At 70.3% G+C, this 56057-nt stretch carries 54 protein-coding genes, 2 tRNA genes and 2 pseudogenes (2 of these 58 running past the window's edge); 33 read left to right on the forward strand and 25 right to left on the reverse strand.

Annotation, left to right across the window (positions count from 1 at the left end; all coding sequences use genetic code 11):
• Positions 1–74, reverse strand: the 5' end (the start) of a protein-coding gene (locus DIZ27_RS28315; RefSeq protein ID WP_109381285.1) for a VCBS repeat-containing protein. It extends 2014 nt beyond the left edge of the window; 74 of the gene's 2088 nt are visible here — the first part of the coding sequence; the start codon lies at positions 72–74; its stop codon lies off the left edge, out of view.
• A gap of 320 nt (positions 75–394) precedes the next feature.
• On the opposite strand from DIZ27_RS28315, the pseudogene DIZ27_RS28320 reads away from it, so the two are divergent.
• The 8 genes and pseudogenes from DIZ27_RS28320 to DIZ27_RS45240 form a co-directional block, all read left to right on the forward strand.
• A pseudogene (locus DIZ27_RS28320) lies at positions 395–625 on the forward strand (IS630 family transposase); the annotation flags it as partial.
• Positions 626–952: 327 nt separating this feature from the next.
• Complete coding sequence (locus DIZ27_RS28325) at positions 953–1186, forward strand: hypothetical protein (protein WP_109381286.1); 234 nt, start codon at positions 953–955, stop codon at positions 1184–1186.
• A 100-nt stretch (positions 1187–1286) separates the two neighbouring features.
• Positions 1287–1362 (forward strand) — tRNA-OTHER (locus tag DIZ27_RS45935).
• 359 nt (positions 1363–1721) lie between these two features.
• Positions 1722–3041, forward strand: a complete 1320-nt coding sequence (locus DIZ27_RS28330; protein WP_181383724.1) for a hypothetical protein — start codon at positions 1722–1724, stop codon at positions 3039–3041.
• A gap of 176 nt (positions 3042–3217) precedes the next feature.
• The gene (locus DIZ27_RS28335; RefSeq protein WP_109381288.1) at positions 3218–3832 is read left to right on the forward strand and encodes a DUF1326 domain-containing protein; all 615 of its coding nucleotides are present in this window, start codon (positions 3218–3220) and stop codon (positions 3830–3832) included.
• The gene (locus DIZ27_RS28340; RefSeq protein ID WP_109381337.1) at positions 3829–4587 is read left to right on the forward strand and encodes a DUF2182 domain-containing protein; all 759 of its coding nucleotides are present in this window, start codon (positions 3829–3831) and stop codon (positions 4585–4587) included. The genes DIZ27_RS28335 and DIZ27_RS28340 overlap by 4 nt, the downstream gene beginning before the upstream one ends.
• A 207-nt stretch (positions 4588–4794) precedes the next feature.
• A tRNA-OTHER gene (locus tag DIZ27_RS45940) sits at positions 4795–4869 on the forward strand.
• Between the two features lie 1267 nt (positions 4870–6136).
• Positions 6137–6586 (forward strand): hypothetical protein, encoded by a 450-nt coding sequence (locus DIZ27_RS45240; RefSeq protein WP_146229004.1) that lies wholly within the window; start codon positions 6137–6139, stop codon positions 6584–6586.
• A 119-nt stretch (positions 6587–6705) separates the two neighbouring features.
• On the opposite strand, the pseudogene DIZ27_RS48830 reads toward DIZ27_RS45240, so the two are convergent.
• From DIZ27_RS48830 to DIZ27_RS28355, 3 genes and pseudogenes are all read right to left on the reverse strand, one after another.
• Positions 6706–6837 (reverse strand): annotated as a pseudogene (locus tag DIZ27_RS48830) (IS701 family transposase); the annotation flags it as partial.
• Between the two features lie 321 nt (positions 6838–7158).
• Positions 7159–7764 (reverse strand): bifunctional 2-polyprenyl-6-hydroxyphenol methylase/3-demethylubiquinol 3-O-methyltransferase UbiG, encoded by a 606-nt coding sequence (locus DIZ27_RS28350; protein ID WP_109381290.1) that lies wholly within the window; start codon positions 7762–7764, stop codon positions 7159–7161.
• Positions 7765–7870: 106 nt separating this feature from the next.
• Entirely contained in the window at positions 7871–9388 is a 1518-nt protein-coding gene (locus DIZ27_RS28355; protein WP_258308574.1) for a DUF4153 domain-containing protein, read from the reverse strand.
• 395 nt (positions 9389–9783) lie between these two features.
• Here DIZ27_RS28355 and DIZ27_RS48500 point away from each other — a divergent pair, with 395 nt between their 5' ends.
• On the forward strand, positions 9784–10116 hold the full coding sequence (locus DIZ27_RS48500; protein WP_309074913.1) for a methyltransferase domain-containing protein: 333 nt from the start codon (positions 9784–9786) through the stop codon (positions 10114–10116).
• 476 nt (positions 10117–10592) lie between these two features.
• On the opposite strand, the gene DIZ27_RS48835 is transcribed toward DIZ27_RS48500, so the two are convergent.
• Together DIZ27_RS48835 and DIZ27_RS28370 are read right to left on the reverse strand one after the other, a co-directional pair.
• Positions 10593–10667, reverse strand: coding sequence for a 50S ribosomal protein bL37 (locus DIZ27_RS48835; RefSeq protein ID WP_109381338.1), 75 nt, complete (start codon positions 10665–10667; stop codon positions 10593–10595).
• Positions 10668–10805: 138 nt separating this feature from the next.
• On the reverse strand, positions 10806–11363 hold the full coding sequence (locus DIZ27_RS28370) for a hypothetical protein (protein ID WP_109381292.1): 558 nt from the start codon (positions 11361–11363) through the stop codon (positions 10806–10808).
• 457 nt (positions 11364–11820) lie between these two features.
• Between DIZ27_RS28370 and trkA the strand changes: the two genes are divergently transcribed.
• The 3 genes from trkA (at position 11821) to DIZ27_RS47475 (ending at position 14674) form a co-directional block, all read left to right on the forward strand.
• Positions 11821–13134 carry a Trk system potassium transporter TrkA gene (trkA, locus tag DIZ27_RS28375; RefSeq protein WP_109381339.1) on the forward strand — a complete coding sequence of 438 codons (1314 nt, stop codon included), beginning with the start codon at positions 11821–11823 and terminating at the stop codon, positions 13132–13134.
• A 62-nt stretch (positions 13135–13196) separates the two neighbouring features.
• On the forward strand, positions 13197–14051 hold the full coding sequence (locus tag DIZ27_RS47470) for a potassium transporter TrkG (RefSeq protein WP_258308575.1): 855 nt from the start codon (positions 13197–13199) through the stop codon (positions 14049–14051).
• Positions 14048–14674: a potassium transporter TrkG gene (locus tag DIZ27_RS47475; RefSeq protein WP_258308576.1), complete on the forward strand. Its 627-nt coding sequence runs from the start codon at positions 14048–14050 to the stop codon at positions 14672–14674. Before DIZ27_RS47470 ends, DIZ27_RS47475 begins: the two co-directional genes overlap by 4 nt.
• 66 nt (positions 14675–14740) lie before the next feature.
• Here DIZ27_RS47475 and DIZ27_RS28385 read toward each other — a convergent pair whose 3' ends face one another.
• The 3 genes from DIZ27_RS28385 to DIZ27_RS28395 all read right to left on the reverse strand — a co-directional run bounded on the left by DIZ27_RS28385 (position 14741) and on the right by DIZ27_RS28395 (position 16232).
• Positions 14741–14905 (reverse strand): hypothetical protein, encoded by a 165-nt coding sequence (locus tag DIZ27_RS28385; protein ID WP_258308577.1) that lies wholly within the window; start codon positions 14903–14905, stop codon positions 14741–14743.
• A gap of 372 nt (positions 14906–15277) precedes the next feature.
• Complete coding sequence (locus tag DIZ27_RS28390) at positions 15278–15490, reverse strand: DUF4287 domain-containing protein (protein ID WP_109381293.1); 213 nt, start codon at positions 15488–15490, stop codon at positions 15278–15280.
• Between the two features lie 73 nt (positions 15491–15563).
• Positions 15564–16232, reverse strand: coding sequence for a DUF998 domain-containing protein (locus DIZ27_RS28395; RefSeq protein ID WP_109381294.1), 669 nt, complete (start codon positions 16230–16232; stop codon positions 15564–15566).
• A gap of 487 nt (positions 16233–16719) precedes the next feature.
• Here DIZ27_RS28395 and DIZ27_RS28400 point away from each other — a divergent pair, with 487 nt between their 5' ends.
• Positions 16720–17340 carry a DUF2975 domain-containing protein gene (locus DIZ27_RS28400; RefSeq protein ID WP_109381295.1) on the forward strand — a complete coding sequence of 207 codons (621 nt, stop codon included), beginning with the start codon at positions 16720–16722 and terminating at the stop codon, positions 17338–17340.
• Positions 17340–17564, forward strand: a complete 225-nt coding sequence (locus DIZ27_RS28405; RefSeq protein WP_109381296.1) for a helix-turn-helix transcriptional regulator — start codon at positions 17340–17342, stop codon at positions 17562–17564. The genes DIZ27_RS28400 and DIZ27_RS28405 overlap by 1 nt, the downstream gene beginning before the upstream one ends.
• A gap of 128 nt (positions 17565–17692) precedes the next feature.
• Here DIZ27_RS28405 and DIZ27_RS28410 read toward each other — a convergent pair whose 3' ends face one another.
• Together DIZ27_RS28410 and DIZ27_RS28415 are read right to left on the reverse strand one after the other, a co-directional pair.
• Positions 17693–18574, reverse strand: a complete 882-nt coding sequence (locus DIZ27_RS28410) for an SDR family oxidoreductase (protein WP_109381340.1) — start codon at positions 18572–18574, stop codon at positions 17693–17695.
• Between the two features lie 233 nt (positions 18575–18807).
• Positions 18808–19644 (reverse strand): MBL fold metallo-hydrolase, encoded by an 837-nt coding sequence (locus tag DIZ27_RS28415; RefSeq protein ID WP_109381297.1) that lies wholly within the window; start codon positions 19642–19644, stop codon positions 18808–18810.
• Positions 19645–19881: 237 nt separating this feature from the next.
• On the opposite strand from DIZ27_RS28415, the gene DIZ27_RS28420 reads away from it, so the two are divergent.
• From DIZ27_RS28420 to DIZ27_RS28445, 6 genes are all read left to right on the forward strand, one after another.
• Positions 19882–21510, forward strand: a complete 1629-nt coding sequence (locus tag DIZ27_RS28420; RefSeq protein WP_109381341.1) for an MFS transporter — start codon at positions 19882–19884, stop codon at positions 21508–21510.
• A 29-nt stretch (positions 21511–21539) separates the two neighbouring features.
• The gene (locus DIZ27_RS28425) at positions 21540–22079 is read left to right on the forward strand and encodes a hypothetical protein (RefSeq protein WP_109381298.1); all 540 of its coding nucleotides are present in this window, start codon (positions 21540–21542) and stop codon (positions 22077–22079) included.
• A 232-nt stretch (positions 22080–22311) separates the two neighbouring features.
• Positions 22312–22971, forward strand: a complete 660-nt coding sequence (locus DIZ27_RS28430) for an HdeD family acid-resistance protein (RefSeq protein WP_109381299.1) — start codon at positions 22312–22314, stop codon at positions 22969–22971.
• Positions 22972–22998: 27 nt separating this feature from the next.
• Positions 22999–24336, forward strand: coding sequence for a hypothetical protein (locus tag DIZ27_RS28435; protein WP_109381300.1), 1338 nt, complete (start codon positions 22999–23001; stop codon positions 24334–24336).
• A gap of 144 nt (positions 24337–24480) precedes the next feature.
• Entirely contained in the window at positions 24481–24945 is a 465-nt protein-coding gene (locus DIZ27_RS28440; RefSeq protein ID WP_109381301.1) for an SHOCT domain-containing protein, read from the forward strand.
• Between the two features lie 151 nt (positions 24946–25096).
• Positions 25097–26494: a diacylglycerol kinase family protein gene (locus DIZ27_RS28445; protein WP_109381342.1), complete on the forward strand. Its 1398-nt coding sequence runs from the start codon at positions 25097–25099 to the stop codon at positions 26492–26494.
• 133 nt (positions 26495–26627) lie between these two features.
• Here the strand turns inward: DIZ27_RS28445 and DIZ27_RS28450 are convergent, their stop codons facing one another.
• The 3 genes from DIZ27_RS28450 to DIZ27_RS28460 form a co-directional block, all read right to left on the reverse strand.
• Complete coding sequence (locus tag DIZ27_RS28450) at positions 26628–28088, reverse strand: amino acid permease (protein ID WP_109381302.1); 1461 nt, start codon at positions 28086–28088, stop codon at positions 26628–26630.
• A 411-nt stretch (positions 28089–28499) separates the two neighbouring features.
• Complete coding sequence (locus DIZ27_RS28455) at positions 28500–30077, reverse strand: helix-turn-helix domain-containing protein (protein ID WP_181383725.1); 1578 nt, start codon at positions 30075–30077, stop codon at positions 28500–28502.
• A gap of 349 nt (positions 30078–30426) precedes the next feature.
• Positions 30427–30843 carry a CBS domain-containing protein gene (locus DIZ27_RS28460; RefSeq protein WP_109381304.1) on the reverse strand — a complete coding sequence of 139 codons (417 nt, stop codon included), beginning with the start codon at positions 30841–30843 and terminating at the stop codon, positions 30427–30429.
• Positions 30844–31236: 393 nt separating this feature from the next.
• Here DIZ27_RS28460 and DIZ27_RS28465 point away from each other — a divergent pair, with 393 nt between their 5' ends.
• On the forward strand, positions 31237–31569 hold the full coding sequence (locus tag DIZ27_RS28465) for a WhiB family transcriptional regulator (RefSeq protein WP_109381305.1): 333 nt from the start codon (positions 31237–31239) through the stop codon (positions 31567–31569).
• Positions 31570–32084: 515 nt separating this feature from the next.
• Here DIZ27_RS28465 and DIZ27_RS28470 read toward each other — a convergent pair.
• Positions 32085–32423 (reverse strand): MerR family transcriptional regulator, encoded by a 339-nt coding sequence (locus DIZ27_RS28470; RefSeq protein ID WP_109381306.1) that lies wholly within the window; start codon positions 32421–32423, stop codon positions 32085–32087.
• Positions 32424–33092: 669 nt separating this feature from the next.
• Here DIZ27_RS28470 and DIZ27_RS28475 point away from each other — a divergent pair.
• Positions 33093–33806, forward strand: a complete 714-nt coding sequence (locus tag DIZ27_RS28475) for a hypothetical protein (RefSeq protein ID WP_146229005.1) — start codon at positions 33093–33095, stop codon at positions 33804–33806.
• Between the two features lie 94 nt (positions 33807–33900).
• On the opposite strand, the gene DIZ27_RS28480 is transcribed toward DIZ27_RS28475, so the two are convergent.
• Positions 33901–34575 carry a TetR/AcrR family transcriptional regulator gene (locus tag DIZ27_RS28480; protein WP_109381308.1) on the reverse strand — a complete coding sequence of 225 codons (675 nt, stop codon included), beginning with the start codon at positions 34573–34575 and terminating at the stop codon, positions 33901–33903.
• 175 nt (positions 34576–34750) lie between these two features.
• Positions 34751–36112, reverse strand: a complete 1362-nt coding sequence (locus tag DIZ27_RS28485; RefSeq protein ID WP_258308579.1) for an MFS transporter — start codon at positions 36110–36112, stop codon at positions 34751–34753.
• A gap of 336 nt (positions 36113–36448) precedes the next feature.
• Here DIZ27_RS28485 and DIZ27_RS28490 point away from each other — a divergent pair, with 336 nt between their 5' ends.
• Both DIZ27_RS28490 and DIZ27_RS28495 read left to right on the forward strand, forming a co-directional pair.
• Complete coding sequence (locus tag DIZ27_RS28490) at positions 36449–38560, forward strand: restriction endonuclease (RefSeq protein ID WP_181383726.1); 2112 nt, start codon at positions 36449–36451, stop codon at positions 38558–38560.
• Between the two features lie 64 nt (positions 38561–38624).
• Positions 38625–39089, forward strand: a complete 465-nt coding sequence (locus DIZ27_RS28495; RefSeq protein ID WP_109381343.1) for a hypothetical protein — start codon at positions 38625–38627, stop codon at positions 39087–39089.
• A 79-nt stretch (positions 39090–39168) separates the two neighbouring features.
• Here DIZ27_RS28495 and DIZ27_RS28500 read toward each other — a convergent pair whose 3' ends face one another.
• Positions 39169–39786 (reverse strand): LysE family translocator, encoded by a 618-nt coding sequence (locus tag DIZ27_RS28500; protein ID WP_109381311.1) that lies wholly within the window; start codon positions 39784–39786, stop codon positions 39169–39171.
• Positions 39787–39897: 111 nt separating this feature from the next.
• On the opposite strand from DIZ27_RS28500, the gene DIZ27_RS28505 reads away from it, so the two are divergent.
• The gene (locus DIZ27_RS28505) at positions 39898–40350 is read left to right on the forward strand and encodes an Lrp/AsnC family transcriptional regulator (RefSeq protein ID WP_109381312.1); all 453 of its coding nucleotides are present in this window, start codon (positions 39898–39900) and stop codon (positions 40348–40350) included.
• Positions 40351–40489: 139 nt separating this feature from the next.
• Here the strand turns inward: DIZ27_RS28505 and DIZ27_RS28510 are convergent, their stop codons facing one another.
• Complete coding sequence (locus DIZ27_RS28510; protein WP_109381313.1) at positions 40490–41269, reverse strand: hypothetical protein; 780 nt, start codon at positions 41267–41269, stop codon at positions 40490–40492.
• A gap of 161 nt (positions 41270–41430) precedes the next feature.
• Here DIZ27_RS28510 and DIZ27_RS28515 point away from each other — a divergent pair, with 161 nt between their 5' ends.
• Positions 41431–41934 (forward strand): GNAT family N-acetyltransferase, encoded by a 504-nt coding sequence (locus tag DIZ27_RS28515; protein WP_109381314.1) that lies wholly within the window; start codon positions 41431–41433, stop codon positions 41932–41934.
• Between the two features lie 155 nt (positions 41935–42089).
• Here DIZ27_RS28515 and DIZ27_RS28520 read toward each other — a convergent pair whose 3' ends face one another.
• Positions 42090–42503: an ATP-binding protein gene (locus DIZ27_RS28520; protein WP_109381315.1), complete on the reverse strand. Its 414-nt coding sequence runs from the start codon at positions 42501–42503 to the stop codon at positions 42090–42092.
• A 232-nt stretch (positions 42504–42735) separates the two neighbouring features.
• Here DIZ27_RS28520 and DIZ27_RS28525 point away from each other — a divergent pair, with 232 nt between their 5' ends.
• The 3 genes from DIZ27_RS28525 (at position 42736) to DIZ27_RS28535 (ending at position 44770) form a co-directional block, all read left to right on the forward strand.
• On the forward strand, positions 42736–43587 hold the full coding sequence (locus tag DIZ27_RS28525; protein WP_109381316.1) for a DUF5753 domain-containing protein: 852 nt from the start codon (positions 42736–42738) through the stop codon (positions 43585–43587).
• Between the two features lie 8 nt (positions 43588–43595).
• Positions 43596–43805: a DUF397 domain-containing protein gene (locus DIZ27_RS28530; RefSeq protein ID WP_109381317.1), complete on the forward strand. Its 210-nt coding sequence runs from the start codon at positions 43596–43598 to the stop codon at positions 43803–43805.
• Between the two features lie 137 nt (positions 43806–43942).
• A complete protein-coding gene (locus tag DIZ27_RS28535; RefSeq protein WP_109381318.1) occupies positions 43943–44770 on the forward strand; it encodes an SAM-dependent methyltransferase in 828 nt (275 codons plus the stop codon).
• A gap of 82 nt (positions 44771–44852) precedes the next feature.
• On the opposite strand, the gene DIZ27_RS28540 is transcribed toward DIZ27_RS28535, so the two are convergent.
• The gene (locus DIZ27_RS28540) at positions 44853–46097 is read right to left on the reverse strand and encodes an MFS transporter (RefSeq protein ID WP_109381319.1); all 1245 of its coding nucleotides are present in this window, start codon (positions 46095–46097) and stop codon (positions 44853–44855) included.
• A gap of 87 nt (positions 46098–46184) precedes the next feature.
• Between DIZ27_RS28540 and DIZ27_RS28545 the strand changes: the two genes are divergently transcribed.
• Both DIZ27_RS28545 and DIZ27_RS28550 read left to right on the forward strand, forming a co-directional pair.
• On the forward strand, positions 46185–47174 hold the full coding sequence (locus tag DIZ27_RS28545) for a helix-turn-helix transcriptional regulator (protein WP_109381320.1): 990 nt from the start codon (positions 46185–46187) through the stop codon (positions 47172–47174).
• Between the two features lie 9 nt (positions 47175–47183).
• Complete coding sequence (locus tag DIZ27_RS28550) at positions 47184–47693, forward strand: glutathione peroxidase (protein ID WP_109381321.1); 510 nt, start codon at positions 47184–47186, stop codon at positions 47691–47693.
• 241 nt (positions 47694–47934) lie between these two features.
• On the opposite strand, the gene DIZ27_RS28555 is transcribed toward DIZ27_RS28550, so the two are convergent.
• The 3 genes from DIZ27_RS28555 to DIZ27_RS28565 form a co-directional block, all read right to left on the reverse strand.
• On the reverse strand, positions 47935–48126 hold the full coding sequence (locus tag DIZ27_RS28555; RefSeq protein WP_109381322.1) for a DUF397 domain-containing protein: 192 nt from the start codon (positions 48124–48126) through the stop codon (positions 47935–47937).
• Between the two features lie 225 nt (positions 48127–48351).
• A complete protein-coding gene (locus DIZ27_RS28560) occupies positions 48352–49209 on the reverse strand; it encodes a helix-turn-helix transcriptional regulator (RefSeq protein ID WP_109381323.1) in 858 nt (285 codons plus the stop codon).
• A gap of 338 nt (positions 49210–49547) precedes the next feature.
• A complete protein-coding gene (locus tag DIZ27_RS28565) occupies positions 49548–50306 on the reverse strand; it encodes a GPP34 family phosphoprotein (RefSeq protein WP_109381324.1) in 759 nt (252 codons plus the stop codon).
• Positions 50307–50553: 247 nt separating this feature from the next.
• Here DIZ27_RS28565 and DIZ27_RS28570 point away from each other — a divergent pair, with 247 nt between their 5' ends.
• Both DIZ27_RS28570 and DIZ27_RS28575 read left to right on the forward strand, forming a co-directional pair.
• On the forward strand, positions 50554–53178 hold the full coding sequence (locus tag DIZ27_RS28570) for a D-alanyl-D-alanine carboxypeptidase (RefSeq protein ID WP_109381325.1): 2625 nt from the start codon (positions 50554–50556) through the stop codon (positions 53176–53178).
• Positions 53179–53367: 189 nt separating this feature from the next.
• Entirely contained in the window at positions 53368–55317 is a 1950-nt protein-coding gene (locus DIZ27_RS28575; protein WP_109381326.1) for a hypothetical protein, read from the forward strand.
• A gap of 107 nt (positions 55318–55424) precedes the next feature.
• Here the strand turns inward: DIZ27_RS28575 and DIZ27_RS28580 are convergent, their stop codons facing one another.
• Positions 55425–56057, reverse strand: partial view of a response regulator gene (locus tag DIZ27_RS28580; RefSeq protein ID WP_109381327.1) — the 3' portion only. The gene runs 42 nt beyond the window's last position; only the last 633 of its 675 coding nucleotides appear in the window; the start codon falls outside the window, past its right edge — the gene reads right to left on this strand; it ends in the stop codon at positions 55425–55427.

The raw sequence follows: 56057 nt of genomic DNA on the forward strand, positions 1-56057 counted from the left end.
GTGGCGGTGGTCTGGGCGGCGGCCGGAGCCACGGCGGCCAGGGCGAGGACGGGAGTGAGCGCGATGCCGAGCACCGCACGGAACTGTGAAGTGATGGAATGCCCCCCCGGGCACAGGGCGTATCCGGTGGCACGGATTCGCCGAACTGTTCGAACAATTTAGGCGCAGGGTATATCAGCCAAGATTCGGCTCGCGTGGAGGGTTCTCCTTCCCCTGCTCAGAGGAGTCCGGCCGGCTCGTCCAGCGCGCGCGGCCCCTGAAGGGCAGCCGCGGTCGTTGCGGTTGCCGTACCTCTCTGCTCTGTTGAGCCGCCCGGTAGGCGGTCGCGAGGTGGTAAGCAAACGTGCGCACCGGATCTCCGCACACCGGTGACCGGGGCATTCCACCGGTTCCCCATCCGCCGGAGCGGGCGCTGGTGTTCTGCGTGGACGAGAAGAGCCAGATCCAGGCGCTGGACCGCTCCCAGCCGGTGCTGCCGACGATGCCCGGGGTCCCGCAGCGCCTCACCCACGACTCCGTGCGGGCGGGCACCACCACGCTGTTCGCCGCCTTGGAGGTGGCCACCGGCAAGGTGGTCGGCTCCCTGCACCGCCGGCACCGGGCCATCGATACGTTGCGGAGTCTCCTCACACAGGATGATGACGCACTTCTCATGTACGACTACGACTTGGTCAGCGATCCACAGACGGTTGCCGTCGTCAGAGCTCAGCAGCGCGCAGCGGGACAGCGCCACCGTAGGCTGCGGTGACTCGCGGCGCGCCGGCGCTCTGCGAAGTGACATCACGAGAAACTGTCCTGCTGTACAGCAGGGAAGTACAGCAAGTACCGCGACCGGAGCCAGTCATCACCGACCGCAGGTACCCGGACGGCCAGCCCGACAGACCTCAACGACCGCCCCGCCCGTAGTTCGCATCGAGGGCGTCAGGCTGAGTCCTCGCCTATTGTTCCGCGCATGGTGACTGCGATCGTGCGTGAATGGCATGACGAGGAGGGACGGGGCGTGCTCGACTGCCCCGAGACACCGGGCGGTTGCTGGGGCTGGTACGCGGCAATCGAGATGGAAGGGTTCCGCAGCCTGGAGGCCGGCCAGCAAGTCACTCTTGAGTGGAAAGTGCCGGGGTTCAAGCAGGACGGGTACGACTACCGCGCGGTGCGCATCGTTCCCCGGACAGGTCACAAAGGTTGAGCAAGCTTGCGCCGCCTGACATCCATGGCTGACGTCAACGGCGGTGGACAGCAGCGGAAACGGGCGGACCCAGACGGCAACTCCCCCACCGGCCGGAGCCGCCCCGCCACGCCGGGCGCGGCGCCCGGATCGAACTCCTCAAGCGGGTGTCGCAGGTTCGAATCCTGCCGGGGGCACGGATGGGAGGCCCCTCGGGGGGATCCCGAGGGGCCTCTGACATCGGTGGGTGACATCGGCGTCCGTGCCTGGCGGGCACGGGCTGCGGCGTCCGCCCAGGCATCGTGGGTGTCGATCCTCACCGTGATCGTGCTGTTCCCGGACGTCTCCATGATCATGGGAGCGTCTGCGCCCGGGGTCGACAGCAGCGAGGTGCACATGTGTCGAGGATCGTGCACGTGGACCGACCGGCCCCCATGGCGAAAACTCACGAGCCCGATGTCACAGCCGTGCGATAGAAAAGCCGTTCAGCCGCGGCATCCACGACAGACATGTGGAGGGGTCCCGGCGCGGTTTTCGACACGCTCCTGGGGGGTCGATGTTCAGAAGACGGGCGGTTCTGGCCGCCATCGGCACCGTTGCACTCCTCTTGGCCGGCACCCCGGCAGCGAACGCCGTGGAAGGACAGGCTCCTGACGTCCGATGGGCGCACAGCGTCTCGGACGACCTCGGCACCCTGGCCGTCAGTATCAGCTCCGACAGCGCCATCACGGAGATCAGGGCCCATATCGTCTCCGATACCACAGACCAGGAGGTCGCCGTCGTAGAGAACGACGCGTTCGCCCTCGTCTCCGGCACTCCCGACGACGGCGTGTGGCACACGAAACAGCCTCTGGACCTTGCCGACCTGGGCAGCTACACCGTCCGCGTCGAGGCCACGGACAGTGACGGCGACCGCACCACCGACAACTCCGCGGGCCGTCTCGTCTACTACGTCACGCCGGTGTTCGAGGACGTGCGCACCGACCGCACGGAGGTCGACATCGAGCACCGCCAGGTGCGTGTCGACGGCATCCTGAAGGGACGCTGGCCGGCGACCCGCGAGCTGAAGCCCCTGGCGGACCACCGCGTGGACCTCGATGTGGACTACTGGACGGAGAACACCGTCCGCACCGACGCGGAAGGACGCTTCTCCGGCACGGTCACCGTGAACGACGCGGTGCCCGTCCAGGCCATCTACCGGCACGACAAACCCCACGTCCTGTACGGCGAGTCCCCGTCGATACAGATCGGCGTCCGGCAGGTAGCCACGCGCTGGACCGTTCATGCCCCGGCAAAGGCCCAGACGGTCGACCTCGGGCAACAGGTCACCTTCACGGCGACGTTGGAGCGCGAGACCCCGCAGGGCTGGGCGCCCTTCGAGGGCCAGAGCGGTGGAGTGCTCTTCGAGCCCTCCACCGTCGGCAGTCAGTTCGAGACCGTCGGCTACTTCACGACGGGCGAGGACGGCAAGGTCACCTTCGCCCACGCCCCGTGGCAAACCGGCAGCTTCCACGTGGCGTCGCACAGTGACGACCCGTTCATCGCCTCCGCCTCCGCGAACAGTGCCCAGATCACCGTTCTGCGTGCCTCGGTCTTCACCTCGTTCTCGGCCACCCGTACGCAGGACCGCGGCGTGCACGTCGAGGGTGCGATGGACTTCCCCGACGGCTGGACGCCCGGCACCATCCCCGTGCACATCCAGTACTCGCGCAACGGCAAACAGTGGACGGACCTGCTCACGACGGAAGCCATCGGTAGCGGCCACGTCTTCTCGGCCGACATCCCCGATGCGAAGAACGGTTACTTCCGCGCGCACTTCGAGGCGACCGAGTCGTTCCGTGCAGCGACGTCGGAGACCGTGAAGGCGAGCCACTGACATCCACCACCAGGACGCGGGCCTGGACACGGACGCTGGAGGCGGGACCACCGGGTCGAGCAGATCTGCGCGACGGGGGTCGTCGGGAATAGCCTGAAGGAGAGCGGCACCGGGAGGGGCGGACCCTCCCGGTGTGTTCCCTTCGCCGGGGGGACGCGAAACAGGGAGGAAGAGTCATGCCCTGGAACCTGAACGGCACGTACCTGGAGAGCTGCAACTGCGACGTGGTGTGTCCCTGCACCACCTCGGGTTTCGCCGCACCGGCCGACCACGAGCGTTGCCAGGTGACCTTCGCGTTCCACGTGGACAGCGGGAACGTGGACGGCGTGGACGTCTCCGACCGCAGCGTCGCCGTCTTCATCGACGGGCCCCGGGTGATGGCCGAGGGCGGCTGGCAGGTGGCGTTGTACGTCGACGCCTCGGCCGACGACGGTCAGGCGGAGGCGCTGGTGAAGGTCTTCTCCGGCCGGGCGGGCGGGCCGATGGCGGCGCTCACTCCGCTCATCGGCGAGGTCCTCGGCGTGGAGCGCGTCCCCATCGACTACCACGACGACGGCCGCCGCCACGCCGCACGGGTGGGCGACGCCATCGACATCGAGATCGAGGACCAGGTCGCCCCGCAGTTCGGCGAGGACGGTCCGGTGATGGGCCTGACCGGCATCTTCCACCCGGCGAACAGCACGCTGACGATCGCCCGGTCCACCCGGGCGACGGGCGACGGCGTGTACGGCCGGTCCTGGGACTTCACCGGCGGCAACGGACACTCGGCGCCCTTCACGTGGTCCGCGTGACCGGTGGGCCGGTCACCGGCCGCCGCAGGGCGGGCCCCGCCGGGCTGCTGCTGGTCGCGGCGGCCGCCGCCTGGGTCTGGGTGGCGACGCGCTGGGGCGGCATGCAGGCGATGCCCGGCACCATGGGCCTGGGCCTGTCCGCTTTCCTGGCCGTGTGGACGCTGATGATGGCCGCGATGATGCTACCCGCCACGGCACCCGTCGCCGCTCTGTACGCACGCACCATGACCGTGCATCGGGCGCCGCGCATGGTCGTTTTCACGGTCGCCTACTTGCTCGTCTGGGCCGCGGCCGGGCTGCCGGCGTACGCGCTGGCCGTCGGCCTGGGCCGGGCGGCGAGTCTCCCCGCCGCCACGGGGACCGCGGTGGCCGCGACCGTGTTCGCGGTCAGCGGCGTCTACCAGCTCACGCCCCTCAAGGACCGCTGCCTGGCGAGATGCCGCTCACCGATCGGGCTGATGCTGCGCTACGCCTCGTACCCGGGGCTCTCGCGCGATCTGCGTGCCGGAGCCCATCACGGGGCCTTCTGTCTGGGCTGCTGCTGGTCGCTCATGGTGCTGCTGGCGGCGTTCGGTCTGATGAACCTGTGGGCCATGGTGGTCCTGGCCGCCGTGATCACCGCCGAGAAGCTCGCTCCGGCCGGCCGCCTGGTGGCCCGTACCGTGGGTATCGCCTCGATCGCCCTGGCCGTCGCCGTCTTCTGGGTCCCGACGCTGGCTCCGGGCCTCACCGGTGGCGGTATGGCCGGGATGTGAGGACGGGCCCCGTCCCTCGGCTCCTTCCCGCAGCAGATGTGGTGGTCCTGCTGTGCAGGTGGAGGCGGACCACCACGTCACACGTCGCCGTCCCGTCAGTCGGACACGTACGCAGAACGGATTCGGCACCCGTGCGGCCGGGAAGCCGCGCGAACACGTGAGAACCATGGAGGGTTGATTTCCCGGGCCAGACGCCGTGCTGCCAACGTCTCCGCAGGTCACAGCACCGCTCCGGGAAAACTCCTCAAGCGGGTGTCGCAGGTTCGAATCCTGCCGGGGGCACAGAGAGACCCCTGGTCAGGGTCCCCCGTCCGGCGGACGGGGGACCCTGCGCTTGGAGCACGTCATCCAGCCGCTTCGTCGACCCGTGAGTCATGGTGATCCGTTCAAGGGCTGGCGGAACCCCGAAGCTGCCGAAGACAGAAGAGAGTTCGCGCCAACCCCGGGGGCGACGATGGTCAGGTGGGCAGCTGCTTTCGATTCGCCGATCGGCGTGGTGCGGTGCGGTCGCGGTGTTCGTGCCGTACCGCTGCGAGAGTTCAGGCGTATCGCGCCTGGCGTACGGGATCCGGGGCGGCGGCCACGCCGGCCTCGATCTCGGCCACAGCGATCACCCTCGGAAAGCGGTTGTCATGAGGCAGTCGCACTCGTCCTGCACGAGATCGGGGACACCGATCGGATCCCGGTCGCTGAGCAGATGACGAAGGTTGTCTTGCACATCCACTGGCCGCGTGCCCGCATCGTGGCGCCTTCGGTCCCACCGGTCGCGCCGGCTTCGGACTTGACCTCGGTCATTGCTATTTCACCGACCGGGCAGGTATGCCACGGCCAATCAGGTGGCGAGGCGTCAGGATTCGACATCCCGGGCCTCAGCGCCGTGTGACCCGTCTCGGTGAAGGTAGGGCAAGGCAGCACTTTGACCTGGGATGCCTCAGGTTGAGCGAGACGCCGGATGCCTGCCTCGCTCAATCCGAGGTTTCCGTCACGATCCCCTGGGCCTGTGGGCCAGGAAGCGGTGCAGCTCAGGAGCGACCTCACGCGATCGACGTCGATGCAGCACCGACCGATGCCTGAGCGGCCGTCATCATCCGTCTGTGGGCCGCCCTTCGACAGCCCACAGACGGCCCGGGACCCCTTGGCCCGAAGCAGCTCGGGTGAGCCTTCAACCTTGGGCCGGCACGCCTCTTACCTGCTGCGAAGGCTGTTGATGAGCCAAGACTGGAAGTCCGTTCGGACCAGTAGGCCATAAGTGGACATACCGCCCACTGCTCGATACGGTCGAACTTACAGACGCCATAACTGCAGCAGTGCCAGCGAGCAGAGAAAATGGCGTCGCGCCAAAGGGCAAATTCATCGACCCGAATGGCGCCCAGCGCAAGGTTTAGATTCCAGTTCCCCGGTCCAGCGGAGTCAGTGACGCTCCCGACCGAAGGCCGGGCACTGTCGGCGCTCACCAGTCGCGAAAGGGAAGATAGCTATGCGCGCAAAGCGAACCATCGCACTACTGGCATGCCCCCTGCTCGGAGCCGCCGCCCTTACGCTCCCATCCGTGGCCGTGTCACATGCCTCGGACACCTCGGTGACGTCCGCTTCCACAGGAGGCAAGCTCCAACCTCCTCCCACCCCGCAGCAGGGCACGCAAGACGGACGGGCGGACGGGGAAGCGGACGGCGCAAACTGCAAGTTCAAGGGGAAGAATTACCAGCTGCACAAATCCCCGAACGGGAACTCGCAGTACAAGGGGAACTATGAGTTCACCTACCAGTCGAGCTACAACGCCACCTGCGAAGAGGCCCCGGGGTCGATGACTCCAAATGGGCCCACCCCGCAGCAGGGCACGCAAGACGGACGGACGGACGGGGAAGCGGACGGCGCAAACTGCAAGTTCAAGGGGAAGAATTACCAGCTGCACAAATCCCCGAACGGGAACTCGCAGTACAAGGGGAACTATGAGTTCACCTACCAGTCGAGCTACAACGCCACCTGCGAAGAGGCGTAGGCGACATCGCCTCGCGTCGGACAGGCCGGGGTCTGCGAAGGGAGGCCCCGGCCCTCGACTGCACTGCGCGTCAGGCGGCCGTCACCGTGTCCGCCAACAACGCCAACAGCGCCGACCGTGAGCCGACGGACGGTCAACACCCTTCCCCGGCAGGTGGCGTAGGCGAGGAACACACCGGCCTGGCTGTTCTCGATGCGTCCGGCGGTGCCGGTGTACTGCCGTTGCACGCCCGCCGAGGCGGACTCCTTCTTTCGGCCCGGCCCGGGCCGGGCGTGGTCGGCTTGTCCGGCCAGTACCAGTCGTCGGTCGTGCCCGGATCCGTGACCACGGCACGGCATCCCGCGGACAGCCGCCGGATCGCCTCCGCCGCCGGGACCGCCCCAGCCCGAACCGTGCCGCTCCTCGCTCAGGCGCACCCGCTCCGGCACCGGAACATCACCGTCCGGGCACCCGACGGCCGACGTGAGCCACCGGACCCATCACCTGAGTGAACAAGGGAACCGCTCGCGGACCACTCGGAGAAGCCGCCGGCCGCTTGGTGGGCGCGGGTGCTCAAGAGGTCCCGCACATCCTCACCGGCGGTGGACGCTGACGGCATAGCCGCCGCCGTCGTAAGGGGCGGCGTCCCAGGTGGCGAAGCGGTCGACGAGGGTGAGGCCGGCCGCGGCGCAGCAGTCGTCGTACTCCGGCAGCGTGATGCCGGGCGGCACGGGCAGGTGGGCCTCGTCCAGGCCGAAGCCGGCGACCAGCAGGCCGCCCGGACGCAGGGCCGCGGCCAGGCGCTCGACCACCGCGGCCTCGGTGCCGGGGGCGAGGAACGGGAAGACGTTGCCTGCGGCGACCACGAGGTCGAAGTCCGCCGCGATGCCGAGCAGGTCCGGCTCGAACCCGGCCAGATCGGCCTGGAACCAGGGCAGTCCCGGCGCCTGCTTCCGCGCCACCGCCAGCATCGACGCGTCGACGTCCACCCCGACACAGTCGTACCCGAGCTCCGCAAGCCGGATCATGACCCGTCCGGTACCGCACCCGGCGTCCAGCACCCGCGCTCCGGCGGGCACGAGAGCCGCGCAGAACCGCGCCTCACCGTGCACGTCCTTCCCGCTACGGGCCAGGGCCGCGAACCGTGCGGCGTAGTCCTCGCCGGACGTCTCCCCGGTCAATTCCCTCCAACGGCTCATGCGGCCAACTATAGGTCGGCCGTGTGCCGCTCGAAGGGCCCCGAAGAACCCGGACACCGGGGCCGGCCCGGCTGACTGCCCGGACCGGCGGAACGGGGTGTCCCGGTCAGCGGTGATACTCGGAGTTCTCCCCGTTCTCCCCGCTGCCGACGCAGGTTCCCGGGCCGGTCGTCACCGGCGGCCGTTCCTCGAGGATCCGCCGGGCGCGCACCTCTCCCCAGCTGATCTCGTACCAGGACGCCGTCGCCGGACCGAGCTCCTCCGCCAGGGGGCCGAGGACACAGGACCGCATGGGCTCCTCCAGTCTGTCCAGAGCCGGGACCGCGTCCGCCGAAAGGCCACGCGCGTAGTCCAGGTCGAACTTGTGGGTCTTCTCGTACCGCCGCACGTTGTTCTCGGCGATCAGCCCGTCGGGAGAGGCCAGGCCGAAGGCGAGGGCCCCGACAGCGGCCGACGCGGCGACGGCGCGGGGCAGCCGACGTGCGCCCCGGATTCCGGCGACCATGATCAGCAGGATGACCAGGCCGAGCCACAGCTCCACGGTCACGACGGAGATCCGCAGCCGCGTCAGCCCGTACGCCTCGACGTACATGTCCATGCGCCGTACCGCCGAAGCGACCACGATCAGGGTGAGTGCGCAGAGGGTGCCGAGGACTCCCCGCACCAGGTTCCGGTCACCGGGCCCGCCGCGTGGTGCCCAGCGCAGTGCGAGGACGATGACCAGGAGGGTGAGGAGCGTGGCGATGAGGAGTTGCCAGAAGCCCTGCCGCGCGTACTCGGAGTAGGTCTGGCCGGTCTTGTCCAGGACGGCCTCGTACCCGCCGAAGAGGACGGTGAGCTGGATGACGTTGAAGACGGCGAACAGCACGCACAGCAGGAGCAGGGGAAGCGCCCATTCGCCCCGGCCGCGGGCGCTGCCCGGGCTGGGCTTGTACCTGTCCCACTGCAGAGGGGCGGCGGCGGTGTGTGCCGCCGCGAGGGCACCGAGGAGTCCGAGGGCGAACAGCAGCAGGTGCCAGGGGCCGTCGCCGACGGACGTGTCCGGGACCAGCCTGCTCAGCAGATCGGCGAAGGCCGCGTCGGCCCCGGCGAACAGTGCGCCGAAGACGAGGAGGAGCACGGCCGTCACGGCAAGGGCGCGCAGTACGGAGCCCACGTTGTCGGAGGCCTTGCCGGCGCGGGCGCGCACTCCTCGCCATCCCCACGCGGCACCCTTGAACAACGAGTCGACCAGTCCGAAGGGGCTGAGCACGACGCCGGCCCAGGACCGCGAGTCGTGGAGGGCGAGCGATGCGAGACCGATGGCGGTGGCCACGGCGAGGAAAGAAGGCCACTGAGCGGCGCGGAGCACCGGAACCAACAGGAGGGCGAGTCCTCCGATGCCCCAGGCGAGCGTCCAGGGACGGGCCTGTACCCGGCCTGCCCGGCGCGCGGCGAAGTACGCGGTGAGCGTGGCCGGCAGGGCGACGAGGAACAGATTGACGCCCACACCCTCGTCGAGGAGCACCGTGCTGAGCACGCCGGTGGCGAGCGCCGCCCAGAGGACGGCGGTGCCCACGGTGGAGGGCGGTTCGCGGCGCAGGTCGGTTAACCAGAGATCGTGGGCGTAAGCGCCCGCGCCCACGGGTCCGGGGGCTTCGCCGGACCGCGTGTCCGTCGTCGCGCGCGACCTGCCTCCCGGTGGTGTTCCCACCCGCTGTGCTCCCGCCGTGTCGGCGGTCTCTCCCCCAGGTGTTCCAGGTGTTCCAGGTATTCGCCCCGACGGCCGGGACCGCTCGTACGGTTCGTCGGGCACAGGTGGTTTCTCTGTCACGGGACCCCCTCCCAACCGGCCCCCGAACACATGTACTCGGGTACATCGAGCGGGTACCGGTGTCGCTTGCGAAGCCGACCGCCATGATCGGCAGGGCGGCGTGCCCGCAAGAGTAGCGGGACCGACGGGGACGTCCGCGCTCGCGCAGCCCCCGAAGGCACGGCGTATCCGGTGGCCCGCCGTTCACCTTCGGGGCCGGCGAGCCGATGGCCGCCGTCGCCCGCGGCCGGTGGCCCGAGGCGGACTTCCGGATCGCGGGGGCGTACGGCTTGCCGCGGCCGGACGCCTCGGTGGACGGCTACCGCGCCGACAAAGTGTTCCACGAACTGGCCGAGCCAGGGCGGGCGTTGACAGAGGCCCGCAGGGTTCTCGCGCCCGGAGGGCGGATCGTCCTGGTCGGCCGGGACTGGGACACCATCGTCATCGACTCCGACGATCCGGCCCTCACCCGCACCGTCGTGCACGCCCGCGCAGACCTGATCGCCGTCCCGCCCGCCGGTACCGCCCCCTTCTCCTGGACGCCGGCTTCGACCACGTGACGGTCGAGGTGCACACCGGAGTGTTCACCGGACCGGAGATGTCGCCCTCGCTCACCGGACCGGCCGAAGGAGCCCGCTTCGCCGGCGCCATCACACGCGAGCAGGCGGACAGCGGGATCGCTGAGCAGCGGGCACGGGCCGAGGCCGACCGGCTCTTCCTGGCGCTGCCGATGTTCACGGCCGCGGCGACCACAGCACGGTGGACGAGGCACATCAGAGCCCCCATCAGACCCGGAGCGGTTCACCCCCGACCAAGGGCGCACGTCGGTCGCTCGTACGCCAGGTGCCGTCCCAGGGCGGGGGCGTCGCCCGTGGAGTCGCGGCCGGTCTGCGGGCCCGCAGGTTTCTCAGCATGATCGTGACTCGCACGACCTGCTGGAACGTCGACCCCGCGCGGGCCTCCGGAGACGCGTGCGCAGACCGGTCCTGCCGGGGCGCTTCCAGCGTGGTCGCCCTCGGCGGCGCGCTCGGTCGGCTCAGGCGTTGGGACGCTTGCCGTGGTTGGCCTTCTTCTTCTTGCGACCGCGTCGTTTATTGGCTCGCTTGGCCATGGCGCACATCTCCCTGATCGGGACTCTTCCTGCCTCCGCCAGTCTAGGTTCGGCCCTGCGGGTCCGCACCAGTGGTGAGGCGGCCCTTACGGGATGGGGCACACCCCGCGCGGTAACGCGCGCCACCCGCAATGCCGTTCACTCGCCGTCGGCGGCGGGCTCGGCCTCCTCCCGTTCGTCGTCCGGTCCCCGGGCCCGCACCCGCTGGACGTGCTCCAGGGACTCGCGCAGTTCGGTGAGCCAGTCGTCGGTGTGCCGCTGGACCAGGCGCACGCACCAGGCCAGCGCCTCGCTGCGGCTGCGGGCCACCCCGCCGGCGATCAGCGTGTCGAGGACCAGGCGCTCCGGCTGGCGCAGCCGGGTCATGACGGGCGCGGCGACATGGGTGAACAGGGCGCGCCGCCCGGCGCACTCCACCCCCCAGGAGACCTTCCGGCCGAAGCGGTGCTCCGCGTCCCGGGCGATGGCGATCCGGGCGTCCCGGGTGCGTTCCCGGAACTCCTGGATCCGGCCCTCGACGGCCGCGTCCCGCTCGGCCGGAGAGGCGTCCTCGACCGGCCGGGGCCCGGGAATGCGCCCGATCACCGTGATCTCCTCGCGGTCCACCGTGACCTCGGCCAGTTCCTCGAAGAGGTCGTCGGGGAGCCGGCCGGTGAACCAGCCCCGCAGTTGCTCTCGCTGTTGTTCTGTAATCATGTAATGACGATTACTCGGCATCTTCATGAACACAAGGGATGGCGGAACGGTCCGCCGACAGCGGAATCTGAATGCTTCAGGCCCATTACCGACCTTGAAGGCGTGATGTCGTCAGAGAGCTCGCGCCGATCCCGGAGGCGACGCCGCCAGGGTCGCCCGTGCCCCGCAGTACCGCCTGCAGCTTCTCCTCCCACGGATTGACCACCAGGGCCCCGGTTCGGGCCAGGTGTTCGATGGTGCGGGTGGCGACCGTCCACCCGTTGGCCGGGGCGGTGGGTCGATGCCGGTGCCTGTGGCCTTGAGCGTCTTGTGGAGGGTCAGGGCGGCCCGCAGGCCGCTGTGCCCGCACTGCGGTCGGCAGGGGTGGCGGGCGCGGTCCGGTGTGCTCGCGGTCGGCCTCGAGGGACTCGTCACCGGCGTCGCGGCGGCCGGTGTCCGTACGTGCCACGATGCTGGCATGCAGGTCATCGTGGTGGGTGCGGGGCAGGTCGGTCACACCGTGGTGAAGTCGCTCGCCGAGACGCACGAGTGCACGGTGATCGACATCGACGAGGCGCGCCTGGAGGCCGTGTCACACGCCTACGACGTGCGGATCACGCGCGGCAGCGGCACCTGGCGCGAGACGCTCCTCGAAGCCGGTGTGGCCGATGCCGAGCTCGTCCTGGCATGCACGTCGCGGGACGAGGTCAACCTGGTGACCGCGATGCTCGCCCGCCGGCTGTCGTCGGCGCGGACGGTCGTGCGGGCCACCGGGATGGACTACCTGGAAGCCTGGCGTGCGGGTGATCTCGACGTGGACCTCCTCGTCTCGACGGCGTTCGAGACCGCGAGCGCCGTCGCGCGCGTCCTTCACGTGCCGGGTGCACGGCATGTGGACTTCTTCGCCGGCGGCGAGGTGGTCGTGCTCGGCGTCGATATCCGCGAGGCGAGGCCGCCGCGGTTCGCCGGCCGTCCCCTGCGTGATGCGGGCCTGCCCGCGGCGTCGCGGGTGGTCGCCGTCGTGCGCGACGGGAACTGGATCAGACCGACCGCGCACGAGGTGGTGCGGCCTGGCGACTGGGTGATCGTGATGGCGTCGCTCGCGGCGGCGCGCGCGTGGAGCCGGCTGGTCACCGGGGCCGATCCCGTCGATGACGTCGCGCTCTTCGGCGCCGGGCGCATGGGGACGGCCATTGCCCGGGTACTGCTCGACAAGGGGATCTCCGTGCGGCTGATCGAACCGGATGCGGCACGAGCGCGCGCGGCCGCGGCCGCACTCGACCGGGCACGGGTGTTCCACGCGACGGGCCTCGACCCGGCGTTCCTGCGCCGTGAGCGCGTCGGTGCGGCGGGAGCGGCGGTGTTCGCCAGCGGCGACGACTCGCGCAACCTGTACGCGGCGGTGCTCGCAAAGGTCCACGGGGTCGAACTCACACTGACGGTCCTCGAGGACCCCGCCGCCGCCGAGGTCTTCGAAGCCGCCGGAGCCGACGTGACGATCGATCCGGGTGACGAAACCGCTGAGAAGATGGCCCGCTTCACGTTCGACGAGCGCACCCACCAGATGGCGATGCTGGGGGACGACCGCTTCGAGGTGCTCGACATCACCGTCCGGCCCGACAGCCGGTTCGCGCACGGTCCGGTCGACGCGCTTCCCGAAGCCGGTGTGGGCGCGATCGTTCGCGACGGCACCGTCTTCTTCCCCGGCGGTGAGGACGAACTGCGGCCCGGGGACCGCGTCATCGTCCTCACCGAGCCCGACCGCGTCCCCACGATCGAGCACGACCTGTGACACCGTCACGCTCGTCGCCGCGTCCTCGACGATGGCGCCCGCGCAGACGGTTCGGCGTCGACGTGCGGACCGCGCTGGGTGTCGTCGGCGCTCTGCTCGCGTGGTTCGCGGTCGCGTTCGTCGCGCCGGCGGTCGTCGCGCTTGCAGTCGGCGAGCCCCCCTGGCCCTTCCTCGTCACCGGACTCGCCGTGGCCGTGACGGGCCTGGCGCTCAAGCGTCTGACGGGCGAGCGGCCCCCGCTGGACATCCGCGAGGGATTCCTCGTCGTCGTCGTCTGGCTGCTTGTCCCCGCGTTCGGCGCGCTGCCCTTCGTGCTCGGCCACGTTCCGCAGCTCGATCACCCGGTCGATGCCTACTTCGAGGCGATGTCGGGATTCACCGCCACCGGCGCGACTGTCCTGACCGACGTGAACGCACTCGGACTCGACATGCTGTTCTGGCGCCAGCTCACCCACTGGCTGGGCGGTCTGGGCATCATCGTGCTCGCGCTCGCGGTGCTGCCGCGTCTGCGTATCGGCGGACGCGAACTCCTGCGCTCCGAGCTGCCGGGGCCGGTCGAGGTGGAGTCGCTCGGCGCGACCGTTCGCGAGGCCGCCCGACAGCTCTGGAAGGTCTACCTCGCGGTGACGGTGATCGGCGTCCTGGTCCTGGCCTGCCTGGGCTGGGCCGGGCTGGACCCGCGGATGGGTCTCTTCAACGCGTTCTCCTACGCGACGTCCGCCGTGTCCCTCGGCGGGTTCGCCCCGGAGGCCGACTCGGCTCAGGGCCTCGCGCCGGTGACGCAGTGGGTGCTGTGCGGGCTGATGGTGGTGGCCGGGGTGAACCTGCTGCGGTTGTACCGCCTCGCCGCACTGCGCCGGATCCGGACCGTGTCCCGTGACGAGGAGCTCGCCTGTATCTCGCCCTGCTGGCGGTGAGCACGTCCGTCCTGAGTGTCGAGCTGTTCGCCGACGGCACGGTGGACGGGCTCGGCGGCGTCCGGCACGCGGCTTTCCAGACGGTCTCGGTGATGACCACCACCGGTTTCGCGACCCTGGACTGGGCGAGTTGGGGAACACTCGCGGCGCTCACCTTGCTGGCGCTGATGTTCGTCGGGGCCTGCGCCGGGTCGGCGAGTGGCTCGATCAAGGTCGTCCGCCATCTCATCCTCTTCCGCTTCGCCCGCCACGAGCTGGAACAAGCCGTTCACCCCCACGCTGTTCTCCCTGTGCGGGTGAGCGGCCGCGTGGTCGACGACCCCACGCTCCGCTCGGCGCTCGTGTTCGCTCTCCTCTACGTGCTCGCCCTCGCGCTCGGGACGCTCGGCCTCGCCCTCGACGCCGAAGGGAGCACGACCGGAACCGGTGCGTTCACCGCACTCGGCGCCGCCGCGGCCTGCCTCGGCAACGTCGGCCCGGCGTTCGGCGAGGTCGGCCCGTTCGGTTCCTACGCGCCGCTCGGGCACCTGTCGAAGGCGATCCTCACCGCTCTCATGCTCCTCGGCCGTATCGAGATCGTTCCCCTGGCGGTACTGCTCCGCCGCAGCTACTGGCGCGCGTAGGCGACCGGGCGGCTCGCCCCACTGCGCCCATGAGCGACTCGTCGGACCGGGCCGCCTCCTCGGAGGTCAGCCGGCGGTCAGCCGCGCGGCGCGCTCGACCACCGCCCGACGCCGTGCTTCGACGGTCCCGCGCCCCTCGTCCGCCGGGGAGGGGACGTACTGACGCCGGTTGTCGCGGTTGCGGGTGCGCCGCACCTCGCCGCGGGCCTCCAGCCGGTCGATGACCGACACCGGACGGTGCGGTTGATGCCCAGCCGCTCGGCCGGGTAGAGCACCGTGTCGACCTGATCACCGGTCAGTGCGGTCACGGAACGGCCCCCTGCGGAACGTCGTGCGGCGACGTCCGGCAGCGCGTCACCCGTGCCGGAGTCCACGTGCTCCCCGGCCAGGGGCACATGGCCCACATCCGGGCGCCGGCAGAACTCGGCCACCTGCTCAACGGCCTCGCCACCGTCCGATGAGCAGCCATGCCGACGTCGTGGCCTTGTACAACCGGGTTCTGTCTCTCCGGTCACGAGCGGAGAGACAGAACCCCGGGGCCGGTTCAAGGAGCTTGATCTCCGGAACCGGTTGAAGTCATCGGGGTTGGTGGCGAAGGTTCGGTCACTTGCCGGCGTCCTCGGCGAGGGTGTGGGCGACGAGGGCGTTGGCGTGGCCGTGACCGAGGCCGTGTTCCGCCTTGAGCCAGTTGACGATCTCCATGTGCTTGGTGAGCGGGGAGGTGCGGATGAGGTCCTTCCACTCGGCGATCGGACGGCCGTACTTCTTCTCGATGGAGGGGAAGTAGCCGGCGGGACCCTTCACTGCGCTGGTCATGGGATGCCCCGTCTCCTTTCTGATCTGAATTGCTCTTGGTGGTGACGATGCTGTCCGCCGGAGCGGCGGGCAGCTAGCGGTTTGCCGGGGCGACGGCCAGGCGGGCCATCACCGCGGCCAGCCACAACAGGCCGAGGCCCGCGCCCGCGGTGAAGGCCGGCACGAAGGCGGCGGAGGCCATGAAGCCGGCGAGGACGGCCACGGGCACGAGGCGCGAGGCGACAGCCCAACCACGGTGGCCTCCGGCAGCGAGCGGGCGGGCCAGAACGGCGAACGCCGCGCACAGGGCGAGGTAGCCGATCGTCCCGGCCACCATGTGCACAGCGCCATGCCCGCTCAGCGTGGTCGCATCGGGCGCACCGGCGGGGAAACCGGCCCCCGCGTCGGCCGGGAAGATCGCGGCGGCCCAGAACGAGGCACCGAACACCCCGACCAGGGCCGGCCCCCAGGTGCCGCCCGTAGCACCACGCAGCGCCCGGCGCAGACCGGCCGCCCCCACGATCAGCAGCGCTCCGGTGAGCAGGAAGTTCACCGTCTGGATCCAGCCCGCCTCACCGAGGGCGAGCTGGCTGATGGCGTTGCGGGTGAAGTCGAAGCCGTCCCGTGCGAGGCCCTGGGCGACGCCGAGCGCGAGGAACAGTGGGCCCGCCACCGCGCCGCCGGCCAGAGCCTGCCGTGTCACCGGTCGTGCCGCGGACGCAACGGAGGCGGTGTGCCGGGTCGTGCTGAGCGTGTGAGTCATGGCCGGGCCTTCCTCGTGCCTGTGTGGTCGTTGTCGCTCGTATGACCGACGGCACGAGGAGAAGTCATCGCTTCACACGGTGTGCATTGGATCGCAGGCCCTCGGTTCCAGCACTTCCCACCGCTCAGCGCTGTCCCGCCTCGTCCGGGACCCGACCGGGAGGCGCTCTGTTCGGCCTCGGGCTCCTCGTCCGGGGCCGCCTGCCTGAACGGCGCGTGAGCGGACGGGGGGCGATCTCTCGGATCTCACCCGACGGATCGGTGTCAGGCGGCACGGGCTCCGGGTCGGACCTCTCCGCGCCGTCGGGCTCCGGCTCCGCTTCGGGGCGGTGTTCCCGGAGATGTGCGGGCGCGCGGGACGAGCCGGGCTGCGGTCTCGGCGATCGCCGACTCCGCCGAGGAAGCAGACTCGCGAGCTTGACAACGCGCATATCGACTATCGATAGTATCGACAATCGATATTCGCGTTGCGGGCGGCAAGGGGAACCATGCGTACGAAGTCCTGGTGGAGCCGAGCCGACGATCGGCTGCTGGGGGCAGTTCTGGGGCTGGCCGTTTTGCTGGTCGGCGTCTTCGGGGTGCTGGCCCCGGCCCTCGGAGTGGTCGGCCTCGTCGACCCGGTGGACACCCGCGAGGTCGAGACCGGGACCACGGCCCCGGTGTCAGGCACCGTGACCGACGCGGCGGCGGGCCACGGCATGACGCTCACCGGTACTCACCAGGCCGACCTCGCCTTCACCGACCCCGACCTGGGCCAGCGCCTGTTGCTCGCCCTGCCCGAGTTCGTCGGCAGCCTGCTCCTGCTCCTCATCCTGGCCCTCCTCCTCCAGGTGGCCAGGACCCTGCACGGCGGCGACGTCTTCGTACCGCAGAACGCCCGACGCCTGAGCGTCATAGGGCTCACGGTGCTGGTGCAGGGCGTCTTCTCCCCGGCCCTGCTGGCGCTCACCACGCAGGCGCTGGTGAGCGGCACCCCCCTGGCCGACCGGATCCCCTTCTCGGCCACCTTCTCCGGCGAGTACGTCCTGCTCGCCTTCCTCATCCTGGCCCTGGGTGAGGTCTTCCGCCGCGGTACGAAGCTACGGGCCGACACCGAGGGGCTGGTCTGATGCCGCCGGAGGAGGAACACCGGGTTCAAGTCCACCTGGACCGGCTGCTGGCCGACCGCGGCATGACCCTGTCCGAACTGGCGGCCAGGGTCGGGGTGACGGTGGTCAACCTCTCCGTCCTGAAGAACGACCGGGCGAAGGCGATCCGCTTCTCCACCCTCACCGCGATCTGCCGCGAACTGGACTGCCAGCCCGGCGACCTGCTCAGCGTCCGCGAGGACTGAACCCGGCGTTCGGCCTTGCCGCTCTTTCAGGCGGGCCTGTTCGGTGCGGGGTGCGACTCGCTTCACGGTCTTCCCGGGCCCGTGGCGTGAGCTGATCCCGGTTGCACAGGACCTGTGGTCCGAGGGCCTCAACGGGTGTCGGTCAGTCCACCGGTGACGGCTATCACCTCGCCGACCGTGAAGCTGGAGTCGGCGTCGGAGGCCAGGTGGACGTAGGCGGGAGCCACTTCCTCCGGCTGGGCCACCCGCCCCATGGGGGCCGAACTTCCCAGATTCGTCAGGTAGTCGTCGGGGAAGCGCTGGCCCGCCAGATTGAGCACGGTCCACGTGGGGCCGGGCGAGACGACGTTGGCCCGGATGCCGCGCTGGGCCAGGTGAGAGGCGATGGACTTGGTGAAGACGACCACAGCGGCCTTCGAGGCCGCGTAGTCCATCATCATCTCGCTGCCCTTGAGCGCTTCCTCGGAGGCTGTGGCGATCACGGCGTCTCCATGGGAGAGATGCGGCAGGGCCGCCATCACCAGATGGAAATAGGCATAGGTGTTCGTCTTGAAGACCCGGTCGAAGTCCTCGGCGGTCAGCTCCGACAGGTCGTTCTGACTGTTGAGGTATGCGGCGTTGCTCACCAGGATGTTGAGACCGCCCAGTTCCGCCACCGTCCGCTCGACGACGTCGGTGCAGAAGGACGGATCGCACAGATCGCCCGGCAGCAGCAGGCACGTGCGCCCCTCCTTCTCCACCGCTTCTTGCGTCTCGACGGCGTCACGCTCTTCCTCCGGCAGGTAGACGACGGCCACGTCGGCTCCCTCCCGGGCGTAGAGGACGGCCACCGAGCGGCCGATCCCCGAGTCGCCTCCCGTGATCAGCGCGACCTTGCCGTCGAGCTTCCCCGATCCGCGGTAGTTCGGCGCCAGGTACCTCGGACGCACCTCCATATCGGCCTCCAGCCCCGGACGTTGCTGGCGCTGGAAGCGATAGGGCGGAGAGATCTCCGCCTCCTCCTGCGGCATCGCCGGGCGCTCGTGCGGCGTGCGGTCCATGGCTTCCCCCTCCGGCATGGCTGCTCCCTTCGCTTTCGGACTTCCGGACCAGAACAGTCGACGCCGCCGGACCGGCAGCGACTCACCTCGCGTGTCCGCATCGGGCGAGGTGAAACCGTCCGCTGGTCATGGAGCCTTCGGTGACCGGGGGCCGGAGTGACCGGGGCGACCGGGACCCTCGGCACGGCGCGTGAGCGTGCCGGTCAGGCCGTGGCTTCGGCGCCGACCCTCACACGCTCGCCCGGGGCGCACCGCACCAGGCGCGCGTCGTGCCCTCGACGTCCGGCTTCTGCGAGGAAGTCCTCGAGTGGGGAACGGAAAACCGTGTAGTCGTCGTAGTGGACGGGCAGTGCCCGTCGCGGGCGCACCAGGTCGAGCAGGTCGGCGCCCTGTTCGGCGTCCATGGTGACCACGAGGCCTCCGGGCAGGGTCGTACCGCCGAGGTGCAGGACCGCCAGGTGGATGTCCGGGTACCGCTCGGCGATCTCGCGCAGGCCGTCGTACATCAGGGTGTCGCCGGAGAGGTAGAGGACCAGCCGGGTCTCCCCCGAACGGTCGCCGAATTCCAGCAGGCTGCCCATGACCGGCGGCAGCAGGACCCGGGCCGGGCCGGGCGCGTGGCGGCCCGGCAGCGAGGTGATGCGCACGGAGGAGTCCCCGTGCCGCAGGGTGTGGCTCTGCCAGGTGCGCAGACCGGTGGCGCGGCGGAAGCCGTACAGGCCCTTCAGCAGGAGGGAGCCGTGCCGGGTGGTCACGAACGGCAGGCTCCGGTCCAGCCCGCGTCGGGCCACCCGGTCGAAGTGGTCGCCGTGCAGATGGGAGAGCACGACGCCGTCCAGGTCCGCGTGGGGCAGGTCCGCCACGTCGACGGCCGGTTCGGTCACCCGGCGCGAGACCAGCCCGTAGCCGAGGTGGGCCAGTTGTCCGCGGTGGAGGAAGTTCGGATCGGTCAGGAGCGTCAGGTCTCCGTAGCGGATCAGCAGGGTGGCGTTGCCGATGAACAGGATTTCCGCGGTGCCTTCAGGCGGAGTGTGCTGCACGGCCGACTCCCCTCCGTCGCTCGTGGCTCCCCCGGTCCCGCCCCGAGTGATCGGCGACCACGGTTTTACACCCCGGGGCCGGAGGGAAAACCGGGCCCCTGGAAAGCGCCGTCCCTTCCCCCGTGGCGGGTGAGGCACGGGGCGCGTGCCTGGGGTGCGATGGACGGAGCGGCGGGCGCCTGCCGCTGCCCGGCCGGCCCCGTCGGCGTACCGGGCCGACTCGGCGAGGTGGACGGCGTGAAGCACTGGCGGGCTCTGGTCGTTCTCGGTACGGCCCAGTTCCTGATGGTCCTGGACACCTCCGTCATGAACGTGTCCATCAGCCGGCTGGTCGACGACTTCGACACGGAGGTCACCGCCATCCAGGCCGTCATCACGTTGTACGCACTGGTCATGGCGGCGTTCATGATCATCGGTGGGCGGTTCGGGGACATCCTCGGGCGTCGCCGCATGTTCCTTCTGGGCCTGGTCGTCTACGGCGTGGGGTCGGCCCTGACCGCTGTGGCCCCCACGCTGTGGGTCCTCACGCTGGGCTGGTCCGTCATCGAGGGGCTCGGAGCCGCCATGGTGCTGCCGGCCATGGTCGCCCTGGTCGCGGAGTCGTACCGCGGGCGGGACCGGGCCGTCGCCTACGCGGTCATCGGCGGACTCGCCGGCGCCGGGATCGCGGTCGGCCCGCTGCTGGGCGGCTGGATGACGACGTACCTCACCTGGCGGCTGGTCTTCGCCGGTGAGGTCGTGGTCGTCGTGGCCGTCCTGCTGTGCCGCCGGGTGATCGCGACGCCCGTCCGGACCGGCCCGCCTCCCCGGCTGGACGGCGTCGGTGCCGCGCTCTCGGCGGCCGGACTGGGGCTGGGTGTGCTCGGCGTGCTGCAGAGCAGCACCTGGGGATGGGTGCAGCCGCGGAACCCGCCCTTCACCGTGTTCGGCTTCGCCCCGACGCTGTTCGTCGTCGGCGCCGGGGTGGCCGTCCTGGCCGTCTTCCGGCACTGGGAGCGGCGGCGCGACAGCCGGGGCGAGGACCCCCTGGTGCACCTGTCCCTGCTGGGCAGGCCCGTGCTGCGGTCCGGCCTGCTGACCCTGCTGAGCCAGAACCTCATCCTCCTGGGGCTGTTCTTCACCATCCCGCTGTATCTGCAGGTCGTTCAGGGGTTCGACGCCTTCCAGACCGGGCTGCGCCTCCTCCCGGTGTCCGCCACCATGCTGGTGACCTCCCTGTCCGCGTCCCCGCTGGGACGGGTGTGGGGGCCGCGCCGGGTGGTCCGGGTGGCCCTGGCCACCCTGACGGCGGCCATCGTGTGGCTGCTGGCCACCGTCGACCCGGTCATCGACGACGCGCAGTTCGCCGGAGCCATGGCCCTGCTGGGCGTGGGGGTCGGCCTGCTCGCCTCGCAGTTGGGCAACGTCGTCCAGTCCGGCGTCGGGGAGGAGGAACGCAGTGAGGCGGGAGGGCTCCAGTTCACGGCACAGAACCTGGGCTCGGCGCTGGGCACCGCGCTCATCGGGTCGATTCTCATCGGTGCGCTGGCCCACGCCTTCACCACACAGGTGGCGGACGACCCACGCCTGTCCGAAGAGGCCCGTGCGCAGGTCGGTGTCTCCCTCGAGGCCGGGGTCACCTTCGTCCCCACCGGTCAGGTGCGCTCGGCGGCCGAACGTGCCGGGTTGCCGCCGTCCGAGGTGGACGCCGTCACGGACTCCTACGCCTCCGCGCAGCTGGCCGGCCTGAAGGCGGCGATCCTGGCCACCGGCGGCGTCGCTCTCGCCAGTTTCCTGGTCACACCGCATCTGCCGACCGCCCCGGGCAGCCGTCCGCGGCAGCCGGACACCGGCGCCCCGGCCGAAGCGACCGGCCCGACGCGCTGAGACCGAGGCTGAGACCAAGGGAGTCAGACGTGTCCAGAACAAGAACCAGGACCAGGGCCGGCCCGGCCACGGACCGGCGGGCGCGCCGGGCCGAGCACCGGGTCCACGCGGATTACACGGGCGCCGTCTACGGATCCATGCTCGCGGCCTCCGTGGTGCTCGGTGCCGGCTCGCTGGGCTCGTTCCCCCGCGCCGAGCTGGTGCTGCTGCTGTTGCTCACCGGTGTGGTGTTCTGGATCGCGCACGTGCACGCCCAGTTGTTCGGGGCACGGCTGGCACAGCGGGCTCCGGACCGCCGGATGGTGCTGCACGTGTGCCGTGACGAGTGGCCGATCGTCAAGGCCGCCTTCCCGCCGGCCGTCGCGGTGGCCGTCAGCCCGCTCCTGGGCCTGGACGTGCGGGGCGCCCTCTGGCTGGCCCTCTCCGTCGCCGTGGCCGGGCAGGTGGGCTGGTCCGTGGCCGCGGCACACCGCGCCGGTGCTTCCCGGCGGCTGATGGCCGCCACCGCGTCGGTCAATCTGCTGATCGGCCTGCTGATCGTCTCCTTCAAGATCGTCCTGAAGCACTGAGACGCATGGCCCGGAGTGCCGACCACCGGACGAAGGGCCGTCTGTCACCGGGTGCCGGGATCACCCGCGGTGGGTGATCCCGGCACCCGGTGACAGACGTGACCCTGGATCGGTCAGGCCCTCGCACACACCGCCCGTCACACACCGTTCATCACATCGCCCGTCACACCACCCTTCACACCGCCCCGTCGGCGCATCCGGAAGCGACCGGCCGATCACGCGAGGAGGAACCATGTCCATGCCGCGTGGTCCGGCATCGCACACCGGGTCGGAACGCCGTCCCGACCGAGTGCCCTTCGATCCGATGGGCGACCCCACCTACGCACTCGCGCGGCTCGGCCGCTCATGGACCTGGCTCCTGGGCTCGGCCGTCACGACGCTGGTGCCGGGCATCCTGGTACTGGTCTGGCCGGAGGCGACCCTGCACGTCCTGGCCGTCCTCGTCGGCCTGTACCTCCTGGTGACCGGGGCGTTCCGTTTCGTGGCCGTCTTCGCGCGGGAGGGGCACGAACGGCTCCCGGGGCTGCTCCTGGCCGTGCTGTACGTCCTGACCGGGGTGTTGTGCCTGCGGAACCCGCTGCAGACGATCACCGCGCTCTCCCTGATCGTCGGGGTGCTCTGGCTCCTCTCCGGCCTCCTCACCCTCTACACGGCCCTCGCCGCCCAGGACCTGCCGCACCGTGGCGTCGTCCTGGGCACGGCCGTACTCGCCATCGTCGCGGGGATCGTGGTCCTCGCCCTGCCGACCGAATCGGCCCGCGCCCTGACCCGGTTGCTCGGCCTGTGGCTCGTCCTGCTCGGCCTGGCCGAGGTGGTGGTCGCCTTCGCCTGGCGGGCCGCGCTCCGAAAGTCGCACTCCACGGGGCCGCACACACCCGGCCCGGCAGCCTGACACCGCGACCGCCGCGGAGGAGCACCCATGAACCCGGCCACGACCCCGGGCCCGCCCGACTCCGACGGGACCGCGCACCCGAAGCGCGCTTTCACCGCCGGCGAACGAGCGGAGCACGAACGGCTGCGCCGTCACGCGGCGGTGCGACACCGGCGGGGACGCGTGGCGGGCTCCTCGGTCCTCCTGCTGCTGGCCTTGCTGCTCGCTCCCCTGGCCGTCGTCGCGGCCTGGGTCCAGGACACGGTCTCCGACACCGACAGGTACGTGGCGACGGTCGCACCGCTGGCGTCCGATCCGGCCGTGCAGGAGGTCGTGACCGACCGGCTCACGGACCGCGTGCTGGAGAACGTGGACGTCTCGGCGGTGACGGGCTCGCTCGCCAAGACCCTCCAGGACGCCGGGGCGCCGCCCCGCGTCGTGGCGGGGGCCGAGTCCCTCACGGGTCCGCTGCAGAACGAGGTCAGGACGGTCGTGCACCGCACTGTCAGCCGCGTGATCACCGGCGACGCCTTCCAGCAGGTGTGGGAGGGCGCCAACCGGCGGGCGCACGCCGCGGTGGTGGCCATGCTCACCGGTGACAGCACGGGTGCCGTGCGCGCCCAGGGCGACACCGTTCAGCTGGATGTGGGAAAGGTCGTCGACCAGGTGCGGGAGCGGCTCGTCGACGCGGGCTTCGACAAGGCGGCAGCCATCCCGGACACCGACCGGACGATCACACTGTTCCAGACCGAGCAACTGGGCAAGGCACAGGACATGATGCGGCTGCTGGACGTCCTCGGCGTCTGGCTGCCCGTCCTGAGCGTGGTACTCGCCGCGCTCGCCGTGTGGACCGCCCCGGCACACCGCGTGATGCTGATGATCACCGCGACGGGTGTCGGCGTGATGATGGTGGTGCTGCTCGTCGCACTGGCCGTGGCCCGACGGGTCTACCTGGACTCGGTTCCACCCGCGACGCTGCCGCCCGGCGCAGCGGCGGCGATCTACGACACGTTCGTCGTCTTCCTGCGTGACGGCACGCGCACCCTGCTGGTCGTCTCGGTGATCACGGCGCTGGTGGCGTACCTGTACGGTCCCGGACGCCCGGCCCGCGCCGTCCGCACGACGGCGCAACGGGGCGCGACGGCCGCCGGCCGGGCGCTGCTCCGCGCCGGAGTGCGCACCGGGACCGCCGGACGCTGGCTGGCGGACCATCGGGCGTGGACCACCGGCGGCGTCTTCGCGGCCGGGGCGCTGGCGCTGGTGCTCTGGAACCACCCCACGGTCGGAGCAGTGGTGCTCGTTCTCGGCGTCGTCCTGGCCGTCCTGGTGGTCCTGGCGATCCTCGCGGCCGCCGCTCCCCGTGCCCACGGGGAGTCCGGCGCCTGATCCGAGGGCGGGAACCCGTCCGCCGACGGCGCCTCACCCGGTGCGCACACTCACCCGCACCGGGTGAGGCCGCCCGGTGCTCGCCGTGGGGACGCTGAAGGCGGCACGGAACCGCTGCCGGCGAGCGCCGAACGGAGGAGGGACATGAGCTCACAGACCTACCTGGCGTACGACTACCCGCTGCTGAGCGCCTTCTGGACCATGCTCTGGTTCTTTCTGTTGATCATGTGGTTCATCCTGCTCTTCCGGATCATCACCGACATCTTCCGCGACGACCGACTGAGCGGCTGGGCGAAGACCGGCTGGCTGGTGTTCTGCGTCGTCCTGCCCTTCCTGGGCGTGTTCGTCTACGTGATCGCCCGCGGCAAGAACATGGGCCGCCGGGAGATCGCGCAGGCCCGCGCACAGCAGGAGGAGTTCAACGCCTACATCAGGGAGACCGCGGCCGGCGGCCGGCCCAGCAGCGCCGACGAGCTCGCCAAGCTGTCCGAGATCCGCGACCGCGGCGCCCTCACGGACGAGGAGTTCCGCAGGGCGAAGGAACTGGTCCTGACCGGCCACGGCCCGGCGGAGCACTCGGGCTCCACCGCCCGCGACCCCGGTCGCTGAGCACCCGCGGCCCGCCACGTGTGAGGCAGCCCCGGCACGGCGCGGACGGAGTGAGGGGGCTGAGAGGACGGGGAGGACGGGGAGGACAGGGAGGGCTGAGAGGACAGTGCCGGCGCCGCGTGGCCGGGAGCGCGAGAAGAAGGGCCGACAGGTGGAACGGCGCAGAGGTGGCACGAGGGGACCGGGCAGGGCGGGGGCCCCGGCCGGGCCCGGAGGCGGGGCCGGACGAGCCCGCCTCGCCCTGCTCGCCCTCCTGGGAAGCATCCTGGTGCCGCTCGTCGCCGCCGGTCTGCGGAGTGTGCTGTGGGTGCTGGTCGGCCTCGCGGGGCTCGCGCTCGCCGCCGTCGGCGTGTGGTGGGTCCTGGCCCACACGGGTGTGCTCCGTGTCCTCGGGGCGGTCCTGTCGGTGGCCGCGCCGGTCACCGTGTTCGCCCTGTACGCCGCGTTCGGCTTGCTGGGACCGGCCCTGGTGTCCCTGGCCCTGTGGGCGCTGGCCGTCACGGCGGCACGTACGGTCCCGGCACACGGTCACACCGTCTCCGAACGGGCCGAACAGGCTGAACGGACTCTCGTCAAGGAACCCCACGCCCCCTGGATCCTCATGAATCCGCGCTCCGGCGGTGGCAAGGTGGGCCGTTTCCAGCTGGCGGAGAAGGCCCGGGCGGCGGGCTGCCGGGTGGTCCTGCTCGACGCGGGCCAGGACGTCGTCGAGCTGGCCCGGCAGGCCGTCGCCGAGGGAGCCGACCTGCTGGCGGTGGCGGGAGGCGACGGCACCCAGGCCCTGGTGGCCGAGGTCGCGGCGCACCACGACCTGCCGTTCGTGGTGATCCCCGCGGGCACCCGCAACCACTTCGCCCTCGACCTCGGCCTCGACCGCGACGATCCGGCCGCGGCCCTGCGGGCCCTGACGGACGGCGTCGAACTCCGCGTCGACCTCGGGTACGCCGCGGACCGGGTCTTCGTCAACAACGCCTCGTTCGGGACGTACGCGTCCGTCGTCACCGACCCCGCGTACCGGGACGCCAAGACCCGCACGACCCTGCGCGCCCTTCCCGGCCTCCTCACCGGCGAGGAGGCGCTCAGGCTGCGGGCACGGGCCGGCCGAACGCGCGTCGACGGGCTCCAGGCCCTGCTCGTCAGCAACAACCCCTACGGACGTGCCGTGGACGCGGCCCGTCCGGGGCGCAGGGAGCGGCTGGACTCGGGGCTCCTCGGCCTGGTGTGCGTGCGGGTCGGCAGCACCGCCGAGGCGGCGCGCATCGTGCGCGGTCCGCGCTCCGGGGGGCTCGTCCGGCTGACCGCCGAAGAAGTCGTCGTCGAGGCCGGCACGGACACCCTCCCGGTCGGCATCGACGGAGAACACGTCGTCCTGCCGTCCCCCGTGGTGTGCCGCAGCGCGCCCGGTGCGCTCCGGGTCCGCGTGCCGCGCCACCGCCCTCACCCGCTGCGGGGCAGCGGGGCGGCGGCCGACTGGCCGCGCGTGGCACGGTTGGCGCTGGGCCGTCCGGTCCCGGACCGGTGGACGGCTCGGCCGGGGTCACGGCGGTGATCGCCGTTTCGTCCGGCGGTTCTCCGGGGCCGCCCACCGGCGCCCGTGCGCGGCCCCCCGCCCGCCGGAACAGCGGCGGCTCCCCGCCGAGGACGGCGGGGAGCCCGGACCACCGGGTGGCGGTCCGCGACGGCTACCGGGACGCGACCGCTTCCTCGGCGCTTCTCGGGCGCCTCCGCTCCCGGACCACCGAGATCGCGATCACCAGCGCGGCCACGAGCACGGAGAGCACCACCTGGCTCCGTCCGCCGCCCTCCCTGTCGTCGGTGAGCATGTAGACGAGCACGAACGAGATCATCCCGATCGTCACCCACGTCAGATACGGGAACAGCCACATCTTGACGACGAGCTTCTCCGGGTTCTCGCGCAGGATGATGCCCCGCATCCGCAACTGCGAGAAGCAGATGACCAGCCACACGAAGAGCGCGACCGCGCCCGAGGAGTTCAGCAGGAACTGGAACACCGTGTCCGGCCACAGGTAGTTGAAGGCGACCGCCACGAAGCCGAAGGCCACGGAGGCCAGGATCGCGGCCTGCGGGACACCTCGCGCGTTCGTCCGTACGAAGGACTGCGGGGCGTCGCCGCGCTCGCCCAGGGAGAAGGCCATCCGGGAGGCGGTGTAGAGGCCGGAGTTGAGGCAGGACAGCACGGCGGTCAGCACGATGAAGTTCATGATCTCGCCGGCGTGCGGGATGCCGATGGAGTTCAGGGCCGCGACGTACGACCCCTTCTCCTGGATCGCGGGGTCGTTCCACGGCAGCAGGGAGACCACGACGAGGATCGAGCCGACGTAGAAGAGGCCGACCCGCCAGATCACGCTCCTGGTGGCCTTCGCGACCGCCCGCTGCGCGTTCGGGGACTCGGCGGCGGCGAGGGTGACGATCTCGCTGCCCATGAAGGAGAAGACGACCAGCAGGATGCCGGTGAGGATCGCTCCGGGCCCGTGCGGCAGGAAGCCGCCGTGTTCGGTGAGGTTGGCGAAGCCCGTCACGGCGTTGTCGGAGCCGGGCAGCACACCGAAGATCGCCAGGCCGCCGAGGACGATGAAGCCCGCGATGGCGACGACCTTGATGCCCGCGAACCAGAACTCGAACTCGCCGAAGGAACCGACCGAGAGCAGGTTCGTGGCCGTGAGGACCACCATCACGATCAGCGCCCAGGCCCACTGCGGTACGGCCGGCACCCACCCTTCCAGGATCACGGCGGCCGCGGTCGCCTCCACGGCGAGTACGACGACCCAGAAGAACCAGTACAGCCAGCCGATCGAGAACCCGGCCCAGCGGCCCAGCGCCCGGTCCGCGTAGGCGGAGAAGGAGCCGGAGCTCGGGTTGGCCGCGGCCATCTCGCCGAGCATCCGCATCACCAGGACGACCAGGGCCCCGACCAGCGCGTACGACAGCAGGATGCCGGGCCCGGCGGCGGCGATACCGGAGGCGGAGCCCACGAAGAGGCCGGCGCCGATCACACCGCCGATGGCGATCATGGACAGGTGGCGGTTCTTGAGCCCGGCCTTCAGCCCCGACTGCTCCGGGGGCTGACCGCCGACCGGTGGAGTGGTGGCCGTGGCCAGGGAGTCAGGGGCGCGTGCAGTCATGTCGACATCCGTCCAAAGTGGGGTTGGGGAGTCCTGCGGGAGTGGCTGCCGTGTTCACCGGGCCACCGGTCGCCGATCACCGGCGATCCGGATCTCCGGATACCCCGTGATCGGCGGGGGCGAGCAGGCCGGTTCGGCAGTGGGTCGGTCATGACCCTGGAAATTCTCGAAAGCGTTCACCATGTGGGGGGTTGTGTTCGGTATTCGGATACGCGCCGATGATGAGGTCGTCATCGCACGTCGGTGCTGTGCTCCGTCTCCTCGTGAGAGGCGGTGCGAAAGGCGGTCCACATCACTTGCGGGGATGAATTCGCGCTAGCGTATGAGGGGCCGTGAGCCGATGTGTTTGTGCGGCTCGACGAATCCGCCTCCGATCGGCTGTCCGGCCGGCCAATGCGGAAGGAAGCGGGATCAGGTGGCGGGCGGCGGCAGCCGCAGCTGGAGCATGGCGAGCAGACGCTGGTCAGGACGGCTCAGTTCGAGACCGGTCAGCTCCTCGGCCCGGCGAATGCGGTAGCGCAGCGTGTTGGGGTGCACATACAGCTGGGCGGCGGCGGCCCGTACGTCGCCGAAGGAATTCAGATAGGTCAGAACGGTCTCCGCCAGGCGGCCCTGGTTCCGGCTGTCGTGCTCGAGGAGGGCGGTCAGCCGTGGGTCCCGTATCTCGGGGTGGGTGGAAAGCAGCGTCAGCAGTTCACTGACCAGTACTTCCGCCTGGATGTCCGGCAGCGCGGCGACCGCGGTGGGGACGTCGGTCCCCAGCATGGCGTCGAGGATGCGGTCGGCCTCCCGGCGTGACTCCGGGACGTCCCCGAGTCCGGACACCACGCAACCGACCGAGCCGCGCAGGGGCAGGTCCAGGTGGCGGCGTGCGGCGTCGGTGATCTCCTGGCCCCAGCCGCGCAGCGTGTCCACGTCGATGCTGCGCGGCAACTGGGGCAGGAGCACGTAGAGGCGGGAACCGACCTGCGTGACCAGCGCACTCCGGTGCCGGGCGGCCATGTGCACGGAGACCAGGTTGGTGACCTCGACATGGGTCAACTCCGGGGCGGCGACGACGTCCGCGGTCTCGTACGAGAAGCCCAGGACGGCGGCCGGACGGGTCGCGTCGAATCCCAGGTGGGTGGCCAGCGGCTGGGGCCCGGTGCTCCCGTCCAGCAGTCCGGCCAGCAGGGTCCGGGTGAACGTCAGTCCTTCCGAAAGCTCCCGGCGGCGGCGCACCAGGTGGAGCGCGGCGACCCGGGCCGCACCCAGCAGTGCCTGGTCCGAGCGTTCGGACAGCGGCGTCGAGCCCTCCTGCACCCAGATGGTCCCCAGTTGCCGGCCCCCGGACCGCACGGCCACCGCGAGCCGGCGACGGATCCCCAGCTCGGGGTGGCTGTCGATGCTGATCACCTCGTCGCTGGAGTGCAGGTCCTGGAACACGCCCCACTCGCGCAGCTTCGCCAGATACGGCTCCGGTCCCTGCCAGCCGAGGATGGAGCGCCGCCGCAGGTCGTCGATCTCGTCGGAGTCGGTGGAGCGGGAGTACGCCAGCACCCGGTGGGCGGCGTCCTCGATGCTGACGATGCCGCTGGTGAGGATGGCGGTGGTCTGGGCGAGCGAGAACAGGTCGCCCTCCTCGGCCCCTTCGCCCGGGCGGCCCGGCGGCACGTCGTCGAGGGCGGCGCGGGCCAGCGTGTTCACCTGTTCCCAGCGTGCTTCGCTGCGCAACGAGAGCAGGGCGACCCCGGCCTCGGCGGCGGTCTCGCTGAGGGCCGCGGCCTGGCCGGGGCCGTCCAGTTTGACCACGACGCCGGCGGCTCCGTCGCGCCCGGCGGCCCGCAGCGCGGGATAAGCGGCTCGGCCACGGGCACCGATGACGAGAACCAGCTCGCCCGGCCGGGTGGTCGGCGGGTCCTCGGGGTCGAGCAGGGCGACGCCGCGGATCTCGACGTCCAGTCCGGCGGGAGCGGCCTGCACCTCCAGCAGCGAATCACCCAGTGCCATCAGCAACTCACGCAGGCTGATGCTCGTTGTGAGCGGAGGTACCGCGTCCGAATCTATGATCATCGCCTCTGCCGGGGCCGTGCCGAGCGCGATGCTATCCGCTCGGCGACGGGGACCTTGGGAGGTATGGGACGGGGACCGTGGGGGGTATGTGTGGACCGCGGCGCGTGCGACGGCACGATGTCTTTCGAGCTGGAGTATGAACACGGGACTCGTAGGGCTTGGTCAGGCCGTTCACCGCGTCCGTCCGAGCATGAGCGATGCGGGCTGACTGCACCGACTCGTGTGCCCCGGGGCCTTGCTGTCGTCACCCTGCCTCCAGCAAGGCGGCCGGGGCACGGGCTGAGGCTCAGCCGGTGGAGAGAGCCTGGAGCAGGTCACCGACCTCGGGATCCGGCAGCGAGCGGGCGACGTCGGCCTGCGCGACCATGCCGACCAGGTCGTGCCCGTCGATCACCGGCAGGCGTCGCACCTTGTGCTGGATCATCGTGCGCAGGATCTCTTCCGCGTCGTCGTCCGCGCCTATGGTCACGGCCTCGCCCTGCGCGAGGTCGCCGGCCGGGCAGGTGGCGGGGTCCTTGCCCGCGCCGAGGACCTTCACCACGATGTCCCGGTCGGTCAGCACGCCCTTGAGTTTGTTGTCGGTGCCGCAGATCGGCAGAGCACCGACTCCGAGGTCCTTCATCTTGCGGGCCGCGTCCAGCGCCGTCTCCTCGGCGCCGATGCACTCGGCGCCGCCGGTCATGATGTCCCGGGCTGTCGTCATGGTGATCGTGATCCTTTCCCTCGTATGGGCGGCAGGTTCGTGGTGCCGTCCGGCAACGCCGCCGCAAGGACGTGGGGTTCCCGCGGAACACAAGCCATAACGGGGCTCCGAACGGGCTCCTCGGCCACGGCAGGACTCGTTGAACGCTCAGGTCAGTCGTGCCCGCAAGCCCGGGAGCCGGCCGGGACGCGTGCGCCGTAGGCGGGAGCTCTCGGAGGGACTGACGTTCACCCGGACCCTGCTGGCCGGACTGCTGGACGGGAGCACCGGGCCCCAGCCGCCGACCGTTTGAAGACCCGGTCTTACAGTGGGAAGCACGACCTCTGCCGGGCCTGCGGCACGCCCGTGTCGCAGGCACCTGCCGGCTCAGCCGGCATCTGGCGGAGGTGTGCCGTGCCAGACAACTGTCTGCCTTCTCGTTTCAGCACCGACCTGTTCCCCGCCGCACGCGGATGGATCCGCGACGCCGCGTGCGTGGATGAGGACCCCGAGCTTTTCTTCCTTCTGATCGAGCGGGACAACGAGCCCCAGGTTGCTCGGGCCCGCGCGGTCTGCCGTCGCTGCCGCGTCCTGCTCGCCTGCCGCCGGTGGGCCGTCGAGCAAGGGGAGGACGTCGGCATCTGGGGTGCGACCACCGCCGCGCAGCGTCGCGCCATCCGCCGGGAGCTGCTCGACGGCCCGGCGGGACGAACGACGGGGAGAGCGGTTCGCGCACGTCGGGAATGACCACTCACAGCCGGGATGTCGGCCATGCAGCGCAGCCTCGGGTCGTCCCGAACACGTCGACGCCGGGCAGGGCGCTCCCGCATGCCCCCGAAGATCCCCGGTGGTTTTTTGAGACCCCTCTGCCGGTGGCACCCGTCCTTGCCCCCAGGTGTGCCGTCACGGCCCCCGGACAGGGGCGCGCCTTCGCAAGCCTCGCCGTCGGCCTGTGCCCCGCTCCAGGTGGCGCACCCGCCCGCTTCCGCGGCCACAGCCGCGTCGGCCCGGCGCGAGCGCAAGGGCGAGGGCGACCATGGTTCCGGGCGCTCCCACGAAGGACACCTGGTGAGCCGCGGCCCGCGCGTCCGGCACATCGCGTGCGGACCGGACGGTGAGACTCGATGACCGGCCCGATCGTCGCCACGGCAGCGCCGGTGACTCGTCTCCTCAAACCGCCCTCCCAGGCCGGATTGCGATGCCCAGCCTGATCGGCTGCCGGCCGCGGGCCTGGTGGGCCACCGTCCGCTGTGCGGTGCGGGTCAGGCATCCGCCTTGTGGCCGGACCCGCCCTCACCGCGGCGCAGCTCGTCGTTGATGCGCCGGGCCTCTTCCAACTGGTCTTCCAGGATGATGATGCGGCAGGCCGCCTCGATGGCGGTGCCCTGGTCGACCATCTCCCGGGCGCGGGCGGCGATGCGCAACTGATAGCGGGAGTAGCGCCGGTGGCCGCCCTCGGAGCGCAGGGGCGTGATCAACCGGGCCTCGCCGAGGGCCCGCAGGAAGGCGGGCGTGGTACCGAGCATCTCCGCTGCTCGTCCCATGGTGTACGCGGGGTAGTCGTCGTCGTCGATTCGGTCGAGCGGCGTGCCTGTGGTCATCTGCACCTCTGATGGGGAATGCGTCGAGGGGCCTTGGTGCCGTACGGCACCAAGGCCCCGAGGGATTTGTAACACCATCGACCGGCCTACTGCGATGCCGGCCTGCTGTGTCCGCACCGGCCCCCGACGGGGGGCAAAGAGTGCGGGGATCGCGGATGCGTGACCGTGGGACCACCTTCCGTTCCGGGGCCTGCGGTACCCGGGCGGACCGTTCCCGCCCGGGCGATCCTGATGGCGTCCTCCTCCTTCTCTCTTTTTTCTGACGAACCTCTCACTCCTGCGTACTGCCGGCAGCCCTCCTGCGGCCACCAGGCCCGGCGGTCAGCGAGGGAGCCCGAAACCCTCTTTGGCCCCACCACTCCACCGCCGTGCCAGAACCTCTGTCTCCACGCGGGCAGTTCGTGTCTGCCACGCCTCACTGACTTCCTGGCTACAGCAGACATGCTAACCTCACCGCGTACGCATGTCTACGGCAGCCACGACAGATTTCAGTCCGTGCGGGTGAAAGGTTCTACATCAGCACCCATGTGCCGCAGCCGCGCGGCTTCGGTTGGGGCATGACGCGCGGGAGCGGCCGTCGCGACGACGCGCCATCACGGCCGCGGCGCAACCATGAGCGGGCTTCGGGCGTCGTGATCACCGAACAGTGATCCGCGAGAAGGGGCATCCGTGCACGTAGACAGGCGCTGGGCCGGATTCGCCGTCGCCGCGGCAGGGGCGGCGATGCTCTTCACCACCGCCTGCGCCGGACCGTCGGCCCCGGCGGACGGCGACAAGGGCAGCCCCTCGAACCCCTCACCCGGTACGTCGGCGCAGGAGACGCGGACGCCCGGCGCCCCGGCGGCCGCGAAGAGCTCGCCCCACCCCGGCTTCGCGGACTTCCAGGCCAAGCCCTGCCCAAAGCTCACCGACGCCGACAGGACCAACGGCCACCTGATCACCACGGTCGCCGACCCGCGCGGGGACGTCACCGTCCACCCCGGCGGCGAACCGCAGACCGTCCTCGTCAAGCTCTGCAACACCACCGGCGAGGCACTGCGCGACATCGCGCTCTCCGCGCAGGTCGAGTGGAACTACGCGGGCGAGCGGCCGCCCGGGCTGACGATGGAACGGCGCGAGGCCCCCGACGGCGAGTGGCACCCCGTCGAGCTGGCCGTGGTCAACGACTACCAGCCGTTGACCGGCGCGTCCGGTGCGCGGGACCTGCCCGCCGGCGGCACCCGCATCGTGGAGTACCGGATCAGCGCCGCCGAGGACGCCCCCGCGGGCAGTGGGCGGCTCGGCATCCACGCCGTCCGGGCCGACGCGGACCCGTTCGACATGGAGGACATGCGCGGCGGCGGCAGCGGAGGATTCCCCCTCACCACGGCCTCCGGCCACTGAGCACTCCGGGGCTTCCGGGGGGGTGTTTGCGTCGGCGGCGTCTCCGTCGTGCGGGCCGGCATGCTCGGGATCGGCCGCGGCTGACGCACCGGGTTCAGAGCAGGTCCTGAGCCTCGTCACGCAGCGTCGACAACGCGTGCCGTGCGGCCGCCGTGTCCGGCAGCACGGCGAACAGCAGGGGGCTGCCGGCGGCCGGCTCCTCGGCCAGGGTCCGGCGGATCCACTCCATGCCTTCCTTGAGCTCGGCGTACGCGTCCACCGTCCCGCCGCTGCGGGCGAAGTTGCCGAGCGCCGACCGGTGCATCGCGTCGATCAGCGCGGAGAGCGCCACCGGCAGGAACGCCGGACCGTCCGGGGGCAGTCGTTCTCGCAGATACGCCCGCGTCAGGGCGACGTAGCGCTCGTTCTCGAGCACCTCACGCCTGCGCAACTCGGGCACGACCCGGGTCAGCCGGTAGCGCTGGAGCACCAGTTCGGGCCTGCTCAGGAAGTCGAGCATCACCACCTCGGTGGCCGCGACGACGACGTCCACCGGCGACCGCCCCCCGGGCGGCTTCACCAGGTGGCGCGCCAGCAGCTCCAGCCGCGCGGAGTGATCGGGGAACGCCAGCTCGTCCTTGCCGTCGAAGTACCGGAACACCGTACGCCGTGACACCCGCGACGCGTCCGCGACGGCCTCCACGGTGACGCTCTCGTAGCCCTGCTCCAGGAACAGCGCCATCGCCGTCTCCGCGATGCGGTACTTCGTCTCCAGCCCCCGTTCGGCCACGGCCCCTCCCCTCCTCCCCTCTTCGACCTCTTCGACCTCTTCGCGCGAAGTCGTCGTGAGTCTATGACCACGGCCGCGGGGGGAGACCGGGCCGACCGTCTCCCCCCGCGTGCGGTCGGCGCCGCCTACCCGCCGGACGGGCCGGTCCGGGCGGCGACGGCACGGTTCCGCACGGTCACCTCGCCCCTTCCGCACCGGCCGGAGAGCCCACGTCGGCCTCCTGGCCGGCCCGCCGGTCCTCGGAACGCACCGTTCGGTGCAGCACCGGCAGGAGCAGTACGCCGAGGAGGGCGGCGCCCACGAGCACGGCGTACCCGGCGGACTCGCTCCCCCGGCCCTCGGCGAGTCCGTACAGGTAGGGGCCGACGAACCCGCCGAGCAGTCCGACCGTGTTGATGAACGCGAGCCCGGCCGCGGCCATCAGCCCGGACATCCTCGCCATCGCGACCGACCAGTAGAGCGGGAGGATTCCGACCAGCAGCAGCATCGCGGCGTCGATCAGCAGAATGCGCAGGACGGCACCGTCGGAGACGCTGTACGCGATCGCCACCGGGACCGTGGCGACCGTCACGTACGTCAGGACCCGGACCTCGTTCCGCACGCGGCGCTGGATCCACGGGATCACGAGCACGCCGATGAACGAGGCGATGCCGGCGCTGCCGCTCACTACACCGATCAGGAAGGCCCCTTCGACGTCGAGGCTTTCGACGATGGACGGGAAGTTGTACTGGATCGCCACGCTGCTGACCTGGTTCGCGAAGTAGATCAGGGACAGGGCGAGGATGAACGGCCGGGCGAAGGCGATCCTGACGTTGCCCTTCAGGGTGCCGTGCCCCGGAGCGGACCGCACGACCGCGCGGTCGTTCAGCACCGCGGCCTCCCGCGCCGTCAGCCACGGCGCGTCCTCCGGCCGGTCGGGGACGAGGCGCCACACGAAGTAGGCGACGACCACGGTGAGCAGGCCCTCGACGAGGAACATCCACTGCCAGCCGTACAGTCCGCCCGCCCCGTGGAGCTCCATGAGAGCGCCGCCGAGGGGAGCTCCGAGCGCGAAACCGGCACACACGGCGAGGTAGAGGATCCCGACCACGGTCACCCGCTGCTTCTGCGAGAACCAGATCGTGACGGTGTACATGAGCGCCGGGTACAGGCCGGCCTCGGCCGCGCCGAGCAGGAACCGGACGACGTAGAAGGACAGTTCGTCCTGCACGAACATCATGCAGGAGCACAGCAGACCCCAGGTCACGGCGATCCGGGTGATCCAGCGCCGCGGTCCGACGCGGTACATGATCAGGTTGCTGGGCACCTCCAGGAGCGCGTAGCTCAGGAAGAAGATGCCGGCGCCGACGCCGTACGCCGCGGCGCTGATGCCCACGTCGGCTTCGAGTGACGTCTTGGCCATACCGACGTTGGTGCGGTCCACGAACGCCATGAAGTACGTGAGGCACAGGATCGGCAAGAGACGGAAGGCCGCTTTGCGGCTCGCCGTGGCGTGCAGGGCGTCGGTGCCGTCCTGCGCGGTTCGCTGCTGGTTCACAACGGGGCTCCCGGAGCGTATGGCACTGGATGTCATTTTTTGACACTCGGTGGCGCTGGACTGTGCCACACGCCACACGGGGACACAAGACCCCTGACACAGGTTCGAGTTGACGCCTCTGAGCGCGGGCGACGACAGGGCGACGCCGCGGGACCGGCCGCCACCGCCGTCACGAACGCAGGCGCGACAGGCTGGTGGAGATGAAGTGGAGACAGCCTGAAGCAAGTGTGTGGGCGCGCGGTTGGTTGCCGACTAAAATCTTTCCATCACTGCTGGTTACGGGGGCGGAACCTGGTGCGCACATGCCGGGTCGCCGGTGGGGAGGGCCTGTCGAGCATGAGCCGTCGCTCCAATGGGTTGGTCGCTGTCTGGGCCGAGGCGCAGCGCCAACAGCAACGTCAACAGGAGGCGCGAGCCAGGTTCCAGCGGGAGCAGGAGCGGCAACAGCGCGCCCACCAGAGGGAGAGCACACGCAGCTACCGTGAGCAGAGAGCGGCGTACCGGGAACAGCGTGAGGCGGAGGCCCGGCGGCGTACGCAGGAACTCGACGCGCAGGTCGAGGCGTTGCAGGGCCTGTTGACGACGGGGTGCCGGGCTCCGGCGTTCCGGGCTGACGCGCTCGCCCGGCCGGAGCAGATCGAGGCGTTCTCCCCGGGACAGCTCGCACACCCCATCCCCATGCCGGACCCGAACCAGCATCAGTACCAGCCGCAGCAGAGCGGCTGGACCGCCACACGGCGAGCGCAGGCACAGGCGGAGGCCCGCTCCAGGTTCGAGCGCGACTGGCAGGCCACGCAGGCCGCCGAAGCGCAGCGCCGGCACCAGTTGGCCGCCTACCAGGAGCAGTACCAGCAGTGGGCCGAGGCCCAGTTGGCCGAGATCCGCCGGCACAACGCCGGCATCGCGGAGATGGCGACCGGGCTTCGCAACGGAGATCCCGAGGCCGCGGTGGAGTACTTCTCCGCCGCCCTCTACGCCTCGACCGGTTGGCCGGAGGACCTGCCCCGTCGGCTGTCCGCGGCGTACGACTCGGGGGCGCGCCAGTTGGTACTGAACTGGGAGCTGCCCAAGTACGACGTCGTCCCGGAGGCGAAGTCGGCGCGCTACATGATCAACGCCGATCAGGTGAAGGAGTCACCCCGACCTGTCACGCAACGCCGCACCCTGTACCGGGACGTACTCGCGCAGTGCCTCCTGCTGGTTCTGCGAGATCTGTTCGCAGCCGACGAGTTCGGCGCGCTGGAATCGGTCGCGCTGAACGGGTTCGTGGACGATCACGACCCGGTGACCGGCAGACGGGCGCCCATGTTCCTCGGCACCGTCATGGCTTCGCGTTCGACGTTCTCCGCGCTGCACCTGGAACAGGTGAACGCGGTCAACTGCCTGGTGGACGGCCTCCGGGGGCAGTTGTCCTCGCGCCCCGACCAGTACGCGCCCGTGCGGCCCGGCCGGCTTCCCGAAGACGTCGGCAACGGCGTCGTCACCCATGGGGACGGCGAAGAGCCGGATCTGTACGAGATGGACCCCGTCGCCTTCGAAACGCTGGTCGCCGACCTGTTCCGGGCCATGGGCATGCAGGCCGTGACCACCCAGCGCTCGAACGACGGCGGTGTCGACGTCGACGCGCTGGACCCGGCCCCGATTCGCGGCGGCAAGATCGTCGTGCAGGTCAAGCGCTACCGCAACACCGTCCCCCCGACCGCCGTCCGTGACTTGTACGGAACCGTCCAGGACGCCGGAGCCAACAAGGGTGTCCTGGTCACGACCTCCGCGTTCGGCCCCGGCTCGCACACCTTCGCCAACGGCAAGCCCCTGGAACTGGTGGCGGGCTCCGAACTGGTCGACCTGCTGCACCGCCACGGGCTGCGCGGGCGCCTCGGCGGCGGCGAACGCCCGGTGCCCGACCGGCGGACGGCACCGGACAGCGAGACCGGCGGTGACACCGGCAGCGCCACCGGCACGGAAGACCACAACGTGTTGGGCATGTACTGGTCGGGCAACGTCGCCCTGGACGTGTGCGCGCTCGTCTGCCACGGCAACCGGGTCCTGGACGACGATCACTTCGTCTTCTACAACAACCCGCGCACACCCGACGGCACGGTGCGCACGCTCGTCCCCGTCGCGCCGGACAGAGCCGCCGTCCAGGTCTCCTTCGACGCCCTGCCGGCACGCGCCGACCGTCTCGTCGTCATCGCCGCGGTCGACCCCGTCGCCAACCCCGGGGCCGACCTGTCCGGGTTCACCGACGCCGGCATCCGGCTGCTGGACTCCGAGGGCTCCCCGCTCGACCGACTACAGGTCTCCGACGGCCGCCCGGAGGAAACCGCCCTCGTGCTGGGGTCCTTCCGCCGCCGCGCGAACGGCGACTGGGACTTCGTCACCGGAGGCAGGGGATACCGGGGCGGCCTGGAGGAACTGGTCCGGGATTACGGCGTCGACGTGGAATAGTTCCGCCGTCGAACGGCCGTGCCGGTTCGGAGGCGGGGCCAAGGTGGACGAGGGGGCGAAGAACATGACGACCTGGGGACTGGTCATCGAGACGACCATGGGGGTCGGAGAACGCAAGCACACCGAGGCATACGTGCTCGCTCACGTCACCGGAGAGCGCGAGGAGGCACTCGCGGAGCTGGAACGGCGGGCGCGGAACCACTCACCCGCGCACCCCAGAAACCCCAAGCGCCGTCGGCTCCTACGACAGGACGACGGGTTCCTGCTCGTCGTGGACGGGGCGTGGCAGTCGTTCGTCACCCGGTTCACGGTGGCGGAACTGCTCGAGGACTCCGCCGCACCCCCCGTCCCGGAACCGGTGGTGGAAACCGTGCCGGAGCCTGCTGTGGAGCCTGTGCCGGAACCTGTGGTGGAGGCGCCGAGTGCTCCCGTCGCCGCGGCGCCCGAGCCCGCGGAACAGCAGATCGAGCGGTACGCGGACGGGGTACCGGTCAAGCCGGCCTGGCTGGGTCGCACCGACCTGCCGTGAGAACGCCACCGATCGGTGCGCCGAGGCGGGTCATCGCCCGTGTTCTCCTCCGTGCCGGTGTGCAGTGGGGCGGGTCCGGTCAGGCGGCCAGGCGTTCCGCGAGCAGGACGACACCGATGACGATCATGGTGGCGCCCGAGGCGCGGGTGACCGCCCGGGCCGCGGAGGGCCGGGTCTTCAGAACGGTGCGGGCGAGGACGCCGACCGTGAGGTACACCAGCGTGCAGGCGGTCATGTGCAGGGTGCCGAACAGACCGGTCTGCGCGGCGACGGGCCAGCCGCCGGTGGTGTCGATGAACTGCGGGAACAGCGAGAAGTACAGCAGCAGCGCCTTGGGGTTCAGGCCGCTGATCCCGGCACCCTTGAGCATCACCTGCCTCCGGGAGGCACCGGCCGTCTCCTCGGAGGCCGCCAGGGCGGCCGGCCGGCGCAGCACGTTCCAGCCCAGCCAGACCAGGTAGCCGGCTCCGGCGACGGTCAACGCGGTGAGCACGACCGGCGAGCTCGCCACGATCACGACCAGGCCCGCGACGGCCAGGATCGTGTAGCCCGCGTACCCGGCGATCAACCCGGTCACGGCCGGGAGGACCGAGCGCTCCCGCAGGCCCGCCGAGATCGTGAAGGCCCAGTCCGCCCCCGGGGTGAACACCAGCAGGAGGTCCACCGCCAGAAAAGCCGCCAGCGTGGTCGCGTCCATGAATCCGTCCCTCTCACGTACCCGGCTACGCAAGGGAGGCTAGGCCGGACAGATCCGAAAGTGTTCCTGTCTTTACCCCAGGATCTCGCCTACTGGAGGAGAATCTTCTTCATGGACGCTCTAGATCGGAAGATTCTTGCTGAGCTGCAGATGGACGGCCGTCTCACGGTCACCGAACTCGCCGCACGTGTGCAGCTGAGCGTCTCGCCCTGCCACCGCCGCCTGCGCGACCTCGAACGCGAAGGTGCGATCCGCGGCTACCGCGCCGTCGTCGACCCCGCCGCCGTCGGCCTCCACTTCGAAACCCTCGTCTTCGCCACGCTGCGCTGGGAGGATCCCGACACCGTCACCTCCTTCGAAGAAGCGGTGAGCGCCATCCCGCACGTCCTCCAGGCCCAACGGCTCTTCGGCGAACCCGACTACCTCCTGCGGGTCGCCACCACCGACCTCACCGCCTACCAGCAGCTCTACGACCAGCAACTCGCCCGCCTGCCCGGAGTACAGCGCCTGACCTCCACCCTCGTCATGAAGAACGTCGTCGACGACCGGCCCTTGCCCGCATAGACCGCCGGCGCAGGCCGGACGCCGCTCAGCCCGGGCGCGCCTTCCCGGCCCACGCGCCAACGCGGGCCTAGCGGCCATCTCATTTGGCGAGTCTGCGGTAGCAGATGAGGGTGCAGGCGGCGATGTTGGTCGCACCCGCTCAGCCGGCCGAAGTGTTCTGTGTCGCCTCGCGTGCTTCGGTGAGGGCTCGCTGCCTGAGGTTGCCGCCGAACAACTGAATCGTGGTGGCGGCCAGGATGTCATCCCTGCCGATGGTCCGCCCGTCCCCCCTGCGGGTGGACAGGGCCCGGAGGGAATCCTCGAGGAACGGGGGTGGGGTCGGTTCGCCCGACATCGTCAGGGTGACCGTACCGAAACGTTTGACCCCGCCCTCGCGGACGACCATGGCCGCGTCCCGGGCGAGATCCGTCAGGAACACGCTCGCGATTCCGTCCAGGTCGCGGACCATCGCCGGGACTGCCGTCGCCCCCTGGCTCCGCAGCAGCTTCTTGACCCCGGCCTCGAACCTGTGGGCGCCGACCACAGCACTCGGCTTGCGCGACCTGCTGCGCTTACGAGAAGGCACGATGACACCCTCGGCGTCGTACAGGACACCGGTCAGGCCTCGAAACGTCGGGCTGTGGTCGTACCACTTGTCCCCCACCTGGAGCTCGATGTTCCGGTCGATCGCCGAGAGAAGGTCCCTGGGAATCAGCTTCTTCCGGGCCTCCTCCGCCGCCGCTCTCCTCGCGCCATCGATGATCTCCGTCAGCACTGTCCGCGTCACCGACGCGGCGGCCCACGCGGCCGACCGAGAGACGTGCATCGGGGTCACGTCCCTGAACACCGCTTTGACGAGAGAAGGCTTGAACGGCGAGACATCCATGACCGAGGCGGTCTCAGGACCGCTGCGCTCAGGGCGTGCGGGCTGTGTGGTCATCGGAAGAAACGCTCCCTGCTGTCGGAGTTGTCAGAGGCCCACTTACTCGGTGACCATGAGTCAATCACTCGGGAAGGTACGCCTTTCACGTACCTCTCCGAGCCGATCCACAGGTCACGAGCATGGCTCGTTCGTGATGATCCGTGGGACAGAGTGGGGGCATGACTACGTACGAGACGATGCCGTTCCACCTTGAGACCGAGCGGCTGATCCTGCGGCCGTGGGCCGAGTCGGACGCCGCCGAGTTCTGCGTCCTCCTCTCCGAACGCGGCAAGGGGACCCCCACGGTTGAGCACATCCGGACGTCCATCGCGGAGCTGCTCACCGCGACGGCGACTACGGGGATCGCCCTGTTGCCCATCCAGCGCCGTGACGAAGGCGACTTCATCGGCTACTGCGGGCTGATCATCGGCCGCTCCACCCTGGAGGAGCCTGAAATCGCGTATGAGCTGTTCCAGCGCGCGCACGGGCGTGGCTACGCCACCGAGGCGGCCAGGGCGGTGCTCGATGCCGCTGTCGCGACCGGGCGGAAGCGGCTCTGGTCGACCGTCGGCGCATGGAACACACCGTCGCTCCGTGTCCTTGAGAAGCTCGGGTTCGAGCGGGACCACGTTTCCACGGAAGACAACGGTGAAGTGGTCTGGCTCACACGCTCGTTGCCGTGACGCGAGAGCACGCTCCCGGGGCTTCATGCACACCTGCTCGAGTGCGCTCCGGCGGAGCGCCGGGCATGCCGAGATCGGTCAGCACTCGGGTCACCCCAGGCGACCCGACTACTGACCCTGCCTTGAAGGACGGGGCCTGCGCGCGAGGTACTCGGTCACCCAGCGGCGCCCAGCTCGCACCATACGCACTTCCCCCTGTTCCCCTCCCTGGCCAGCGGCTGCCAGCCCCACACGTCGGCGCAGGCCCGCACCAGTGCCAGGCCCCGCCCGTCCTCTCCCTCCAGCTCCGGGGCGAAGGGGCGCGGCGGCTCCGGCGGTGACGGGTCCGCGTCCCACGCCCCGATCCTCAGGACGCCGTTGGCCGACCAGCGCACCCGCAGCGCCACCGGCCCCTTGGTGTGACGTACGGCGTTGGAAACCAGCTCCGTCGCCACCAGCTCCGCGACGTCGACCAGGCGAATCAGGCCGTGCATGGTGAGGATCAGACGCAGGGTGCGACGGCAGATGGTGACAGCTCGTGGGTCGTTCGGGATGTACAGCGAGTACTCCCACGGTTCGGTTTCGGGCATGCGAACTCCAGTTGGGTGAGGGAGTTGGGATGCGCTGCGGAGGACGGGCGACGGTGTCACTGCCGCCACGCCACGGCAGGGCGAAGCGGTGCACTTCCGACACTCAAGCTCACACAGAGCGCTCGATACATCGCCGACGGTAGGTCTAATTCTTCATGTCACGCAAGCCGGTTCGCGTAATCTGACCCCGAACGAGTTGCGTTCACTGGCGCATTGGATTGGGGAGCAGTCGATGGCCTTGAGGCGCGAACCGACGGCGCGTCAGTTGAGATTGGCGACCGAGTTGCGTCGCCTCCGTGACGCTGCGGGGCTAGCCGCTCGGGAGGCGGCGGCGCTGCTCGGAGTGAGCCCCGTGCAGATCAGCCACATCGAATCCGCCCTCGCCGGTGTAAGCGAGGAACGGCTACGCCGCCTTGCCGCCAACTATTCCTGTTCGAAAGTCGAGTTGATCGACGCGTTGGTCTCCATGGCGACTGAGCGGGCCCGCGGCTGGTGGGAGGACTACCGAGGTCTTCTGCCCGCCGCGTACCTGGATCTCGCCGAGTTGGAGCACCACGCGAAGTTCCGGAAGGACGTGGCGGTCATCCACGTGCCGGGGCTGTTTCAGACGGAGGACTACGCACGGGCCCTGTTCGCCTACATGAACCCGGAATTCCCGGACTCGGAGGTGGAACACCGGGTGTCACACAGGATGCGGCGGAAGATCATCATCGAAGGCCCAGATCCGATCCCGTACGACACCGTGATCCATGAAGCAGCGCTCCGGATCAGGGTTGCCGGACGTGCTGCGACTCGGGCTCAACTGACGCGCGTACTCGAGATGTCCGATGCCGACCATGTCACGGTCAGGGTCATTCCCTTCGCACTGGACGACTTCGCAGGCGCTGGGAGCACCATGGTGCACCTGGGTGGACCGGTCCCCCGTCTGGACACCGTGGTACGCGATGCCCCTCACGGCACAGCACTCCTCGACTCCGAAGCCCAGTTGGAACACTTCCGGAAGCTCTTCCATAGGGTGAGCGAACGGTCACTCGCCCCAGATCAGTCACGTGACCTCATCCATGAGTTGACCAAGGAGTTGTGAGGAACCCGATGACCGCCCACCCCTCTATTCGCTGGCGCAAGTCCTCCTTCTCCGGTGGCGGCGAAGGCAACGACTGCGTGGAGATCTCGGAGGCTGATGACGCCCGCATAGCCATCCGCGACTCGAAGTACCCGGCCCGTGCCGCTCTCTCCGTCTCCGCTCCGGTGTTCGCCGCCTTTGTCGGCGGCCTGAAGGACCGGCCGGAGTACCCCGTGTAGTACTCAGCACCCTTCTGCGCGGTGAAGTGGCTGGAACAGGTGCTTCGGTCGCTGAGTTTGTCGCCAACCAGGGTGAAATCCGGTCACGTTCGCCTACGTTGGGCGCACTGATCGCGCTCATCACAGGAGGCTCAGCCGTGTCGAAGGACACCACCCCGGACAGTGCCGGTTTCGAGACACGTGCCCGCATCGATACGACGAAGCCGCACTCGGCGCGGTTCTGGAACTACTTCGTCGGGGGCAAGGACAACTACAAGGTCGACCGGGAGATCGGGGACCAGATCAAGGGCATCTTCCCCGGGCTGGTCGACGTGGCTCAGACCAGTCGACGGTTCCTCGGGCGGGCCGTCGGCCATCTGGCCGGGCAGCAGGGGATACGGCAGTTTCTGGACATCGGTACGGGGCTGCCGACCGCCGACAACACGCACCAGGTGGCGCAGCGCGTCGCTCCGGACGCGCGGATCGTGTACGTCGACAACGACCCGATCGTGCTGACCCACGCCAACGCCCTGCTGACCAGCACCCCCGAGGGCCGGACCGACTATCTGGACGCCGATCTCTACGACCCGGAGTCCGTCCTGCGGGCCGCCGCCGGGACGTTGGACATGTCCCAGCCCGTCGCGCTGATGATCCTCAACACGCTCGGTCATGTCGCCGACTACGAGCAGGCGCGTGATCTGGTGCGCCGGCTCATGGCGGGGCTTCCTTCGGGGAGTTACCTGGTGATCAGCGACAGTACGGCCACCAGCGAGGGCATGATCGCGGCGTCGAACGCGTACAACGCGAGCGGCGCCGTACCGTACTACGTACGCGAGGTCGAGGAGATCGCCGGTTTCTTCGACGGCCTGGAGCTGCTGGAGCCGGGGGTCGTCCGGGTCCCGGAATGGCGACCGGATACCGACGCGCCGGACGAGGACGACGTGAAGGCCGTAGATGCCTTCTGCGGGGTGGGGCGCAAGCCGTAAAGCTTGGCGCAGGGCGGGACGGGGAGCCGATCCATATCGGCTCCCCTGCTCGTTTGGACAGCAACAGACTGATCACTGATGATCACCTGTGGTCTTGTGGGCGGTTGTGGTTCGGCTCCGCGGTGGTGAACGGCGATGGTGCTGGCGACTCCGACGGTTCACAACGTTTGCCGTGGCGTTTCGCCGCCGCGGCCAGTGCTGCTGTCACCGTCAGGGACGTCGCCGCGAGGGCTGTCATGGTGGTCGCCGGGGTGGTCAGTTGGGCCAGGGTGCCGGACAGGGTGGCGGAGAGGCCCTGGAGGGTGAGCATGCCTGAGGAGTGGAGGCCGAGGGCGTGGCCGGAGAGGTGGGGCGGGGTGAGGGTCATCAGGCGCTCCTGGTGGACCAGGCTCGCTCCGAAGCCGATCGAGGCCAGGGCGACCAGGGCGGCGGCCACGGGGACGGGTGGGTGGAGGGTGAAAAGGAGGTACGGGGTGGCCAGGAGCAGGAGGAGTGGGGTGCCCAGGCGGGTTCTGCGGCTGGGCGGGATCAGGCGGCCGATGGTGATGTCGCCGGCCAGCATGCCTAAGGCGGCGCAGGCGAAGAGGGTGCCGGCGGCCTCGGGGGCGTAGGGGACGTAGAGGGATTCGCAGCCGACGATCAGGCCGTTGGGGATCCACAGGGCCAGGTAGACGTGGCGGCGGGGTGGGGACGACCAGAGGGCGGCGTTCGCGCGCCAGGTGGCTCGTACGGAGGGGCGGCCGGAGGCGCGCGGGCGACGGCGGGTCAGGGCCAGGCGGGCGGCCGCGGCGGCTGTGGTGTGCAGCGTCGCCGCCAGGAGCAGTGACAGGTGCGGGGAGAGGACAGCCACCAGGATGCCGCCCGCCGCGTAGCCCGCGATCTGCATGATTCCGCTCATCATGTTGAAGAGCGAGCGGCCCAGGAGGTAGCCGTTCTTGGGGAGGATCTCGTTGAGGAGGCCCCAGCGGACTCCCCCGCCGACCGACTCCGCCAGTCCTTTGAGGAGGAGGACCGCGAACAGCGCCGTGATCGGCAGGGCGGGCAGGGCCATGACGGCCGTACCGGCCGCGTAGAGCAGTGCCAGACCGGTCACCGCGGCGCGGGGTGGCAGACGGTCGGCGGCGGACATGAGGAGCGTCGCGCCGAGGACGTGGGCGAGGGACGGGCCGAACATGGCCAGTGCGGACAGCAGGGGTGAGGCGGTCTCGCGGTAGACCAGGGTGGCCAGGGCGAGGCCGCTCGTCGTCCGGGCGACCGTCTGGGCGGCGGCCGTGAGGAAGAGCGGGGTGAACTCCGGGGTGCGGAAAAGGTCCCTGTAACTGCGCATGCGCGGAAGTCTGGGGAGGGGCGGTGCGCGGCGTTATTGTTTCGCCGGTGTGCGAAAGCAACTCTGCCATGGGAAGGGGAACTTGGGGTGGGGTGGTGGCAGGTCAGCGCGGACACGCTGGCCGCGAGCCGGTTCGTACTGTCACCGTGTGCCGAGACCTTTGCGAGTCTGCGGCTGTTGCACGCCACCAATGCCGCGCATCCCGGTGAGCGGCAGTGGCTCGATGCTCATCTGCCCGCCTACCGAGCGCGGTTGGCCCACGACCCGGTCACCGAACTGCTCGTCCCGTCCGGGCTCGGGGTGGAGTGGATCGCCGATTTCCTGACGCCGACTCCGAGGGGCGGGGAGACCTTCGAGGAGGAGGTCGCGCGGGTGCGCGGCGTCTCGCCCGCGGTCGCTCGGGAGCATCTCGGTCTGTCCCTGCGTGGTCCGCTCCCCCCGCTGCTGGAGCGCGACGACCTGCCGGAACGCGCCGCGGACCTGCTCACGTGGGTCTGGGAGGAGACCGTGCGCCCCTACTGGGCGCGGCGTCGGCGGGTGCTCGAGGCCGATGTGGTGGCGCGGGTGGCACAGGTGGGGCGGGGTGGCTGGGCGGCCGTGCTGGACGCCCTGCGGCCGGGGACGCGGTGGCTCGGGGAGAGCCGGCTCCAGGTCAACCTGCACGAGTATCCGCCCCGGGAGATCTCCGGGGCCGAGTTGGTGTTCGTACCGGTGACGCCGCAGCGTGTGGGCTGGGTGTCGTGGGAGGGGACGGACCGGTACGCCCTGGTGTACCCGTGCACGGGTGCGCTCGCCGACGGTGGCGGTCGGGCGGTGCCGGTGAGTCTGGGGGCGCTGCTCGGGGGCGCGCGGGCCCGGGTGCTGGTGCTGCTCGGTTCCCCGATGAGTACGAGCCAGCTCGTCGCCGTGACCGGTCAGGGGCTGGGGTCGGTCGGCCGGCATCTGCGGGTGCTGCTGGACGCGGGGCTGGTGGAGCGGTGGGGCCGGGCGGGGCGGTCCGTGTTGTACGTACGGACGGCGGCCGGTGAGGTGCTCTTGGAGGCGGGTACGGGGATGTCCCGTAGCGGGCGGAGTTAGCATCCGGGTATGACGATTGCAGAGACCAACGGTTCTTCTCCCCTCGATGTCGAGATCGGTGCTCTGAGCGGTGGGTCCGCCGGGCTGGGGCGGTATGCGGGGCAGGTCGTGCTGGTGGTGAACGTGGCCTCCAAGTGCGGGCTGACGCCGCAGTACGCCGGGCTGGAGCGGCTGCACGAGAAGTACGCGGCGCGGGGCTTCACCGTGCTCGGGGTGCCCTGCAACCAGTTCATGGGGCAGGAGCCGGGCACCTCGGAGGAGATCGCCGAGTTCTGCTCCGCGACGTACGGGGTGACCTTCCCGATGACCGAGAAGGTCGAGGTCAACGGGGAGGGGCGGCACTCGCTGTACGAGCGGCTGGTGGACTTCGCGGACTCCGAGGGGCACAGCGGGGACATCCGCTGGAACTTCGAGAAGTTCCTGATCGGGCGGGACGGCAAGGTCGTCGCCCGGTTCTCGCCGCAGACCGAGCCGGAGGCGGCGGAGGTCGTGGCGGCGGTCGAGAGCGCGCTCGGTTAGCAGCAGCCGCCCCATCCGGTTCCGGATTCCGTCCGGGGTCGGGGATCCGGTGTGCGACGTCGCTTTTCCGGTGCGGTGAGCCGCTGAGTCGGTGAGCCGCTGGGCCGACGTGGTGCGGTGAGGTGAGCTGCGGGGAGTCGTTCGCCGTGCCGAGAGGGTTGCGGGGTGGGTCGAGCCCTCTCGGCAAGGACGGCGGTCTCGTCGAGAGGGCTCCGTGGAGCTCTGTTCGGTTCCGGCCTTCTCAGGCCTTCACCGAGGCCACGAAAGCGGTCCACGCGTCCGCGGGGAAGGCCAGCTTCGGACCCTCGGGGATCTTGGTGTCCCCGAGTTCCAGTGCCTCCTCGGTGGTCGACCTGACCATCACGCACGCGCCGTTGTTGTTGGTGTAGGAGGACGTCGTCCACGTTTCCGTGGTGCCCAGACGAATTGCCATGTTCGCTCCGTAGCCAGTTGCTGAGTTGCTGTCACCGGGCTGCGCATTCCGGCAGGGACCCGCAGAACGGATTTCGCCAGCCCTCGTTCGTGGTTGGCGTGATCGACGCTACTCGTCGGCATCCTTCTCCGGCGGAGCCATTCACTCGACTGGGTGACATATTCCAAGAGCACCTTCAGTCAGGCGTGTCAGCGATATAGCATCCCGCCCTCTCCTCCCAGGGGGTCAGCGCGCGTACTCCTTCGCGACGCGTTCCAGCAGCCGGCGGGACTGTTCCACGTTCAGGGACTGCGCCCTCAAGTGCTCGTACATCACGGTGTACTTCTGCACGTCGTGCGGCTTCTCCAGGTACAGGTCGCTGGTCACGCCCTCGATGTACACCACGCTCGAGTCGGCCGCGTCCGCGAACTCCAGGATGGAGTACTGGCCGTTGATACCGGAGTGCGCGCCGACCTCGAACGGCAGCACCTGCACGGTGATGTGCGGCAGCTGGGACAACTCCATGACGCGCTCCAGCTGTTCACGCATGACCTGCCTGCTCCCGACGACCCGGTGCAGCGAGGCCTCGTCCAGGACCACCCACAGTCGCAGCGGGTCCTTGTCGGCGGTGATACGGCCCTGTCGGCGCAGGCGCACCTCGACCCGCTTGTCGTTCTCCTGGTCGGACGACTCGGGCGAACCGCCCTGGACGATCGCCTCGGCGTACGCGCGGGTCTGCAACAGGCCGGTGATGATCTGCGGTTCGTAGACCCTGAGCGACTCCGCGTCCGTCTCCAGGCCGATGTAGACGCTGTACGGGATGTCGCCGAAGGCGTGCCACCAGCCCTGCTGGCGCGAGTCCTTGGCCATCTGCATCAGCGACTCGACGACCCGCTGGTCCTCCACCTCGTAGACTCCGCAGAGGTCGCGGACGTCACGCTGGCTGATGCTGCGCCGGCCGTTCTCCAGCCGGCTGATCTTCGACTGCGACACCAGCAGTCGTTCCGCCACTTCCTCGGCCGTCATGCCCTTGAGCTCGCGGAGCCTGCGGAGCTCCTGGCCCAGCCGGCGTCGCCTGACGGTGGGATTGACATTGGACGCCACGGGACGTGCACCTCCGGCTGCGTGCCTCGTACTTACTCGTACTTGCCACTTTGCGTATCTGGTGTTGAGCAGACTGCCACCAAGGTGCTTCCCACCGCTGGGAAACAGTGGATATGCGACCACTGTCCGGCAGTTCGCGGTGTGGTGACGCGACGGACCGGTACGGGCGGGTGGCGTCGACCGGTCGTGACGTCGATCAGTCGTGAGGTCCGCCGGTTCGCGGCATGCCGAGCGGGGCGGAGAGAGCCGTGAACTCTCTCCGCCCCGCTCGAACAGCGGCTCCCGTGACCGGACCTGCGGTGCCGTGGCCGAACCAGGGCCCAGTGAGCCCGGTCGGCCTAGTGGGCGGCGGCGCGCGCCATGGATCCGTGGCGCGGCTGGGCCGGTACCCCTCGGGCGGGTTCCGGTCCGCCCCGGCCGCCGGGGGTGGCCTGACGGCCGCCTGCCGGGGCCGCGCCACGGCGTGGCTGGGCCGCCACACCGTTCTGCACGTCCATCACGGCATGCGCCACCAGGCCGCCCATCGGGTCGTGCCGGATCAGGTCCCGCAACCGGGAACGCGAGGAGCGACCCTCGTTCCCCGGGTACAGGTGCTTGCCGAGGCCCACCGCGTGCGCCAGTGCGGCGAGCGCCGCGGTCCGCGGGTCCGGCGGCACGCCGGTGCGGATCGCGGAGTCCAGCCGGGCCCTGATCTCCCGGCTGATCTCGGTGTCCGTCGCCTGGTAGCGAGTCGTCGGCAACACCCCGCACATCTGGCCGGCCACGGCATGCACCATGCCGCACCGCTCCAGATGCGAGAGGTAGGTCTGGCGGAGCCCGAGACGCGGCCCGCCGATCCAGTGGACGGCCCGAACCGGAGCGCCGCGCCTTCGCAGCAGCTCCAACGCGCAGTCCAAAGTCGGATCTCCAGTCGGCCGTGGCACCACCACGGCGATACGATCCCCGTCCGGGGCTATCCGTCCGGCCAGCGCCAGCTCCACTAGCTGTGCTCCGGCCAGACCGAGGTCGAGCGACTGCGGCTGCGCAGTGGTACCCGTGGCCGGGTCCAATGCCAGCAGCAAAAGCTCTTCCGGAAGTGTTCTGCGGCTCCTGCCCATCCATGCCTCCCCGCGTGGATGAATGACAGGGTGACCCCTCTCACATCGGTCTGTCGAGGGTGCGTGACCGGTTCGTAAGGGAACCGACAGGTATGTCGTTCTCGTCTACCACGTGGGGGAAGCCCGTACACAGGACACTGGTACATGGTTCGGACAGCGCCGCTGAGCGTTGTTCCGGACGGGCGGATTGCGGATTCACGGTTCGGTAGGCGTACGCGCGGACGCGCGACGCACGGAGGAGGCATCGGTGGCGGGCGAGTCCCCCGACAGGTCGAAGCAGCGCGAGTCGTCGGCAGAACCGACGCCGGGGAGCGCGGGTCCGGTTCCCGAGGCCAGGAGTGCGACGGAGGACTCCGCGGAGAAGCGGGACCCCCGGCTGCCGGTGGGCCGGGACGCGGCGTCGTCGTCGACGCCGTCGGAGTCCTCCGCGTCGGCCAAGGGCTCCGCGGGGAACGTCGATACGGCCACCCGGGTGCTGTCGGTGCGTGATGCGCAGCCCGATGAGGAGGTCCGGGAGGGCCGGGAGGACCGGGAGGACGAAGAGGCCTCGGATTCCGCCGAGTCGGGCTCCGGGGCCGAGGAAGCCGCACCCGACGGGCGTGACGATTTCGCTACGGATGGTGACGGACGGCTGCAGGCCGTCGCCGCCTCGTGGGTGCGGTCTGCGGACGAGGCGGAGCGGACGGAGCAGGACGGGCCGGGGAAGGGCGCGGAGAGCCCCCGGAAGGCCGAGGACGGTGACGGGGACGGCACGGACGAACAGGACGCCCGGAACGGCCAGGACGGCAGCGAGAGCCTTGACGAGGGCTCAGGCGAGGCTTCCGAAGCCGACGGTGACGACGAGTCGGAGTCGGACTCGGAGGCCGACGCCGACGCCGAGGTGACACCGGAGGCCGACGCCGACGCCGAGGTGACACCGGAGGCCGACGCCGACACGGCCCCCGTCGTCGCCGACACCCCCGCCGCCGATGACGACGGCGACGGCACCGACACGGACGCGACCCCCGAGGCCGACGAGGCTGCCCCCGAAGCCGACGCGAACAAGGCGAGCGGCACCGACGACGTCGACGCCGAGTCCGCCGTCGGGACCGACGAGGCCGAGGCCGACGAGACCGACGAGGCTGCCCCCGGCGCGCCCCCCACCGATCAGCCCACCGCCGTTTTCAAGGCCCCGCGCCCCTCCGCGCCCGCCGTCGATCAGCCCACCACCATGCTGAAGCTGGGTGACGCGGCCAAGGACGCCGACAAGGCCACCGAGAAGACGGACGACAAGGCGGATGACAAGGCGGCGGAAACCGACCTCGACGGCGAGGACGGCGAGGACGAGGCCAAGACCAAGGACAAGGGCCGGTCCGCCCCCGACCCCCAGCCCGAGTCCGCGGCCGAACGCACCAGCAAGTTCGTGCCGCTCAAGGATCTGGACGACCCCGATGTGCGCAAGGCCCCGAGGGTCGGGGACTCCGTCACCACCGCGCTCCGGGTGCCGCCCTCCGCGTCGCCAGCCGCCGCATCGCCCGTCACTTCCCCCGCCGCCGCCACCCGTTCGGTCCCGCAGGTCGGGCCGGAGCTGACGAGGCAGCAGCCGCTGCCGCCCAAGCCGCCGCTAGACCTGCTGGCCGAGCTGACCAACACCCCGCCGCCGCCGGAGACCCCGCTGCGGACGGCCGTGCGACGGGTCAAGATCTGGACGCCGCTGGCCGTTCTGCTGGTGATCGTCTTCGCGGTCGTGCAGAGCATGCGGCCGCTACCGACTCCCGCCCTGGTGCTCACCGCGAAGGACACCCACACCTTCGACGGCGACCAGGTGAAGCTGCCCTGGCCCGACGAGGGCCAGGGCTGGATGAGCGTCGACGGCATCGGCGCGATGGACCACTTCGGTGAGCAGAAGCCGGTCGCCATCGGCTCGGTCGCCAAGACCATGACCGCATACATCATCCTGCGCGACCACCCGCTGAAGCCGGGCGAGGAAGGCCCGAAGATCGAGATCGACCCGACGGCGGAGAAGGAGGGCGGCTACGACCAGCAGGGCGAGTCCACCCTCAACACCGTCAAGGCCGGCGACTTCCTCACCCAGAAGCAGGCCCTGTCCGCGGTCATGATCCCCTCTGCGAACAACATCGCCCGCCTGCTGGCGCGTTGGGACGCGGGCTCCGAGGAGGCGTTCGTCGAGAAGATGAACGCCACCGCCAAGGAGCTCGGGATGACCGACACGACGTACACCGACCCGTCCGGTCTGGACAAGACCACCGTCTCCACCGCCGAGGACCAGGTGAAGCTCGGCATCGCGGCCATGAGGATCCCGGCCATGGTGGCCATCACCAGTGTGGCCAGCTGGACGGACCCGACCGGCGAGTACTGGAGCAACCACAACCAGCTGCCCTACACCATCGGCGCGATCGGCCTCAAGACCGGCAACACCACCGCGGCCGGCGGAAACCTGCTCTTCGCCACCCGCAAGAAGGTCGACGGCCAGACGGTGACCATCGTCGGCGCGATCCTCGGCCAGCGCAAGGCACAGTCGACCCTCGACCTGGTCAACGCGGTCAGCAAGACCGCGCTGCTCGCCGCGCAGGAGGTGCCGACCTCGGAGAAGATCCTGAAGAAGGGCGACGTCGTCGGGTACGTCGACGACCAGCTCGGCGGTCACACCCCGGTCGTCGTCACCAAGGACGTCACCGCGGTCGGCTGGGCCGGTCTGAAGGTGAAGCTGGACCTTTCCGCCGACGACATCACGCACACCGCGTCGGCCGGCACCAAGGTCGGCATGCTCACTGTGGGCGACGGCACGGAGGGCTCGGTCGAGGTCCCGGTCCAGCTCCAGAGCGACCTCGCCGAACCGGGCTTCGCCGCCAAGCTGACTCGCCTCGGCTGATCCACGGCGAGCGGCGGGCATCGTACCCCGCCGGTCGGCGCCCGCCCGGGCGCCGGTCGGCGGGGTGCGTGCTAGCGTCACGAAACGGGCAGGTCGCCGTGACCGGGACGCGGATGTCAGCACCACGGCGGACGGCCGCGACCGCGAACGGAACGCGAACAGAAGACGGGACACGGGGAGTGCCTTCAGGTGGCCACTGCGGAGCCGACACGCGCCGACGACGCCGATCCGGGCCCGGGGTCCGGCCCGCGAATACACGCCTCGGAAGCAGATCGGCCGCCGGGCGGCACACCCGACCCTGAGCACGGCTCCGAAGCCGCCTCGGATGCCGACCCCGCTGCCCCCGCCCCCACGCGGATCTCCCGCCCAAAGGCCGCCGTCCTCGCGGTGCGGGCCCGGATGCTGCGGCACCCGGTGCTGTCCGTCACCGCTCTCGCCGGCGCGCTGCACATCGTCTGGTTCTTCACCTTCGCGAACAGCGGCGGCGACCTCGCGGCGCAGGACGCCTGGGCCGAGTTCGTCGGCCGGCACCCCGACTCCGCGTACAACCTGGCCTGGTACGGCGGTATGCACCCGGTGTCGTACAGCATGGTGTCGCCGTACCTGATGTCGCTCCTCGGTGTGCGGACGACGATGATGCTCGCGGGGACGGCGTCGGCCGCGCTGCTGACGATGCTGCTGATCCGCAGCCTCCCCGGCCTGCGCAATCCCCTGTGGGCGGCGCTCGCGGGCGTGTTCGGGCTGCTGGGCAACGCGGCCTCGGGGCGGGTGACGTTCGGGCTGGGCATGATGTTCGGGCTGGCCGCGGTCGCCGTGGTGTTCTGCTGGCCGTACCGCTGGCGTTACAAGCGCTGGGCGAAGGCGCTGTGCGCGGCACCGCTGGCGGCGCTGGCCACGATGTCCTCGCCGGTCGCGGGCCTGTTCGTGGGGCTGGTGGCGGTGGCGCTGTTCCTGCAGAAGCGACGGCCGGGGGCGTGGGCCCTGGGGCTGGGGCCGACCGCGGTGGTGGCGGTGTCGGCCTGGATGTTCCCGTTCGCGGGGACGCAGCCGATGGGGTTCGGCTCGGTGGTCCTGCCGCTGGTGTTCTCGGTCCTGGTGGCCGTCCTGGTGCCCCGGGAGTGGCTCACGGTCCGGATCACGGCCGCGGTGTACGGGCTGGGCGTGGTGCTGGTCTGGCTGGTCAGTTCGCAGATCGGTTCCAACATGACGCGGCTGGCGATGCTGTTCGCCGGGGTGGCTCTGGTGGCGGCGCTGCCGTTCGCGGTGCCGCGGAGCCGCAAGTGGTACGCGATCGTCGTGGCGTTCGTCGGGTTCGTCGGGTGGATCGGCTTCAAGTCGGTCGACGACGTCGTGCACACCACGCCGGCCGCGTCGTGGGCGCGTGAGCTGGCGCCGTTGGTGAACGAGCTCCAGGAGGTCGGGGCGGAGCGGGGGCGGGTGGAGGTCGTGCCGGCGCGTTCGCACCGCGAGGCCTCGGCGCTCGCGCCGTACGTCAATCTGGCCCGGGGCTGGAACCGGCAGGCCGACATGGAGCGCAATCCGCTCTTCTACGACGACACGCTCAACTCGGCGAACTACCACGAATGGCTGAAGCGCTGGGCGGTGCACTTCGTGGTGCTGCCGAAGGACGAGCCGGACGGTGACGGCGGTCAGCGGGAGCGGGAGCTGGTCCAGCGGGGGCTGCCCTATCTGAAGCAGGTCTGGGGCGACGCGAACTGGCAGCTGTTCGAGGTGAGCGAACCGACCCCGCTGGCCGAGCCGAACACGGTCGTGGAGCGGGCCGAGCAGGGCGGGATGACGATGCGGGTCGAGAAGGCGGGCCGCGTCCTCGTGCGCATCCCGTACTCGCCGTGGCTGAGCATCGTCGACGCGGAGGGCAACAAGCTGCAGCCGCCGCAGGAGACGGAGGAGTCCAAGGAGCGTTCCGACGGGGACGGCTCCGGGAACGTAGAAGACGCGGCGGACACGGAGGACGTGCCGAAGACGTACGACAACGTCAACGGCTGCCTGATGGAGACGGAGGAGGACGCGAACGGCGACAAGTGGACGGTGCTGCTCGCGCCGAAGCCGGGCACGTACCGGCTGGCGGCGCCGTACACCGTGCCGCGCGGCACCCCCTGCCCGGACGAGCTGCGCTGACGCACTGCGCTGACGCTGATCGGCGGAGCCCTCGCAGGCATGCCCCGCCAAAGGAGGAGGACGAGCCGGCGGGACCGGAGGAACCGGCGGGACCGAAAGAAACAGTCTCAGGCGCGCCAACCGTAACGGCGCTCGGGTCTGCCGGCGACTCCGTACCGCAAGGACACCTCGGCGCGGCCGGTGTCGTTGAAGTATTCGAGGTAACGGCGGGCGCTGACCCGGGAGACACCGGTCCGGGCCGCGCACTCGGCGGCGGACAGCGTTTCGTCGGTACCGCACAGTGTGCGTTCGATCAGCTCTGCGGTCTCCACGCTCATGCCCTTCGGCAGCGCGGCACTCGGTGCCGGCAAGCTGGCCCCGGTCAGCACCCGGTCCACGTCGGCCTGGCCTCTGACGACTGTGGTGAGCAGGCTGTTGCGCTGGGCGGCGTACCGCTCGAGACGAAAGCGCAGGTCTTCGAATTCGAACGGCTTCAGCAGGTAGTTGACAACGCCCTGACGGACGGAGCGGCGGACCGCGTCGGCCTCGCGCGAGGCGCTGATCACCATGACGTCACAGTCGTGCCCGGCGGTCCGCAGGCGTGGAATGACGTCCAGGCCGAACATGTCCGGAAGATAGAGGTCGAGCAGGACCAGGTCGGGGCGCAGCTCGCCGACGGCCGCGATCGCCTGCTCACCGGTGTTCGCCGTGCCGACGACCCGGAAGGGCTCGACGCGGTCGACGAAGGTCCGGTGGACACC

This window comes from Streptomyces sp. NWU339 (genome assembly GCF_003143855.1).
Classification (GTDB): Bacteria; Actinomycetota; Actinomycetes; order Streptomycetales; family Streptomycetaceae; genus Streptomyces.

What these genes read in the sequence shown, in the direction of transcription:
- DIZ27_RS28435 (WP_109381300.1), top strand. Translation starts at nt 22,999, where the DNA reads ATGAACCCGGCCACGACCCCGGGCCCGCCCGACTCCGACGGGACCGCG.
- DIZ27_RS28405 (WP_109381296.1), top strand. Translation starts at nt 17,340, where the DNA reads ATGCCGCCGGAGGAGGAACACCGGGTTCAAGTCCACCTGGACCGGCTG.
- DIZ27_RS48500 (WP_309074913.1), top strand. Translation starts at nt 9,784, where the DNA reads ATGGCCGCCGTCGCCCGCGGCCGGTGGCCCGAGGCGGACTTCCGGATC.
- DIZ27_RS28325 (WP_109381286.1), top strand. Translation starts at nt 953, where the DNA reads ATGGTGACTGCGATCGTGCGTGAATGGCATGACGAGGAGGGACGGGGC.
- DIZ27_RS28390 (WP_109381293.1), bottom strand. Translation starts at nt 15,490, where the DNA reads ATGACCAGCGCAGTGAAGGGTCCCGCCGGCTACTTCCCCTCCATCGAG.
- DIZ27_RS28395 (WP_109381294.1), bottom strand. Translation starts at nt 16,232, where the DNA reads ATGACTCACACGCTCAGCACGACCCGGCACACCGCCTCCGTTGCGTCC.
- DIZ27_RS28530 (WP_109381317.1), top strand. Translation starts at nt 43,596, where the DNA reads ATGACCGCCCACCCCTCTATTCGCTGGCGCAAGTCCTCCTTCTCCGGT.
- DIZ27_RS28450 (WP_109381302.1), bottom strand. Translation starts at nt 28,088, where the DNA reads ATGACTGCACGCGCCCCTGACTCCCTGGCCACGGCCACCACTCCACCG.
- DIZ27_RS28540 (WP_109381319.1), bottom strand. Translation starts at nt 46,097, where the DNA reads ATGCGCAGTTACAGGGACCTTTTCCGCACCCCGGAGTTCACCCCGCTC.
- DIZ27_RS28495 (WP_109381343.1), top strand. Translation starts at nt 38,625, where the DNA reads ATGACGACCTGGGGACTGGTCATCGAGACGACCATGGGGGTCGGAGAA.
- DIZ27_RS28350 (WP_109381290.1), bottom strand. Translation starts at nt 7,764, where the DNA reads ATGAGCCGTTGGAGGGAATTGACCGGGGAGACGTCCGGCGAGGACTAC.
- DIZ27_RS28490 (WP_181383726.1), top strand. Translation starts at nt 36,449, where the DNA reads ATGAGCCGTCGCTCCAATGGGTTGGTCGCTGTCTGGGCCGAGGCGCAG.
- DIZ27_RS28430 (WP_109381299.1), top strand. Translation starts at nt 22,312, where the DNA reads ATGTCCATGCCGCGTGGTCCGGCATCGCACACCGGGTCGGAACGCCGT.
- DIZ27_RS28335 (WP_109381288.1), top strand. Translation starts at nt 3,218, where the DNA reads ATGCCCTGGAACCTGAACGGCACGTACCTGGAGAGCTGCAACTGCGAC.
- DIZ27_RS28515 (WP_109381314.1), top strand. Translation starts at nt 41,431, where the DNA reads ATGACTACGTACGAGACGATGCCGTTCCACCTTGAGACCGAGCGGCTG.
- DIZ27_RS28525 (WP_109381316.1), top strand. Translation starts at nt 42,736, where the DNA reads ATGGCCTTGAGGCGCGAACCGACGGCGCGTCAGTTGAGATTGGCGACC.
- DIZ27_RS28455 (WP_181383725.1), bottom strand. Translation starts at nt 30,077, where the DNA reads ATGGCACTGGGTGATTCGCTGCTGGAGGTGCAGGCCGCTCCCGCCGGA.
- trkA (WP_109381339.1), top strand. Translation starts at nt 11,821, where the DNA reads ATGCAGGTCATCGTGGTGGGTGCGGGGCAGGTCGGTCACACCGTGGTG.
- DIZ27_RS28370 (WP_109381292.1), bottom strand. Translation starts at nt 11,363, where the DNA reads ATGATTACAGAACAACAGCGAGAGCAACTGCGGGGCTGGTTCACCGGC.
- DIZ27_RS28500 (WP_109381311.1), bottom strand. Translation starts at nt 39,786, where the DNA reads ATGGACGCGACCACGCTGGCGGCTTTTCTGGCGGTGGACCTCCTGCTG.
- DIZ27_RS28510 (WP_109381313.1), bottom strand. Translation starts at nt 41,269, where the DNA reads ATGACCACACAGCCCGCACGCCCTGAGCGCAGCGGTCCTGAGACCGCC.
- DIZ27_RS28460 (WP_109381304.1), bottom strand. Translation starts at nt 30,843, where the DNA reads ATGACGACAGCCCGGGACATCATGACCGGCGGCGCCGAGTGCATCGGC.
- DIZ27_RS28550 (WP_109381321.1), top strand. Translation starts at nt 47,184, where the DNA reads ATGACGATTGCAGAGACCAACGGTTCTTCTCCCCTCGATGTCGAGATC.
- DIZ27_RS28565 (WP_109381324.1), bottom strand. Translation starts at nt 50,306, where the DNA reads ATGGGCAGGAGCCGCAGAACACTTCCGGAAGAGCTTTTGCTGCTGGCA.
- DIZ27_RS28555 (WP_109381322.1), bottom strand. Translation starts at nt 48,126, where the DNA reads ATGGCAATTCGTCTGGGCACCACGGAAACGTGGACGACGTCCTCCTAC.
- DIZ27_RS28330 (WP_181383724.1), top strand. Translation starts at nt 1,722, where the DNA reads ATGTTCAGAAGACGGGCGGTTCTGGCCGCCATCGGCACCGTTGCACTC.
- DIZ27_RS28400 (WP_109381295.1), top strand. Translation starts at nt 16,720, where the DNA reads ATGCGTACGAAGTCCTGGTGGAGCCGAGCCGACGATCGGCTGCTGGGG.
- DIZ27_RS28505 (WP_109381312.1), top strand. Translation starts at nt 39,898, where the DNA reads ATGGACGCTCTAGATCGGAAGATTCTTGCTGAGCTGCAGATGGACGGC.
- DIZ27_RS28410 (WP_109381340.1), bottom strand. Translation starts at nt 18,574, where the DNA reads ATGCCGCAGGAGGAGGCGGAGATCTCTCCGCCCTATCGCTTCCAGCGC.
- DIZ27_RS28440 (WP_109381301.1), top strand. Translation starts at nt 24,481, where the DNA reads ATGAGCTCACAGACCTACCTGGCGTACGACTACCCGCTGCTGAGCGCC.
- DIZ27_RS28520 (WP_109381315.1), bottom strand. Translation starts at nt 42,503, where the DNA reads ATGCCCGAAACCGAACCGTGGGAGTACTCGCTGTACATCCCGAACGAC.
- DIZ27_RS28470 (WP_109381306.1), bottom strand. Translation starts at nt 32,423, where the DNA reads ATGACCACAGGCACGCCGCTCGACCGAATCGACGACGACGACTACCCC.